General features: G+C 55.1%; 62 protein-coding genes and 2 tRNA genes (1 of these 64 only partly in view). 25 read left to right on the top strand and 39 right to left on the bottom strand.

Annotated elements, in window-relative coordinates:
- Positions 1 to 99 precede the first annotated feature (99 nt).
- Positions 100 to 1,032 carry a LysR substrate-binding domain-containing protein gene (locus QN378_RS04855; protein ID WP_322202860.1) on the bottom strand — a complete coding sequence of 311 codons (933 nt, stop codon included), beginning with the start codon at positions 1,030 to 1,032 and terminating at the stop codon, positions 100 to 102.
- An 828-nt stretch (positions 1,033 to 1,860) separates the two neighbouring features.
- Here QN378_RS04855 and QN378_RS04850 point away from each other — a divergent pair.
- From QN378_RS04850 to QN378_RS04825, 6 genes are all read left to right on the top strand, one after another.
- Entirely contained in the window at positions 1,861 to 3,495 is a 1,635-nt protein-coding gene (locus QN378_RS04850) for an ABC transporter substrate-binding protein (protein WP_322202858.1), read from the top strand.
- A gap of 75 nt (positions 3,496 to 3,570) precedes the next feature.
- The gene (locus tag QN378_RS04845) at positions 3,571 to 4,524 is read left to right on the top strand and encodes an ABC transporter permease (protein ID WP_322202856.1); all 954 of its coding nucleotides are present in this window, start codon (positions 3,571 to 3,573) and stop codon (positions 4,522 to 4,524) included.
- Entirely contained in the window at positions 4,521 to 5,357 is an 837-nt protein-coding gene (locus tag QN378_RS04840; RefSeq protein ID WP_322202854.1) for an ABC transporter permease, read from the top strand. The genes QN378_RS04845 and QN378_RS04840 overlap by 4 nt, the downstream gene beginning before the upstream one ends.
- A 2-nt stretch (positions 5,358 to 5,359) precedes the next feature.
- A complete protein-coding gene (locus QN378_RS04835) occupies positions 5,360 to 7,006 on the top strand; it encodes an ABC transporter ATP-binding protein (RefSeq protein WP_323549023.1) in 1,647 nt (548 codons plus the stop codon).
- 161 nt (positions 7,007 to 7,167) lie between these two features.
- Entirely contained in the window at positions 7,168 to 8,274 is a 1,107-nt protein-coding gene (locus QN378_RS04830; RefSeq protein ID WP_322206849.1) for a hypothetical protein, read from the top strand.
- A 227-nt stretch (positions 8,275 to 8,501) separates the two neighbouring features.
- Entirely contained in the window at positions 8,502 to 9,377 is an 876-nt protein-coding gene (locus QN378_RS04825; protein ID WP_322202850.1) for a LysR substrate-binding domain-containing protein, read from the top strand.
- 35 nt (positions 9,378 to 9,412) lie between these two features.
- Here QN378_RS04825 and QN378_RS04820 read toward each other — a convergent pair whose 3' ends face one another.
- From QN378_RS04820 to thrS, 13 genes are all read right to left on the bottom strand, one after another.
- The gene (locus QN378_RS04820) at positions 9,413 to 10,777 is read right to left on the bottom strand and encodes an MFS transporter (RefSeq protein ID WP_322202848.1); all 1,365 of its coding nucleotides are present in this window, start codon (positions 10,775 to 10,777) and stop codon (positions 9,413 to 9,415) included.
- Positions 10,778 to 10,877: 100 nt separating this feature from the next.
- The gene (locus QN378_RS04815) at positions 10,878 to 12,311 is read right to left on the bottom strand and encodes an NAD-dependent succinate-semialdehyde dehydrogenase (RefSeq protein WP_323549026.1); all 1,434 of its coding nucleotides are present in this window, start codon (positions 12,309 to 12,311) and stop codon (positions 10,878 to 10,880) included.
- Positions 12,308 to 13,342 carry an aldo/keto reductase gene (locus QN378_RS04810; RefSeq protein ID WP_322202844.1) on the bottom strand — a complete coding sequence of 345 codons (1,035 nt, stop codon included), beginning with the start codon at positions 13,340 to 13,342 and terminating at the stop codon, positions 12,308 to 12,310. Before QN378_RS04810 ends, QN378_RS04815 begins: the two co-directional genes overlap by 4 nt.
- A gap of 10 nt (positions 13,343 to 13,352) precedes the next feature.
- Complete coding sequence (fae, locus tag QN378_RS04805) at positions 13,353 to 13,865, bottom strand: formaldehyde-activating enzyme (RefSeq protein WP_322202842.1); 513 nt, start codon at positions 13,863 to 13,865, stop codon at positions 13,353 to 13,355.
- A gap of 666 nt (positions 13,866 to 14,531) precedes the next feature.
- A tRNA-Pro gene (locus QN378_RS04800) sits at positions 14,532 to 14,608 on the bottom strand.
- An 87-nt stretch (positions 14,609 to 14,695) separates the two neighbouring features.
- Positions 14,696 to 15,052: a MerR family transcriptional regulator gene (locus QN378_RS04795; RefSeq protein ID WP_322202699.1), complete on the bottom strand. Its 357-nt coding sequence runs from the start codon at positions 15,050 to 15,052 to the stop codon at positions 14,696 to 14,698.
- Positions 15,033 to 15,335: an integration host factor subunit alpha gene (gene ihfA, locus QN378_RS04790; protein WP_002553164.1), complete on the bottom strand. Its 303-nt coding sequence runs from the start codon at positions 15,333 to 15,335 to the stop codon at positions 15,033 to 15,035. Before ihfA ends, QN378_RS04795 begins: the two co-directional genes overlap by 20 nt.
- Before the next feature lie 3 nt (positions 15,336 to 15,338).
- Positions 15,339 to 17,717, bottom strand: a complete 2,379-nt coding sequence (gene pheT, locus QN378_RS04785; protein WP_322202696.1) for a phenylalanine--tRNA ligase subunit beta — start codon at positions 17,715 to 17,717, stop codon at positions 15,339 to 15,341.
- A 36-nt stretch (positions 17,718 to 17,753) separates the two neighbouring features.
- Positions 17,754 to 18,770 carry a phenylalanine--tRNA ligase subunit alpha gene (gene pheS, locus QN378_RS04780; RefSeq protein ID WP_322202694.1) on the bottom strand — a complete coding sequence of 339 codons (1,017 nt, stop codon included), beginning with the start codon at positions 18,768 to 18,770 and terminating at the stop codon, positions 17,754 to 17,756.
- A 105-nt stretch (positions 18,771 to 18,875) separates the two neighbouring features.
- Positions 18,876 to 19,232 carry a 50S ribosomal protein L20 gene (gene rplT / locus QN378_RS04775; RefSeq protein ID WP_322164815.1) on the bottom strand — a complete coding sequence of 119 codons (357 nt, stop codon included), beginning with the start codon at positions 19,230 to 19,232 and terminating at the stop codon, positions 18,876 to 18,878.
- Between the two features lie 28 nt (positions 19,233 to 19,260).
- Positions 19,261 to 19,455 carry a 50S ribosomal protein L35 gene (gene rpmI / locus QN378_RS04770; RefSeq protein ID WP_003442181.1) on the bottom strand — a complete coding sequence of 65 codons (195 nt, stop codon included), beginning with the start codon at positions 19,453 to 19,455 and terminating at the stop codon, positions 19,261 to 19,263.
- 59 nt (positions 19,456 to 19,514) lie between these two features.
- A complete protein-coding gene (gene infC, locus QN378_RS04765) occupies positions 19,515 to 20,066 on the bottom strand; it encodes a translation initiation factor IF-3 (protein ID WP_296251578.1) in 552 nt (183 codons plus the stop codon).
- Positions 20,066 to 21,988, bottom strand: coding sequence for a threonine--tRNA ligase (gene thrS, locus QN378_RS04760; RefSeq protein WP_322202692.1), 1,923 nt, complete (start codon positions 21,986 to 21,988; stop codon positions 20,066 to 20,068). The genes infC and thrS overlap by 1 nt, the downstream gene beginning before the upstream one ends.
- 377 nt (positions 21,989 to 22,365) lie before the next feature.
- Here thrS and QN378_RS04755 point away from each other — a divergent pair, with 377 nt between their 5' ends.
- Positions 22,366 to 22,671, top strand: coding sequence for a hypothetical protein (locus QN378_RS04755; RefSeq protein WP_322202689.1), 306 nt, complete (start codon positions 22,366 to 22,368; stop codon positions 22,669 to 22,671).
- Between the two features lie 278 nt (positions 22,672 to 22,949).
- A complete protein-coding gene (locus tag QN378_RS04750) occupies positions 22,950 to 23,162 on the top strand; it encodes a cold-shock protein (RefSeq protein WP_003234260.1) in 213 nt (70 codons plus the stop codon).
- Between the two features lie 89 nt (positions 23,163 to 23,251).
- Here QN378_RS04750 and QN378_RS04745 read toward each other — a convergent pair whose 3' ends face one another.
- Entirely contained in the window at positions 23,252 to 23,563 is a 312-nt protein-coding gene (locus QN378_RS04745; protein WP_323549397.1) for an I78 family peptidase inhibitor, read from the bottom strand.
- A gap of 86 nt (positions 23,564 to 23,649) precedes the next feature.
- Entirely contained in the window at positions 23,650 to 23,955 is a 306-nt protein-coding gene (locus QN378_RS04740; protein WP_322206846.1) for a hypothetical protein, read from the bottom strand.
- A gap of 162 nt (positions 23,956 to 24,117) precedes the next feature.
- Here QN378_RS04740 and QN378_RS04735 point away from each other — a divergent pair, with 162 nt between their 5' ends.
- Positions 24,118 to 24,312, top strand: a complete 195-nt coding sequence (locus tag QN378_RS04735) for a hypothetical protein (RefSeq protein ID WP_322202685.1) — start codon at positions 24,118 to 24,120, stop codon at positions 24,310 to 24,312.
- 52 nt (positions 24,313 to 24,364) lie between these two features.
- Here the strand turns inward: QN378_RS04735 and QN378_RS04730 are convergent, their stop codons facing one another.
- From QN378_RS04730 to QN378_RS04700, 7 genes are all read right to left on the bottom strand, one after another.
- The gene (locus QN378_RS04730; protein WP_322202683.1) at positions 24,365 to 25,393 is read right to left on the bottom strand and encodes a nucleoside hydrolase; all 1,029 of its coding nucleotides are present in this window, start codon (positions 25,391 to 25,393) and stop codon (positions 24,365 to 24,367) included.
- 42 nt (positions 25,394 to 25,435) lie between these two features.
- Entirely contained in the window at positions 25,436 to 25,840 is a 405-nt protein-coding gene (rbsD, locus tag QN378_RS04725; protein WP_322202681.1) for a D-ribose pyranase, read from the bottom strand.
- On the bottom strand, positions 25,837 to 26,757 hold the full coding sequence (gene rbsK, locus QN378_RS04720; RefSeq protein WP_322202679.1) for a ribokinase: 921 nt from the start codon (positions 26,755 to 26,757) through the stop codon (positions 25,837 to 25,839). Before rbsK ends, rbsD begins: the two co-directional genes overlap by 4 nt.
- 38 nt (positions 26,758 to 26,795) lie before the next feature.
- Positions 26,796 to 27,818, bottom strand: coding sequence for a LacI family DNA-binding transcriptional regulator (locus tag QN378_RS04715; protein ID WP_322202677.1), 1,023 nt, complete (start codon positions 27,816 to 27,818; stop codon positions 26,796 to 26,798).
- 1 nt (position 27,819) lies between these two features.
- On the bottom strand, positions 27,820 to 28,788 hold the full coding sequence (locus QN378_RS04710) for an ABC transporter permease (protein ID WP_322206845.1): 969 nt from the start codon (positions 28,786 to 28,788) through the stop codon (positions 27,820 to 27,822).
- A gap of 35 nt (positions 28,789 to 28,823) precedes the next feature.
- Positions 28,824 to 30,377, bottom strand: coding sequence for a sugar ABC transporter ATP-binding protein (locus QN378_RS04705; RefSeq protein WP_322202675.1), 1,554 nt, complete (start codon positions 30,375 to 30,377; stop codon positions 28,824 to 28,826).
- 67 nt (positions 30,378 to 30,444) lie between these two features.
- Positions 30,445 to 31,401 (bottom strand): sugar ABC transporter substrate-binding protein, encoded by a 957-nt coding sequence (locus tag QN378_RS04700; RefSeq protein WP_322202673.1) that lies wholly within the window; start codon positions 31,399 to 31,401, stop codon positions 30,445 to 30,447.
- Between the two features lie 251 nt (positions 31,402 to 31,652).
- On the opposite strand from QN378_RS04700, the gene QN378_RS04695 reads away from it, so the two are divergent.
- Together QN378_RS04695 and QN378_RS04690 are read left to right on the top strand one after the other, a co-directional pair.
- Positions 31,653 to 31,904: a DUF1654 domain-containing protein gene (locus tag QN378_RS04695; protein WP_323549398.1), complete on the top strand. Its 252-nt coding sequence runs from the start codon at positions 31,653 to 31,655 to the stop codon at positions 31,902 to 31,904.
- 3 nt (positions 31,905 to 31,907) lie between these two features.
- A complete protein-coding gene (locus QN378_RS04690) occupies positions 31,908 to 32,597 on the top strand; it encodes an endonuclease I family protein (RefSeq protein WP_323549399.1) in 690 nt (229 codons plus the stop codon).
- Between the two features lie 78 nt (positions 32,598 to 32,675).
- Here QN378_RS04690 and QN378_RS04685 read toward each other — a convergent pair whose 3' ends face one another.
- Positions 32,676 to 32,864, bottom strand: coding sequence for a hypothetical protein (locus tag QN378_RS04685; RefSeq protein ID WP_322202667.1), 189 nt, complete (start codon positions 32,862 to 32,864; stop codon positions 32,676 to 32,678).
- A 292-nt stretch (positions 32,865 to 33,156) separates the two neighbouring features.
- On the opposite strand from QN378_RS04685, the gene QN378_RS04680 reads away from it, so the two are divergent.
- Entirely contained in the window at positions 33,157 to 33,384 is a 228-nt protein-coding gene (locus QN378_RS04680; protein WP_322202665.1) for a DUF6555 family protein, read from the top strand.
- A gap of 7 nt (positions 33,385 to 33,391) precedes the next feature.
- On the opposite strand, the gene map is transcribed toward QN378_RS04680, so the two are convergent.
- The 5 genes from map to QN378_RS04655 form a co-directional block, all read right to left on the bottom strand.
- Entirely contained in the window at positions 33,392 to 34,183 is a 792-nt protein-coding gene (gene map, locus QN378_RS04675; RefSeq protein ID WP_322202663.1) for a type I methionyl aminopeptidase, read from the bottom strand.
- A complete protein-coding gene (locus QN378_RS04670) occupies positions 34,180 to 34,434 on the bottom strand; it encodes a ParD-like family protein (protein WP_322202661.1) in 255 nt (84 codons plus the stop codon). Before QN378_RS04670 ends, map begins: the two co-directional genes overlap by 4 nt.
- A gap of 119 nt (positions 34,435 to 34,553) precedes the next feature.
- Positions 34,554 to 34,883 (bottom strand): helix-turn-helix transcriptional regulator, encoded by a 330-nt coding sequence (locus QN378_RS04665; RefSeq protein WP_322202659.1) that lies wholly within the window; start codon positions 34,881 to 34,883, stop codon positions 34,554 to 34,556.
- Positions 34,884 to 35,305: 422 nt separating this feature from the next.
- Entirely contained in the window at positions 35,306 to 35,551 is a 246-nt protein-coding gene (locus tag QN378_RS04660) for a hypothetical protein (RefSeq protein ID WP_323549400.1), read from the bottom strand.
- 61 nt (positions 35,552 to 35,612) lie between these two features.
- Positions 35,613 to 36,341, bottom strand: a complete 729-nt coding sequence (locus QN378_RS04655) for a metallophosphoesterase (RefSeq protein WP_322202655.1) — start codon at positions 36,339 to 36,341, stop codon at positions 35,613 to 35,615.
- A gap of 348 nt (positions 36,342 to 36,689) precedes the next feature.
- On the opposite strand from QN378_RS04655, the gene QN378_RS04650 reads away from it, so the two are divergent.
- Positions 36,690 to 37,013, top strand: coding sequence for a helix-turn-helix transcriptional regulator (locus tag QN378_RS04650; protein WP_322202653.1), 324 nt, complete (start codon positions 36,690 to 36,692; stop codon positions 37,011 to 37,013).
- A 74-nt stretch (positions 37,014 to 37,087) separates the two neighbouring features.
- The gene (locus QN378_RS04645) at positions 37,088 to 37,318 is read left to right on the top strand and encodes a hypothetical protein (RefSeq protein ID WP_322202651.1); all 231 of its coding nucleotides are present in this window, start codon (positions 37,088 to 37,090) and stop codon (positions 37,316 to 37,318) included.
- 245 nt (positions 37,319 to 37,563) lie between these two features.
- Here the strand turns inward: QN378_RS04645 and QN378_RS04640 are convergent.
- Positions 37,564 to 37,640 (bottom strand) — tRNA-Val (locus QN378_RS04640).
- A 184-nt stretch (positions 37,641 to 37,824) separates the two neighbouring features.
- Between QN378_RS04640 and QN378_RS04635 the strand changes: the two genes are divergently transcribed.
- Positions 37,825 to 39,108, top strand: coding sequence for an FAD-binding oxidoreductase (locus QN378_RS04635; protein WP_323549401.1), 1,284 nt, complete (start codon positions 37,825 to 37,827; stop codon positions 39,106 to 39,108).
- A 51-nt stretch (positions 39,109 to 39,159) separates the two neighbouring features.
- Here the strand turns inward: QN378_RS04635 and QN378_RS04630 are convergent, their stop codons facing one another.
- Both QN378_RS04630 and QN378_RS04625 read right to left on the bottom strand, forming a co-directional pair.
- The gene (locus QN378_RS04630) at positions 39,160 to 39,783 is read right to left on the bottom strand and encodes a peptidase C39 family protein (RefSeq protein ID WP_322202647.1); all 624 of its coding nucleotides are present in this window, start codon (positions 39,781 to 39,783) and stop codon (positions 39,160 to 39,162) included.
- 472 nt (positions 39,784 to 40,255) lie between these two features.
- Positions 40,256 to 40,984 (bottom strand): TerC family protein, encoded by a 729-nt coding sequence (locus tag QN378_RS04625; protein ID WP_322202645.1) that lies wholly within the window; start codon positions 40,982 to 40,984, stop codon positions 40,256 to 40,258.
- Between the two features lie 155 nt (positions 40,985 to 41,139).
- Between QN378_RS04625 and nhaR the strand changes: the two genes are divergently transcribed.
- Complete coding sequence (gene nhaR, locus QN378_RS04620; RefSeq protein ID WP_322202643.1) at positions 41,140 to 42,042, top strand: transcriptional activator NhaR; 903 nt, start codon at positions 41,140 to 41,142, stop codon at positions 42,040 to 42,042.
- On the opposite strand, the gene QN378_RS04615 is transcribed toward nhaR, so the two are convergent.
- Entirely contained in the window at positions 42,039 to 43,193 is a 1,155-nt protein-coding gene (locus tag QN378_RS04615) for an MFS transporter (RefSeq protein WP_322202641.1), read from the bottom strand. The genes nhaR and QN378_RS04615 overlap by 4 nt on opposite strands.
- Positions 43,194 to 43,378: 185 nt before the next feature.
- Positions 43,379 to 43,888 (bottom strand): DUF1993 domain-containing protein, encoded by a 510-nt coding sequence (locus tag QN378_RS04610; RefSeq protein WP_322202639.1) that lies wholly within the window; start codon positions 43,886 to 43,888, stop codon positions 43,379 to 43,381.
- 115 nt (positions 43,889 to 44,003) lie between these two features.
- Here QN378_RS04610 and QN378_RS04605 point away from each other — a divergent pair, with 115 nt between their 5' ends.
- The 4 genes from QN378_RS04605 (at position 44,004) to QN378_RS04590 (ending at position 45,933) form a co-directional block, all read left to right on the top strand.
- Complete coding sequence (locus QN378_RS04605) at positions 44,004 to 44,663, top strand: YceH family protein (RefSeq protein ID WP_322202637.1); 660 nt, start codon at positions 44,004 to 44,006, stop codon at positions 44,661 to 44,663.
- Between the two features lie 190 nt (positions 44,664 to 44,853).
- Positions 44,854 to 45,204: a hypothetical protein gene (locus QN378_RS04600; RefSeq protein WP_322202635.1), complete on the top strand. Its 351-nt coding sequence runs from the start codon at positions 44,854 to 44,856 to the stop codon at positions 45,202 to 45,204.
- Between the two features lie 223 nt (positions 45,205 to 45,427).
- On the top strand, positions 45,428 to 45,622 hold the full coding sequence (locus tag QN378_RS04595) for a hypothetical protein (protein WP_322202633.1): 195 nt from the start codon (positions 45,428 to 45,430) through the stop codon (positions 45,620 to 45,622).
- A gap of 128 nt (positions 45,623 to 45,750) precedes the next feature.
- Entirely contained in the window at positions 45,751 to 45,933 is a 183-nt protein-coding gene (locus QN378_RS04590) for a hypothetical protein (protein ID WP_322202631.1), read from the top strand.
- A gap of 121 nt (positions 45,934 to 46,054) precedes the next feature.
- Here the strand turns inward: QN378_RS04590 and QN378_RS04585 are convergent, their stop codons facing one another.
- Positions 46,055 to 46,615, bottom strand: a complete 561-nt coding sequence (locus tag QN378_RS04585) for a hypothetical protein (RefSeq protein WP_322202629.1) — start codon at positions 46,613 to 46,615, stop codon at positions 46,055 to 46,057.
- Positions 46,616 to 46,873: 258 nt separating this feature from the next.
- Here QN378_RS04585 and pbpG point away from each other — a divergent pair, with 258 nt between their 5' ends.
- The 5 genes from pbpG to QN378_RS04560 all read left to right on the top strand — a co-directional run bounded on the left by pbpG (position 46,874) and on the right by QN378_RS04560 (position 51,344).
- On the top strand, positions 46,874 to 47,809 hold the full coding sequence (gene pbpG, locus QN378_RS04580; protein WP_407074065.1) for a D-alanyl-D-alanine endopeptidase: 936 nt from the start codon (positions 46,874 to 46,876) through the stop codon (positions 47,807 to 47,809).
- Between the two features lie 296 nt (positions 47,810 to 48,105).
- On the top strand, positions 48,106 to 48,564 hold the full coding sequence (locus QN378_RS04575) for a DUF2214 family protein (RefSeq protein WP_322202625.1): 459 nt from the start codon (positions 48,106 to 48,108) through the stop codon (positions 48,562 to 48,564).
- A gap of 54 nt (positions 48,565 to 48,618) precedes the next feature.
- On the top strand, positions 48,619 to 49,038 hold the full coding sequence (locus QN378_RS04570; protein ID WP_322202623.1) for a DUF3010 family protein: 420 nt from the start codon (positions 48,619 to 48,621) through the stop codon (positions 49,036 to 49,038).
- A 195-nt stretch (positions 49,039 to 49,233) separates the two neighbouring features.
- Entirely contained in the window at positions 49,234 to 50,454 is a 1,221-nt protein-coding gene (locus QN378_RS04565) for a putative DNA modification/repair radical SAM protein (RefSeq protein ID WP_323549402.1), read from the top strand.
- Positions 50,451 to 51,344, top strand: coding sequence for a TIGR03915 family putative DNA repair protein (locus QN378_RS04560; RefSeq protein WP_323549403.1), 894 nt, complete (start codon positions 50,451 to 50,453; stop codon positions 51,342 to 51,344). The genes QN378_RS04565 and QN378_RS04560 overlap by 4 nt, the downstream gene beginning before the upstream one ends.
- A gap of 15 nt (positions 51,345 to 51,359) precedes the next feature.
- On the opposite strand, the gene QN378_RS04555 is transcribed toward QN378_RS04560, so the two are convergent.
- The 4 genes in view from QN378_RS04555 to QN378_RS04540 are tightly spaced (each overlapping or abutting the next) and all read right to left on the bottom strand, a layout consistent with a single transcriptional unit that may run on beyond the window.
- Positions 51,360 to 53,300, bottom strand: coding sequence for a response regulator (locus QN378_RS04555; protein WP_322202617.1), 1,941 nt, complete (start codon positions 53,298 to 53,300; stop codon positions 51,360 to 51,362).
- Positions 53,290 to 54,165 (bottom strand): sensor histidine kinase, encoded by an 876-nt coding sequence (locus tag QN378_RS04550; protein ID WP_322202615.1) that lies wholly within the window; start codon positions 54,163 to 54,165, stop codon positions 53,290 to 53,292. Before QN378_RS04550 ends, QN378_RS04555 begins: the two co-directional genes overlap by 11 nt.
- The gene (locus QN378_RS04545; RefSeq protein ID WP_323549404.1) at positions 54,158 to 55,174 is read right to left on the bottom strand and encodes an ATP-binding protein; all 1,017 of its coding nucleotides are present in this window, start codon (positions 55,172 to 55,174) and stop codon (positions 54,158 to 54,160) included. The genes QN378_RS04550 and QN378_RS04545 overlap by 8 nt, the downstream gene beginning before the upstream one ends.
- Positions 55,165 to 55,177 carry the final stretch of an anti-sigma regulatory factor gene (locus QN378_RS04540; protein ID WP_322202611.1) on the bottom strand. It continues 392 nt past the right edge of the window, so 13 of the gene's 405 nt are visible here — the last part of the coding sequence; the start codon falls outside the window, past its right edge — the gene reads right to left on this strand; it ends in the stop codon at positions 55,165 to 55,167. The genes QN378_RS04545 and QN378_RS04540 overlap by 10 nt, the downstream gene beginning before the upstream one ends.

Here is a 55,177-nt window from a genome sequence, read left to right as displayed (position 1 = left end):
TCCTGAGGGGGTTGAACAAACGATTTATTGAGCGCGGGAACATTCGAAAAAGGCAGGTTACCCCTTAACGAATCAAAATCCCTGTGGGGGCGGGGGAGTTTAGCTGGCGGCGGTGGAGGGTTCGAGCTGCCTTTGCGCCAACCAGATTTCTTCTTGCAACCACTGGCTGAACACCTGCAATTGCGGCATCAACGTTTGCTCCGGCCGGGTTACCAGCCAATAGGATTGATGCCCTTCCACATGCACGTTCAGTACTTGGGTCAACTGCCCGCTGGCCAATTCCGGCGCGACCATGTGCCAGTCGGCAATGGTGATGCCTAACCCATCGGTGGCCGCGCGAATCGCCAAGTCCAGCAGGTCGAATTCATAACCGCCCTGGGTATCGACGCCGCTGATTTTCGCCGCATCGAGCCAGTGTTTCCAGGTCAAGTAACGCTGGTCTTCCCGGGCCAGCACGTGCAGCAAAGTCAGACGATTAAGGTCGATCCCGCCTTCGCTCCATTCCCTTGCATACAGGGACGGCGTGCACACTGCGATGTGCCGTTCCTGGATCAACAGCGAGCTGTCCAGGCCATCCCACTCGCCATCGCCAAACCGGATCGCACAGTCCAGGGTACTGGTTTGCGCCAGGCTGTCTTGCAAGCGCGTGGTGATGCTCAGCTCTAATTCAGGATGCTTCTCCCGCAGCCGTCCGAGGCGCGGCATCAACCAGCGACTGGTGAAGGTCGGCGGCGCATTGATGTGCAGGCGATTGGCGTGGGATTTCTGCTGAATACTGCGCACCGTCAGCTCGATTTTGTCGAAGGATTGATGCAGCGCCCGCAGCAAAACCCGGCCGGCGCTGGTCAGTTCGAGGTGATGATGCCGACGCTCCAGCAGGTTCTCGCCGAGCTGTTCTTCGAGCTGACGCACTTGGCGGCTGACCGCACTTTGGGTGACATTAAGCAACTCCGCCGCCCGGGTAAAGCTGCCGGTGCTGCCAGCCACTTCGAAGGCTTTGAGCGCATTGAGCGCGGGCATTTTGCGTTTCATGAACAGTACTCGCGCAGGGGCTGACGAGTGCCAAGCATCCCACGGCTTGTGGGAAATTTCCTGAGTAACATGCATTTTTGTGTTGTGCGGTGCGATTTCGATGCGGTCGCCCCACCCTGTCAACACCGCGAATCTTCGCCTGCCCCGAAAAGCCCGGAATCAGCGAAATCGAACTGGGGTCGCACCTGCACCGACGTGGTCGGGCGTTTCGGCTACTACACGGACTTTTCGCGAACCTTCCTTCGGCGAACAAGCCGCCACTGCCGAACAACAGGAGCTTTACAAGCTGGCTTACGAGCAAGTGCAGACCAACTTGGAAATGCTCAAGGTTTCCGACTACCCGTTCAATCCACGCCTGATGCCGCGTTGCATTGCCCCGAACGGCGCCGTTACCTCTTCGACACCGTCCGTTTCCCCCTTGTTTCCACCTGGAACAAGGGGCATTTGTGGCCACCGCACAGTGTTTCGTACCCGCGCTTTCATCCGTCCGGCCTGTCTAGCTCAAGCGGCAGCCTCCCTTACGGTCAGTAACATGCGTTTATCGAACGTTTAAGCGTTGAATTTATCGTTTGTCGATCTTCGCCCAGATGACAAAACTGCGGGCATCTCTAATAAAAACAACATGAGAGCAGCCCTATGTCCTACCCCGCCTCCGTCCTCCTGATTTCGTTGCGCCTCGTTCTGCTGCCGGCTTCACGCCCGGCACGCCTGCGCCTTCGCGGTGCTTGCCACTGACAGTTTCGGTTCATCGAAAACCGACCGCGTCTGCCGCTCGCCCCCTCTGCGGCCAGTCGAAAAACGCACTTTTGCACGTTATCGGAGAGGCATATGAAAGACTTAATGACACTGGACGGCGCCCTGCCGCATCCAGCGGTAAACGACCTGTGCACCCAAGTCAAAAAGGGCGAGGTCAATCGTCGCCAGTTCCTGCGCACTGCCGCGCTGCTGGGCATCACTGTCGCCAGCGCCAGCACCTTTCTCGGCTCCGCGCTGCTCGGTAATTCAGCCCACGCCGCCGATGCGGTGACGCCGCGCCAGGGCGGTAGCCTGCGGTTTGCCTGCGCCATCCAGGAAATCCAGGACCCTATGCTGATCACCTGGATCGAAGCGTCGAACCTGCTGCGCAACTCCCTGGAATTCCTGACCTGGGTCGATGCCGATAACATCACTCACCCGTACCTGGCCGAGAGCTGGAGCCCGTCCGCAGACCTCAAGATATGGACCTTCAACTTGCGCCAGGACGTGAAGTGGAGCAACGGCGACAGCTTCAACGTCGAGGACGTGCAGCACAACATCGAGCGCTGGATTGCCGCCGATTCCAAGTCGGTCAACCGCACCGCGTTCCAGAACATCACTGCCTTCGAAAAAGTCGGCGACTTCCAGTTCCGTCTGGTGTTGAAGCGGCCGATGCTGGCGATCCCGGAGATGCTCAACGCCTTCACTTGCGCCATCGTTCACCGTAGCTTCAAGGCAGGTGACGATTGGGCGAAAAATCCGCTGGGCACCGGGCCGTTCAAACTGGTGTCGTTTGCGGTCAACAAGCAGGCGACCTTCGCCAAGCGTGCCGATTACTGGCGCAAATCGGCCAACCTCGACGAGTTGCGCTACGTCGACATGGGCACCGACATCTCCACCCACCTCGCCGCATTGCAGGCCGGGCAAGTGGACGTGTTGTACCGGGTGACCGTGGCCGAGCTCGACCTGGCCAAACGCTTGCCGGGCGCGCAGTTGCTGACCTGTAAATCGGCGCAAACCATCGTGATGCGCATGGCTTGCGACCAGAAGCCATTCGATGACGTGCGGATTCGCAAAGCGGTGGTGCTCTGCGCCGACAACGCTCAGATGCTCAAAATCGCCTATCGCGGCATGGGCACCCTGGGCGAAGACCACCATGTTGCCCCGTCGCACCCAGAATACTTTCCGCTGCCTAAACGCGCTCGTGACGTGGCTGGAGCGAAAAAACTCCTCGCTGAAGCCGGTCATACGAACGGTATCGACATCGACCTGATCGTCGGCAACACCCAGGGTCGCTACGAACAGGATTGCGCACAGATCCTGCAGCAAAACTGCGCCGAGGCCGGCATCCGCATCAACCTTAAGGTGATCCCGGCCACTCAATACTGGCCGATCTGGGACAAAGCCGCGTTCAGCCTGACCTACTGGGCGCATCGCCCGCTCGGCGTGATGTCGCTGGAACTGGCCTACCGCAGCGGCGCAGCCTGGAACGAAAGCCATTTCAGCGACCCGGCGTTCGACGCCGCGCTGGATAAAGCCATGGGCATCATCGACCCGCAACAACGGGCGGTGGCGATGCAAAGCGTCGAGCAGATCCTGCAAGACGCCTGCGTCATGGTCCAGCCGTTCTGGGGCGACAAGTTCACTGCCGCGAGCAAGAAGGTCCAGGGGTTTCAGGTTCACCCGTCAGACTTCTACCCAATGGATCAAGTCTGGTTGAGCGCCTGATTCACGCGCCGCCAACGACCCCGCCCACTCAGATGCGGCGGGCCGCTATCTCTTGATTAGCCGGAGCGTGCAAGCATGGCTGAATTTCTATTGCGCAAGATATTGGCGCTGGCGGCAACCTTGCTGTCGGTGTCAGTGATCGTGTTCCTGGCCCTGGAACTAAACATCGAGGACGTCGCGATCAACGTCCTCGGCCCCTACTCCGCCGCCGACCAACGCGCCGCGTGGCTGGTGGAACACGGTTACAACCAACCCTTCGTCTGGCGCTATCTGGTGTGGCTGAAGGATTTCCTCCAAGGCGACTGGGGCACCTCGGTGCACTTTCGGGAGCCGGTGATTGACCTGCTGCTGCCGAACCTCGGGCACACCCTGATCCTTGCGGGCCTGGCGTTGGCGGTGATGGTGCCGGTGGCATTGACACTCGGCATCCTGGCCGGAATTCGTCAGGGCTCGGCAGTGGATCGGTTGGTGTCGTTTCTATCGATCGTCACCACCTCGATCCCGGACTTCGCCAGTGCGGTGTTCGTCTCGGCGATCTTCGTGTTCTGGCTCAACTGGCTGCCGGGCGTGAGCAGCATGAGCGACGGCTTCAACCCAAGGGAACTGGCGTTGCCGCTGATGGTGCTGTGCCTGTTCGGCATAGGTTATCTGGCGCGGATCACTCGGGCCTCGATGGTCGAAGTGATGCAAGCGCCTTACATCCGTACTGCACGCCTCAAAGGCGCGTCCACTTCGCGGATCGTGCTGCGCCATGCGTTGCGCAACGTGCTGATCGCGCCGATCACCGTCATCATGCTGTACATCCCGTGGCTGCTGTCGAACGTGATCGTGGTCGAGGTGTTCTTCGCCTACAAAGGTTTCGGCTCACTGCTATATACCGCTTCGCTGAACCATGACGTCTACCTGATCGAAGCCTGCGCGATGATCAGCGGCATCGTGGTCGGCGCGACCAAAATCTTCTCTGACCTGGCCTACACCTGGCTCAACCCGCGCATAACGTTGCGCAGTCTTGCCGGAGGTGGCGAATGAACTTTCTCAAAGCGTTCAAACATCCCTTGGCATTGCTCGGTTTGCTGCTGGTCGGCGGCTGGGTGCTGATGGCGCTGTTCGCGCCGTGGCTGGCGCCCCACGACCCACTGGAAAGCTTCACCCCGCTGCTGACGCCGATGACTCCGGATAGCGACGGCCTGCGCTTCCTGCTGGGCACCGACATGATGGGTCGGGACATTCTGTCGCGGCTGATCTGGGGCACGCGCACCGTGTTGTTCTGGTCGATTTTGGCGACCCTTACCGCGTTCGGCGTCGGCATCGCAATGGGCCTGTGCGCCGGTTACTTCAATGGCTGGGTCGATGCGCTGCTGTCTTACGTCGCCGACACTGTCCTGTCGTTCCCGGTGCTGGTGTTGTACATCGTGATCATCATCGCCCTCGGCGCCTCAGCGCTGAATATCCTGATTGCAGTGACCTTCACCAGCGCCCCGGCAATCTTCCGGATCATGCGGGCACTGACCATCGACATCCGCTCCCGAGACTACGTGCTCAGTGCCATTACTCAGGGTGAAGGCTCGCTACGAATCATGCTGGTGGAAATCCTGCCCAACTGCGGCGGCCCGCTGATCGTCGATTTCTGCCTGCGCATCGGTTACACCGCAATCATGATCGGCGCCCTTGGCTTCCTCGGCCTCGGGCTGCCACCGCCGACTCCGGACTGGGGCGGCATGATCAACGAAGGCCGCAGCATGGCCATCGCCTTCCCGCACTTGGTGATCTTCCCGTGCATTGCTATCTCCACCCTGATGCTGGGCCTGAGCCTGTTGGCGGACGGTCTGGACGAACACGCCCAGAAAGGCACAAGGAGTTGAGCATGAGTCAACTGCAAGTACTGCGCGTAGAGAACCTCTCCATCGAACTGCCCGCTGGCGCCGACCGTAGCCATGCCGTAAAAGGCATCAGCCTCGACGTACGCAAAGGTGAAATTCTTTGTGTGATCGGCGAGTCCGGCTCCGGTAAATCGGTGCTCTCGGCCGCGATCATGGGCGACTACGCCAAGGGCCTGCGCCACAGCGAAGGGGTGATCGATTTCCTCGGTAACGACATCTGCCGCATGGACGAACACTCCCTGCGCCGGTTGCGCGGCAACCGCATTGCCATGATTTTCCAGGAGCCGATGGCGGCGCTCAACCCGGCGATCCGCATTGGTCAGCAGGTCGAGGAAATTTTCGACATTCACGCGCCGCAGATGCCCGCCATGGAGCGCCGCGAACGCATGCTCGCCCTGCTTGACTCCACCCAATTGCCCGACCCGCCACGGATCGCCAACAGCTTCCCGCATCAACTCTCGGGCGGCCAATGTCAACGAGTGGTGATTGCCATGGCGCTGGCGATGAACCCGGACTTGCTGATTGCCGACGAACCGACTACTGCGCTGGATGTGACCACACAGGCCCAGGTGCTGAAACTGGTCAGCGACCTGCGCGGTCGTGGTCAGCACGGCATTCTGTTCATCACCCACGACTTCGGCGTAGTGGCGCAAATCGCTGACCGCATCGCGGTGATGGAGGGCGGTGTGCTGGTGGAAATCGGTGAGCGCGATCAAGTGCTGAATGCGCCGAAACACCCGTACACCCGCAAGTTGATTGCCGCTGTTCCGGCCCTGCACCCAGAGTTGCACGCACCGTGCGCGGACGGTGAGTTGGCATTGCGCATCGAGCACCTGACCAAAACCTACAACGTCGGTGGCCAGTTGATCCCGGCGCTCAAGGATGTCTCGCTGCAACTGCCACGGGGCAAGACGTTGGCGATTGTTGGCGAGTCTGGCTCGGGCAAAAGCACCCTGGTGAAAGCGGCGATTCGGCTGGTGGAAAGCGACAGCGGACACGTATGGGTCGGTGACACCGATTTCCTCGCGTTGCGCGGTTCTGCGTTGGCGGCCAATCGGCGGCGGATTCAGATGATATTCCAGGACCCTTACGGCTCGCTCAATCCACGGCATCGGGTCGGCGACATCATCGCTCGCGCGGCCCAACTGCGCGGGTTGTCCGCCAAGGATGCGTGGACCGAGGCCGGTGACTTGCTGGAACAGGTCGGGCTCAAACGTGATGCGCTCAAGCGCAAGCCTCGGCAGTTCTCCGGGGGCCAGCGCCAGCGCATCGGCATCGCCCGCGCCCTTGCGATGCGCCCGGAAGTGTTAATCGCCGATGAAAGCGTCTCGGCGCTGGATGTCTCGGTGCAAAAGCAGGTGCTGGAGCTGCTCGCCGAGCTGCAACAACGCCTCAACCTGAGCATTTTGTTCATCACCCACGACCTGCGCGTGGCGGCGCAGATCAGTGACTACATCGCGGTGATGCGCCAGGGCGAAGTGGTGGAATACGGCACGGCGGAACAGGTGTTGTTGCGACCGCAAAATACCTACACCCAGACCTTGCTCGCGGCGGCACCCGGTGCTTCGGCGATCCCGGAGGTGTCTGCCATCGAACCAACGCTGAGGCTGATCCGACCGCAAACCAACTGATTCAACAATCCTTTTCCCAGGTAGCGGCGTTCGCTGCGCCATGGGCTGCTGTTACCAACGATAACTAAAAAAACAGGAGTATTACTGTGCGCACAACTACCCAGATTGCGGTCCGTTCCATCGCTCTCATTCCACTGCTCGGTGCCTTCGCGGCGCCGGCCATGGCGATTCAAATCACTGAAAACCTCGACCTCGGCGGCGCCGTCCGAGCGCGCTGGGACTATGACCCGGATCGCGACATCCAGAAGTTTAACTTCGACACCGCGTTCATCACCGCCAAGTACAACTCCAACACTTGGATCGGCGCGGCCAAGTACCGTTTCTATGGGCGGGCCTACCCTTACCAGTACACGAATAATGTCGGTGACGTGCAGTTCGCCGAATCGGCGTGGGTCGGCTACAAATTCAACCCCGACCAGCAAGTCCAGGTCGGCCTGAACCAGGTGCCGTTCGGTTTGCAGCCGTACTTCGGCAGCACCTTCTACGAAACCCTGGGCAACGTGGTCGGCTTGGAAGACGTGGAACAAATCGGCGCCAAGTACATTCAGCAAAGCGGCGACTGGAACATCCAGGCCGGTTACTACCTGCGCCCGGCGTGGCAAGGCAAAGGCACCAGCAATGGCGATACCTACTCCAGCGTCGTGTCCAAAGCCGACAGTTATGTCACTGACGGCAGCAACAATCAGGAACGCAACACCGTGGTGCTGCGCGTGGCCAAGGTGCTGGACTTGGGGCCATGGAAATCCGAAGTCGGGCTCTCCGGTCTGACCTCCACCCTGGAAAACCGTGATACCGACAACAATGGCCGGCGCAACGCCGTGGCCGTGCACTACATCGGCAAAAACGGCCCGTGGGGCGTACAACTGCAAGCGGCACGCCAGCAAATGTCGCCACGCAACGCCGGCACTGATGAGGTGGTCACTCTCGGCGGTTACGACGGCACTTACAACGTCGCCAGTCGCGGCAATTTGTACGTCGCCGACCTGAGCTACGACGTCGACGGCAAATACCTGTTCGACCAGATCAGCGGCGTGAAGCTGTACGCCAACTACAGCGCCTTCGACAAATCCGCCGACGCGTTCAAGACGTCGCAGCGATTGATCCTGGGAACCTCGTTTTCCTTCAGCAAACTGTGGATCGCGACAGAATGGTTGTACGGCAAGAACGATCCGTACATCGGTGGCAGCAGTTACACCCAAAGCCTGGGGGCCGGGGGTAGTAACCAGTGGGAGAATCAGCTGTACACGAACATTGGGTATTACTTCTGATCCCGATTATTTTGGAGGTTCTCGAGGTCTCTTCGCACGCAAGCCCGCTCCCGCAGGTTTAGCGCATAACCGGTGGGAGCGGACTTGCTCGCGAAAACGTCAGCCCAAACAGCACTTGCATCAGCCTGTGCCAGAGGTGTCAGATACGCCCTACAAAACCCTCAACAAAAACAATAAGCCTGCCCGACGTTTCCCGGCGTCAATATCAGGTCCGGAGTCACCCTTTCATGCGTCAACTGCCTTCGCTCAACATGCTGCGCGTCTTTGAAGAAGTCGCACGGCATCGCAGTTTCAGCCAGGCGGCTTTGGGGTTGAACGTCACCCAAGGCGCGGTCAGCCGTCAGATCAAGCAGCTTGAGGATTATCTCGGTGTGACGCTATTCATCCGCACACCCCGAGGCCTGTCGCTGACCGAAACCGGCCTCGCCCTCTCCCCGCAATTGAGCGATGCGTTCGACCACGTCGAACGCGCCCTGCAAGCGGTGCGTGTGCCCAACCTGCGCCAACACCTGCGCATCGTCGCACCACCGACTTGGGCCACGCGCTGGTTGTCGGCGCACCTGCGCACATTCTGCCAACGCTACCCGGACATCAGCCTCAGCGTGACCCATCAGAACGGCTACGACAGCCTCGCGGAAATCGACTGCCACATTCGTTTCGGCCTCGATGCGGCCAACCATTGCAGCAGTCAGTTGCTGGTGATGGAACGGCACATGGCGGTGGCCAGCCCGGAGTTGTTCGTCAACGGCCAGCCGCCAGATCTGCGACAGTTCCCGCTGCTGCACATCCTGCATAACGGCAAGCGCTTGAAGGTGTGGGAGAACTGGTTGGCGGTGATGGGCCGCGAAGATGTAGAGGCCGGGCAAGGGCTGGAATTCAGCACGCTGGACCAAGTGATTCACACGGCACTGGCCGGTGGTGGATTGGCGGTGATTGACCGGCAGATGATTGAAAAGGAGTTGGCGAATGGCAGCCTGTTGCCGATCACTGCGGTGGAAGTGCTCGGGCCTTATGGGTATTGGCTGGATGTGGCGAATGATAAGCAGGAATTGTCGAAGGTGCGGTTGTTTACGCAGTGGTTGGGGTTGGTCGGTAAGCCGTGAAACACCGACATCCCAATGTGGGATGTCGGTGTTTTTTAGACTGGGGCTGCAACCTTTGTTGTGGCTGTCGCACCGCTCTCCACCGGGCTCTGCGCCTTGCACGCCTGGCTCAGCGTCAGGGATTTGGTCTCCGGCGCCCAGGCCCAGGAAATGATCGCGCCCAGTGCGAGAATCGTCGCCAGGATGCCCATGGTCGGACTCAAGCCAATCCCGGCCACGCTCACCGGCAACAGAAAGGTGCTGACCGCCGAGCCCAGGCGACTCACTGCTGTTGCCAGTCCTATCCCGCTGGCCCGCACTTCGGTCGGGAAACTCTCGGCCGGGAACACGCCCACCAGGTTGCTCACCGCCGACAGCACCAGCGTGAACACGCCGAACACCAGCACCATCAGAAACGCCGCACTGCCCGGCAACGCCGCCAACAAGAACAACGCCACCGCGAGGATGATGAACGAGTTGATCAGGAAGCCCCGGCGCGAGAATTTCACCGTGCACCAGATCCCGATCAACGCGCCGAGGATCAGCAGCATATTCAGCATCAGCTCGGTGCCAAAGCCCTCGGCCAAGCCCATCTTCTGCAGAATCGACGGCAGGAACGTGTAGATCGCAAAGTACGGCATCACGATGCAAACGAAGAACAGGCAGTTGAACGCCGTGCGCTTGCGGTATTCGCGGCTGAACAGCACCGCGTAGCCGGAACGGGTTTCAGTGGAGCGGCTTTCGTCGAGTTCGACGTTATCGCCCAGGTGTTTTTTGACGATCGCCCGTGCTTCGGCGACCCGCCCCTGATTGACCAACCAGCGCGGTGACTCGGGCGTGCCAATCCGCGCGATCAGGATGAACGCTGCCGGGATGGCTGAAGAGGCCAGCATCCAGCGCCAGGCGTCATCGCCGAGGTGGAGCATCGCAGTGCCGACGAAGGTCGCCGCGACATAGCCGAAAGTCCAGATAACGCTGAATGAACCGAGCAACACACCCCGATGTTTTTTTGGCGAGAACTCGGCGAGCATTGCGTGGCCGACGCTGAAGTCGCCGCCCAGTCCGATGCCGATCAGCACCCGGCAGAGAAACAGTTGCATCGCAGTTTCAGCGTAGAACTGCATCATCGAGGCAATGGTGATCAGCACAAAACTGACGAGGAAGATTTTCTGTCGGCCGACCCTGTCGGAGATCCAGCCGAAGAACAGGCTGCCGAGGAACAAGCCAATCAGTGCCGAGGCGCCAATCAAGCCTTGCCAGAATGCATCGAGGTGCATCTGCGGGCTGAGCAGGGTGAAAGCGATACCGATCAGGCCGAGAATGTAGCCGTCGGTGAAGTGCGCGCCGAACGTGAGGCCTGCAATTTTGATATGGAAGCGCCCGATGGGCAGGTCATCGATCTTTATCGGCTGAGCGGACATGTTCGTCTCCAATTGTTGTTATTGACGGAGAAATAAAATCGGTAACGCTCGAACCTATGGGAGTGAGCTCGCTCGCTCCCATAGGGAGTACGGTTGGAGGTTAGAGGCCACCCATCAACAGGTATTTGATTTCCAGGTAGTCCTCCAAGCCATACTTGGAGCCCTCGCGACCCAGGCCGGATTCCTTGATGCCGCCGAAAGGGGCGACTTCCGTGGAGATAATTCCTTCGTTGATCCCGACCATACCGGCCTCCAGGCCTTCGGCCATGCGCCAGACGCGGCCGATATCGCGGCTGTAGAAGTACGCCGACAATCCGTAAGGCGTGTCATTCGCCCGTTGCAACACTTCGGCTTCGTCCTTGAAACGGAAGCACGCGGCCACCGGGCCAAAGGTTTCATCCTGGGCGATCAGCATGTCGCTGTTGGCGTCGGTGAGGATGGTCGGTTCGTAGAACGTGCCGCCCAGCGCATGACGACGACCGCCACACAACAGCGTCGCGCCCTTTTCCAAGGCGTCACTCACGTGCAACTCAACCTTGGCCAACGCCGCGGCGTTGATCAGCGGACCTTGCTCGGTTTCACCGTCCAACGCACTGCCGACGCGCATCGCGGCTACCGCTTCGGCGAGTTTGCCGGTGAAAGCTTCGTAGACGCCGTCCTGGATAAAAAAACGGTTCACGCAGACGCAGGTCTGCCCGGTGTTGCGGAATTTCGAGGCCATCGCGCCTTTGACCGCAGCGTCCAGATCAGCATCGTCGAAGACAATGAACGGCGCGTTGCCGCCCAGTTCCAGCGAGACTTTCTTCAGCGTATCCGCCGCTTGGCGCATCAGCAGTTTGCCGGTACGAGTCGAGCCGGTGAACGAGAGTTTGCGCACGATGCTGGAAGCTTGCAGCGCCCCGCCAATCGCTACGGCGTCACCGGAAATAACGTTGAATACGCCGGGCGGGATCCCCGCCTGCTCGGCCAGCACCGCCAAGGCGAAGGCTGACAACGGCGTCTCCTCCGAAGGTTTGAGAATCATTGTGCAACCTGCCGCTAGCGCCGGACCGACCTTGCGCGTGACCATCGCCAGCGGGAAGTTCCAAGGGGTGATCGCCGCAACCACGCCGATAGCTTCCTTGACCACGATGATCCGCGCATCAGCCTTGTGGCTCGGGATCACGTCGCCGTAAGCGCGCTTGGCTTCTTCGGCGAACCACTCCAGAAAGCTTGCGGCGTAGACCACTTCGCCCATGGCTTCGGCCAGCGGCTTGCCCTGCTCGCGGCTGAGCAAAGTGGCCAGATCTTTCTGGTTGCTCAGCATCAGTTCGCCCCAGCGCTTGAGGCGCTGACTGCGTTCTTTGGCAGTCAGTTTTCGCCAGGTCGGCAAGGCGCGATTGGCCGCAGCGATGGCGAGGTTGGTTTCTTCGGCGCCGGCCTTTTGCACGTCGGCGATCACTTCGCCATTGGCCGGGTTCAATACCGGATAGGTCGCACCACCGCTCGACCATTGGCCGTCGATGAAGTTGCCGTTACGGATCAGCGTGCTCATGCCACAGCCTCGGTCAGAGTAAAGCGTTCCAAACCCGGGCGAGCCGAGCGCAGGATGCGTTTGCCGGCGGTGTAATCGTTGATCACGTCGCACGGGGTATAGTTGCGCTCCAGTTCCTGCAGTTCTTCCCCATCGAGTTTGGTCTCCAGCGCCGCCAGGGCACTGTCAAACTGCGCAGTGGTGTCGGCGCCGACCAGCATGCAATCGACACCCGGATGGTTGGCGACCCAGGCTTGAGCGATCTGCGCATTCGACACCCCACGGGCGCGGGCCACACGCTGCACCGAATGAGCGATCTCGAACGAGGCTTCGTCGCTGTACATTTGCTGCGTGAAGAAGTCGGTCTGGTTGCGCGTCGACTGCACGTCGCCGGTCAGCAAGCCGCGAGCCAATGGGCTGAACACCGAAACGCCGAGGCCCTGATCGCGGCAGAACGGGATCATCTCGCGCTCCTCTTCACGGTAGGCGCAGTTCAATTGCAGCTGCATGTTGATCGGCTTGACCCAGCCATTGCGCTCGCAGGCCATAAGGATCTTCGCCAGTTGCCCGGTGAGCATGGTCGAGACACCGATGTAACGGGCCTTACCGGAACGAACGATATCGTTCATCGCGCTCATGGTTTCTTCAACCGGGGTGTTCACGTCGAAGTAATGCAGCATGAACACATCAACGTAATCCATGCTCAGACGCTTCAGCGAGGCGTCGATGCTGTCCATGATGTGCTTGCGTGAATGGCCGCTGGCGTTGATGCCGTTGCGGGTGCCGTAGCCGACTTTGGTGGTGATCACCAGGTCTTCGCGACGGGCCAGACGCTTGACGATGCGCCCCACCACTTCCTCGCCAACACCAGCGGAATAAAAGTCCGCCAGGTCGATGAAATTCACCCCGTTGTCGAGGGCGTGGGCGACGATCGGCTCGCTTTGCTTTTCATCGAAAATCCACGGTTTCCAGTCCGGAGTGCCCATGTTCATGGTGCCCAGGCACAGGCGGGAGACTTGCAGGCCGGAGTTGCCCAAACGAATGTATTGCATGGCGCAGACCTCAGGCTTTTGGTGTGTAGAAAGGGTTGCTGATGTGATCGACCACATCCGCCAGTTGCGCGGTTTCCGGCTTGCCGGTCAGAGCGGCGCGGATTGCGGTGCGGCAGGCGTTGTAGTTGTTCAGGAAGACCGCATCGAGGTCATCGCAGGCCGGGTTGACCCAGTTAGCGGTCACGATGGCCCACTCGTCTTCGGCTTCCGGCGGCAAGGTTCCGTCCAGCAGTGCTTCCAACACAGCCTTGGCAATACCGGCCTGGGATGCGCCCCACGTAGCGTTGCCGTGCAAGTCGCTGCTGATCGCGGCTTTGTTGACGTAAAGGGTCATCGGCTTGACCGGAATATTGGGCTGGGCGATCACCATAAACGGGCAATGGCCTTGGCTTGGCGACGCCAGGCTATTGGCAAACGCTTGCCCCGCCGGACCGTTGCGCGGGCCGATCAGAATGTTGATGTGCGCGGCGTTCACGCCAGGGCCTTCGAAACCTTCACCGATGTACAGGTCGAGTTCTTTCATGAGTCGTTACTCTTTTTGGATTTTTCGGGTGATCAGAAGCGCACGCGAATCGTAAAGATCGGGTGGCAAACGTCGGGATACGAAAAGTGCAGCACAAGGCTGGCGAGGACGCGGCAGTGAGGCTTAGTCATGATTGCAAACGCTCTTTTTGTTGTTGATGAGCTGTGTTTGCGATTTTTAACACCGGGCGTTGGTGGGGCTATAACCATTAAAAGTCATGGGGGCATGAGTTTCCCTCATATCCAGAACTTCCGTGCGGTACTGGCAGAGTCCAATTATTCGCCAAATAGCCCAGCCTGGTAGACCGCTGCCATGCCTTCGGAGGGATTGTTGATGATGGGCTACGACCTGCGCAGCCTGGTTCCCGGCAGCTATCTGATCCGATGCCGCCCAAGTTCGACTACCAGGCACGCTGGAAGACTTGAGCGACTTTAGACAGGCAAGCTGATGATTAACCTTCCAGCCAGATCGGTCGCAGACCTTAGGAGCGTCTGGAACGGAAGAGAAGGCCAAAGATCATTGGCACAGAGACCACACGCGCGTGCTGGCGTCCGCTCACACGAAGCCGTGACGAATCTACCCAGAGCCAGTAATTTTGTGGGGGGTAAAAACGAACAAAAATAAAAAGGGGTCGCGAGATAAAATCTCGCAACCCCTTGAATTATATGGTCGGGACGGAGTGATTCGAACACTCGACCCCTAGCACCCCATGCTAGTGCGCTACCGGACTGCGCTACGCCCCGACTAGGCGTGAATCTGTTTTCGCATCTGCGAAAGAGGATCAGGAATATAGCCCAAGTCTTTGAATTAATAAAGCATGCAACCGCCAATCACTTGCGAAGAACGCCCAATACATCTTCCAGTTCGGAAATCATCTGACGGATCATTTGTTTGTACTGGGTCGTGTCGTCCTTGGCTTCATTGCTGGACATGCGCAAGCGCGCACCGCCAATGGTGAAGCCTTGGTCGTAAAGCAAGGCGCGGATCTGCCGGATCATCAGTACGTCTTGGCGCTGATAATACCGGCGATTTCCGCGACGCTTGACCGGGTTGAGTTGAGGAAACTCCTGCTCCCAATAACGCAACACATGCGGTTTTACCGCACAGAGCTCGCTGACTTCACCAATAGTGAAGTAGCGTTTGCCTGGAATGGGCGGTAGCTCGTCGTTATGACTTGGTTCCAGCATAAGCCTCAACTCGGGCCTTCAACTTCTGCCCTGGACGAAAGGTGACCACACGGCGAGCCGTAATCGGGATTTCTTCTCCCGTCTTTGGATTTCGACCAGGCCGCTGGCGTTTATCGCGCAGATCAAAGTTGCCAAAACCGGACAATTTGACCTGTTCGTTATCTTCCAATGCGTGCCTGATTTCCTCAAAGAAAAGCTCAACCAGTTCCTTGGCTTCCCGTTTGTTCAGGCCTAGCTCTTCATACAAGCGTTCGGCCATCTCAGCTTTAGTCAGAGCCCCCATACGCTACTTCCTTAACGTGGCGTTTAACCTTTCCTCGAGAGAGGTGAGGATATTATGCGTCGTCGCATTTACCTCATCGTCATTAAGAGTGCGTGATGGATGCTGCCAGGTCAAGCCGACAGCAAGACTTTTTCTATGTGGATCAACACCTTTACCTTGATACACGTCAAATAGCCTGAGGTCTGTAAGCCATTCGCCTGCATTTTCACGGATTACATCCAATACTGCACTCGCTGCGACGTCGCTATCAGCAACGAGGGCGAGATCGCGACGAACTTCCGGGAAGCGTGAAAGCTCTTGGAATTTCGGCAAGCGACCCAAGGCGACTTCGGCCAGGAGCAATTCAAAGACGAACACGGGACGATCAAGACCCAAGGTTTTTGTCAGCTCAGGGTGTAAAGCGCCGATAAACCCGACTTCGCGGCCATCACGTTCGACTCTAGCGGTCTGACCAGGATGCAGCGCAGGGTGCTGACCTGATGTGAAAGTAAACGCGTCAAGGGCACCGGCAAAGCCAAGCACTGCTTCAACATCCGCTTTGACGTCGAAGAAATCAACGGTGTCCCGACCTTGAGCCCAGCCTTCAGGTAGACGGCTGCCGCAGATGACGCCAGCGAGCATAGGTTCTTGCTTCAAACTATCTAATTGGCCGACAAATCGCAGACCGCTTTCGAACATGCGCACGCGGTCTTGCTGACGATTGAGGTTGTGTTGCAACGCCTTGATCAGACCTGGCCATAACGAAGAACGCATGGCAGCCATGTCGACCGAGATCGGGTTGGCCAGCAATAGCGGCTCGACGCCGGGGTTAAACAGTTCGAACCACTTGGGATCGATAAAACTGTATGTAATCGCTTCTTGATAACCGCGTGCCACCAACAAACGACGCAGAAGCGGCAGATCAGCTTGCGCTTCAGCTTTGGCTTGCGGTGCCAAACGCGCTTGCGGGTACCGAACCGGCAGACGGTTGTAACCATATAAGCGGGCCAACTCTTCAATCAGGTCGACTTCCAGGCTGATGTCGAATCGATGACTCGGCACTTCAACGAGCCATTGGCCCACGGTATCGGAGGCCACTTTAAGGCCTAGGCCGACGAGCAAACGCTCGACTTCAACCGGGTCCATTTCCATACCGAGCATCTGGGTGATGCGGTCGGCACGCAGGACAACAGGGTCTATCGATGGCAGGTCTTTCTCGCTGACCGCCTCAATGATCGGGCCTGGCTCGCCGCCAGTGATTTCCAGCAACAGGCCTGTGGCGCGCTCCATTGCCTCGCGGGCCAGTTGCCAGTCAACGCCACGCTCGTAGCGGTGCGAAGCATCGGTGTGCAGCCCGTAGGAACGAGCCTTGCCAGCGACCATGATCGGATCGAAAAACGCAGCTTCCAGGAAGACATCTTTTGTTTTGGCACTGACACCGCTGTGCTCGCCGCCCATGATGCCGGCAATGGCCAAGGCGCGGTCGTGGTCGGCAATGACCAGTGTGTCTGCCCGCAAGCTGACTTCCTGACCATCCAGCAGAACCAGCTTCTCGCCCTCTTCGGCCATTCGCACACGAATGCCACCGTTAATTTCGGCGAGGTCGAATGCGTGCAGCGGTTGACCGAGTTCAAGCATCACGTAGTTGGTGATATCGACGGCGGCATCAATGCTGCGCACGTCGGAACGACGAAGGCGTTCGACCATCCACAGCGGCGTTGGCCGGGACAAATCGACATTACGCACTACGCGCCCTAAATAACGAGGGCAGGCCGCAGTGGCCAATACTTCGACTGGACGCACTTCATCGTGTACAGCAGGCACAACAGCCACTACCGGGCGTTTGACCTCAGCGGCGTATAACGCCCCCACCTCACGTGCCAGACCTGCCACCGACAGGCAATCTCCACGGTTGGGCGTCAGATCAACTTCGATGCTCGCGTCCTCCAGTTGGAGATAGACACGAATGTCCTGCCCCACTGGCGCATCAGCAGGCAGCTCCATCAACCCATCATTACCTTCGCCCACTTGCAGCTCAGACTCGGAACACAGCATGCCGTTGGATTCAACGCCGCGCAGCTTGGCCTTTTTGATGTTGAAGTCGCCGGGCAGCTTAGCCCCAATCATGGCGAACGGAGCTTTCAAGCCAGGGCGCACATTCGGCGCGCCACACACCACTTGAAAGGTTTCGACGCCATTGCTGACTTGGCAAACGCGCAATTTGTCAGCATCCGGGTGCGGCTCGGTGCTCAGCACTTCGCCGACTACCACGCCGGTGAATTCGCCGGCGGCCAACGTAACGCTGTCGACCTCAAGACCGGCCATTGATAGACGCGCGACCAGTTCGTCGCGGGATACTTGCGGGCTTACCCAGCCGCGCAGCCATTGTTCACTGAATTTCATCCTGCTCTCCTGAAAGATTCGTTACGAACGTGCGACCTAGCGAAATTGCGCGAGGAACCGCAAGTCGTTGTCGAAGAACAGACGCAAGTCATTAACGCCGTAACGCAGCATGGCCAAACGCTCTACGCCCATGCCGAATGCAAAGCCCTGGAACTCTTCGGGGTCGATGCCGGACATCCGCAGTACGTTGGGATGGACCATGCCGCAACCCAAGACTTCCAGCCAGCCGGTTTGCTTGCAAACACGGCAGCCTTTGCCGCTGCACATCACACATTGAATATCGACTTCTGCCGACGGTTCAGTAAATGGGAAAAAGGAGGGGCGGAAACGCACCGCCAATTCTTTTTCGAAGAACACACGCAGGAATTCTTCAATGGTGCCTTTCAGGTCGGCGAAATTGATGTCGCGGTCTATCAACAACCCTTCAACCTGATGGAACATCGGCGAGTGAGTTATATCCGAATCACAGCGGTAAACCCGGCCTGGGCAGACGATGCGAATAGGCGGCTTTTGCGTCTCCATGGTTCGCACTTGCACCGGTGAGGTGTGGGTGCGCAACAGCATGTTCGCATTGAAATAAAAGGTGTCATGCATCGCCCTAGCCGGGTGGTGGCCGGGGATGTTGAGCGCCTCGAAATTGTGGTGATCGTCTTCGACTTCCGGACCTTCGGCAATGCCGTAGCCAATATGAGTGAAGAATTGCTCGATCCGTTCTAGCGTTCGGGTAATCGGGTGCAAACCTCCCGAGATTTGTCCACGGCCCGGCAGGGTCACATCAATGCATTCAGCCGCGAGCTTGGCGGTAAGCTCCGCTTGCTCCAACGATGCTTTACGCGCATTGAGAACCTCTGTAACGCGCTCCTTGGCGATGTTGATCAGCGCACCGACTTGCGGACGCTCTTCAGCCGGCAAATTCCCCAGGGTCTTCATCACCTGAGTCAACTCGCCTTTCTTGCCAAGGAACTGAACCCGAATTAGCTCCAGGGCATTAATGTCTTCAGCGTGTTGCACGGCCTCAAGTGCTTGAGAGACCAGCGCATCCAGGTTTTCCATGTACAGACTCCAGATACGAAATAGGGGAAGAGCTTAAAAGGCTCTTCCCCTATTTATGACGTTTAACACTAAGCCCGGAAACCGGGCTCAGTGATTGTCGGGGACTTAGGCCAAAGTGGCTTTAGCTTTCTCGACAATCGCAGCAAACGCAGCTTTTTCGTTCACAGCCAGATCAGCCAGAACCTTACGGTCGATCTCGATGAAGGCTTTTTTCAGACCGGCGATGAAACGGCTGTAAGACAGACCGTTAACACGAGCACCAGCGTTGATACGAGCAATCCACAGAGCGCGGAACTGACGTTTTTTCTGACGACGGTCACGGTAGGCGTATTGGCCTGCCTTGATTACCGCTTGTTTGGCAACACGGAATACGCGTGAACGCGCGCCGTAGTAGCCTTTAGCAAGTTTCAGAATTTTTTTGTGACGTTTACGGGCGACAACGCCACGCTTTACACGAGCCATGAGTTACTTCCTCTATTCTTGACCAGGATTAGCAAAGACGCAGCATGCGCTTCACTTTCGCGACGTCGGACGGATGCAGCAAGCTGCTACCGCGCAATTGACGTTTACGCTTAGTGGACATCTTGGTCAGAATGTGGCTCTTAAAAGCGTGTTTGTGCTTGATGCCATTAGCCGTTTTCAAAAACCGCTTAGCTGCACCACTTTTCGTTTTCATCTTTGGCATGTTCGGTACTCCGCATTCAGTTGATAAACATAACCGTAAGGCCTGCCGTGCCCTGGTGGTTACTTCTTCTTTTTCGGGGCGATGACCATAATCAGTTGGCGTCCTTCCATCTTAGGATGCTGTTCGACCGAACCGTATTCAAGCAAGTCACCTTCAACCCGCTTCAACAATTCCATCCCCAGCTCCTGGTGGGCCATCTCACGACCACGGAATCTTAACGACACCTTGGCCCTGTCCCCATCACTCAGGAAACGTACCAGGTTGCGCAGTTTTACCTGGTAATCCCCTTCCTCCGTCCCTGGACGAAACTTGATTTCTTTTACCTGGACCTGCTTCTGGTTCTTCTTCGCTGCAGCAACCTGCTTCTTCTTCTCAAAGATCGATTTGCCGTAATCCATCACACGGCAAACTGGAGGTACTGCGTCGGCAGAAATTTCTACCAGATCGAGCTTGGCTTCTTCAGCAATACGAAGCGCTTCATCAATCGAGACGATGCCAATCTGCTCGCCGTCAGCGCCAATTAACCGAACCTCGCGTGCTGAGATATTCTCGTTGATCGGGGCCTTCGGTGCAGCTCGTTTATCTTGTCTCATTTCACGCTTAATAATAATTACTCCGAATCATGGCGACCACGCCGGGAAACCGCTTGAGCGAGAAATTCAGCGAATTGCGCGACCGGCATTGAACCCAGGTCTACGCCTTCACGTGTCCGCACAGCGACAGTTTGCATTTCGACTTCTCGATCTCCAATAACCAAGAGATAAGGAACCTTGAGCAAAGTATGCTCGCGGATTTTAAAGCCGATCTTTTCATTTCTCAAGTCAGACTTGGCACGAAACCCGCTTTCAGACAGAGTTTTTTCTACTTCAAGGGCAAAATCTGCCTGTTTATCAGTGATATTGAGGATCACTGCCTGAGTAGGTGCCAACCAGGCCGGGAAAGCACCTTCGTAATGCTCGATCAAAATGCCGATGAAACGCTCGAAGGAACCGAGAATTGCACGGTGCAACATGACCGGGTGCTTGCGGCTGTTATCTTCCGAAACATACTCGGCACCCAAGCGGATTGGCAGGTTGAAATCGAGCTGCAACGTACCGCATTGCCATACCCTACCTAGACAATCTTTCAACGAAAATTCTATCTTGGGACCATAAAAGGCTCCCTCGCCGGGTTGCAGATCATACGGCAAACCAGCGATGTCGAGTGCGGCAGCCAGTGCTTTTTCTGCACGATCCCACAAATCATCTGAACCTACGCGCTTTTCAGGACGGGTCGACAGCTTGAGTTCGATATCCTTGAAACCGAAATCCGCATAGACATCCAGCGTTAATTTGATGAACGCAGCCGACTCGGCCTGCATTTGCTCTTCAGTACAGAAGATGTGCGCGTCATCCTGAGTAAAACCACGTACCCGCATGATGCCGTGCAAAGCACCTGATGGCTCATTGCGGTGGCATGCGCCAAATTCCGCCAAACGCATCGGCAATTCGCGATAGCTCTTCAGACCTTGATTGAATACCTGCACATGGCACGGGCAGTTCATCGGCTTAATGGCGTAGTCGCGGTTCTCAGACTGCGTGGTAAACATGTTTTCGGCGTAATTGGCCCAGTGACCGGATTTCTCCCAAAGGGAACGATCGACCACCTGGGGAGTTTTAATCTCCAGATAACCGTTTTCCCGCTGCACTTTGCGCATGTACTGCTCAAGCACTTGATAAAGGGTCCAGCCGTTCGGATGCCAAAAAACCATGCCCGGCGCTTCTTCTTGGGTATGGAACAGCCCAAGGCGCTTGCCGATCTTGCGGTGATCGCGCTTTTCAGCTTCTTCAATTCGCAGTATATAAGAAGCCAGTTGCTTTTTATCTGCCCAGGCAGTGCCGTAAATGCGCTGCAACTGTTCGTTCTTCGCATCGCCACGCCAGTAGGCGCCAGACAGCTTGGTCAGCTTGAACGACTTGAGGAAACGTGTATTCGGCACATGCGGGCCGCGACACATATCAACGTATTCTTCGTGGTAATACAGGCCCATGGTCTGTTGCTCGGGCATGTCTTCCACCAGACGCAGCTTATAGTCTTCGTGGCGAGCAGTGAAAACCTCAATCACTTCCGCGCGTGCGGTGACTTTTTTGACTACATCGTAATCTTTTTCAATCAGTTGCAGCATACGCTGCTCAATCGCTGCCAAATCGTCAGGCGTAAAAGGACGCTCGTAAGCGATATCGTAATAGAAGCCATCGTCGATCACGGGCCCAATAACCATTTTGGCCGTTGGGTACAGCTGCTTGACTGCATGCCCTACCAAATGAGCGCAAGAGTGGCGAATGATCTCCAGCCCCTCTTGATCCTTGGGGGTGATGATTTGCAGGCTTACATCGCCTTCAATCAGATCGCTGGCGTCGACCAGTTGGCCGTTGACCTTACCGGCCACGGTGGCTTTAGCCAGGCCCGCACCAATTGAAAGTGCTACCTCGGCTACTGAAACCGGGTGATCGAACGAACGCTGACTACCGTCGGGAAGGGTAATGGTTGGCATGGCGCCTCCTCTCCTAGTGGTGACCCCTACCAAAGGTCACGTGGGTTGGGATGAGCCAGTACAAGATTCGGCGGTATTCCTGCCTCACAGTGGCAGGAGCCCGAAGGCCAACCGTTTAACCGAACCAAAGTGACTGGAGTGAAAAATGGGGATGTAGCCAATAAAGCGATTACAAAGACCAGCTGAGCATTTACCCGCCACTCTTAGATATTCAGCCGCGCATGCTATCACAACATGTCCATAAAGGACGCTTCGATGTAACTCAAATCGCCGAAGACAACTGAAAAAAGTCGTTTACTGAACTAGAGGAGGTAAATCACCCTCAGAGATAGGGTGACGTTGTGACACGCCCCTCTCATCACAAGGAGTATTCAAGCATGCGCGCTTATCGCTTATTCACCCTCGCCGCGTCCCTCGCGATGCTGCTGCCTTTAGCCGCTCACGCCGCTCAAGCCGTTTGGCCAGGTGGTGGACGCGCTCAATTCGTTAATGACTGCGTTGGTATTGCTAGCAAAAATCTCGGCCAGGCCTCAGCTCAGGCGCATTGTGACTGCGGGGCGGATACCGCCGAGAAAAAACTCAGCCCCGCCGAAATGAAGGCACTTGATGACCAAACGGAAACAGGCCGCGCTGCACGTGCGAAGTTGCTGAAAGAAGTCGATACGGCGTGCCCGCGAAAATAGAATATTTAGCGGTCGAAAGGAGCAATACCCGACCGATTTATAGCTTTTTTTCACTTTTTTACAGCGAAAGTGGATTTTTTTAAAGCTGTCTAAATGGGGTAAAAGCCCCGTAGATCGGGGCTTTCAACAGGAATGCCTCCTACCTAAGGTGTATTGCGTGTGTAAACAATGGTGCGAAAACGCTCTACACCCAAACATTTCGACTATGATACCTCGGTGTGCCCAGTTGGCCTGAGCAGCACAGTACTACTGAAAAATTATGTTCTTGGAGATACACCATGTCTAATCGCCAAACCGGCACCGTAAAATGGTTCAACGATGAAAAAGGCTTCGGCTTTATCACTCCTCAGGGTGGCGGTGACGACCTGTTCGTACACTTCAAAGCTATCGAAAGCGACGGTTTCAAAAGTCTGAAAGAAGGCCAGACCGTTTCGTTCGTGGCTGAGAAAGGCCAGAAGGGCATGCAAGCTGCTCAGGTTCGCGGCGAGTAATCTGCCCGAGCCAAGCTCTTGAGTTTGTGAAGAACCCCGTCCACGTGACGGGGTTTTTTATGGGCAAAACAGAAGCGCCCCGCCCAGCGTTAGCCGCAATTGACCCGATTAATTATCGCCAAGTCATCGGTATTGAGATTCAAACGGTCCGAACGGTAATCCAGCGTCACGATGGTATCGGGCTTTAGCAATCGAACGCTCCAGGCCCCTGCCTTGATCCGAGCCTGCTCCAACAGTTCGGGGGATGCTTTCTTGCCGATCGCGAAATTAGCGGCGGCAGCGTTGCAGTTGCTGTGCCCAACCTCAGCTTCCGGTGCCTGAACCGGTTCTGGTTGAGTGCTGCACCCGGCCAGTGCGGCTGCGGCGATGAGACACCCCAACGGTGCGAACTTCCAAGGCATATAACCTCCTTTCTAATAAACGGTTTTCGGTGGGAGTCTGCCTCAGCCGGTTATCCGACGCGCAATCCAATCGTGTCTAAACGTGTTCAATACACATCCACATAATCAAACCTTGGATTAGCCCAATTGTCCTTCAGCGCATTGAATATCTGCATGACCCACACCGCATCGCTGGCGGGGATAGGTCCTACACATCCGGAGCCCGCCGACCATGTTTCGAGGCGGAACAGCAAGCCGTCTATATCGACACCGCCTACCGCCGACGACGAGATATAAGCGCTACCGGTCTTGGTCACGCGCAATTGGTTGTGAACATCATCGTTGCCTGCGGCGATCAGTTGGCGCACGGCATCTAAAGTGAAACTGGCAGGGTTGTTCAGATTAATTTGCACGTCGGCAACCTCATAACTTTTCAATAAGTCTGGCATGAACCTCGCTTCATGCCTAAGTCTGAGTGTCAAATGATGGTCAAGATGCTTTACTGACCCGCTTTAGCGTGCGGTATTGCTGCGAAATAGCTGCGCGAGCCTTTTTTTGGAATCAATGAGATAGAAATGGCAATCGTATCAATCGACGCTGACATCAAGGCCAAATGGCCTCAGGGACAATGCTCGTATAGCCCCGGTAGCGCCGAAGAAATGGCAATTATCGGCATAGACCTGCTGGTTAAAGAACTGGGCACCGAAAGCGCCCAAGTATTTATCAGCCAAGTTTTCGAGAGATACCCGGCGGGACACACTGATGAGTAAAGGTCGCTAGCCAACGACATTTTCGCCGACCGCATTCAGGAAACCAGCTGTGTTACTTCAAACGACCCAGTCGCGTAGTCAGCAGATCAAAAAAACCTTGGGCATCGCCGTTCTCAACCCAGAATACGTTTTTGTCTTGTTTGAGCGTGTCGTACCAGTCAACCACGGTCTGGCCGAACGTAATACCCTCGCGACTGTCGATAGTCAGATTGACTTGCTTACCGGAGAACAGCTCAGGTTTGAGTAAGTAAGCAATCACGCTGGCGTCATGTACCGGCCCACCCGGCAGGCCGTAGTGCACCATGTCCGCTTTGACGTATTCGTTAAGAATATCGCCCACTAATTTGCCCGCCTGATTGTTTAACGCCTCGATCTGCTTAAGCCGCAGCTCGCTGGTGAGAATTTTATGGGTGACGTCCAGCGGGATGTAGGTCAACTTGACGCCGCTGGCCAGCACTATCTGAGCAGCGTGGGGGTCGGCAAACATGTTGAACTCTGCAACCGGCGTGATATTGCCGCCGTTGAAGTGCGCGCCGCCCATGACAATGACCTCTTTAATGCCCTGAGTAATTTCCGGCGCTTGTACCAATGCCAGCGCCAGATTGGTCTCGGGGCCAAGTAACGCCAGGGTAATACTGTGCGGCGGCGCTTTGCTCAGGGTTTCTATCAGATAATCCACCGCATTGCCTTTGGCCAGCCCCACCTTGGGCTCATGCACCGCAACACCAGGCAGGCCTTCTTGACCATGAATGTTCTCAGCGTATATCGGCGTACGCAACAAGGGCTTGGGTGCGCCTGCGTAGACCGGCACTTCTTCGCGCCCTGCCCATTCGCGGGCTAACCGGGCATTGCGTGAAGTTTTATCCAGACGCACATTGCCAGCCACCGTGGTGATCGCCAGTACGTTCAGTTCTTCAGGCGATGCCAATGCCAGAAGCAGCGCCACTAAGTCGTCTGCGCCCGGATCGGTATCGATGATCAGGTTGCGTTTTTCGGCCGCCTGCACAGCGGTAACACTGAGTAAGGACAAAAGCACGACACTCCGAACAAGTTGCTGCAGGTAATAGGTATAGCGTGGCATGTGAAATTCCCTATTCAAACGCGCTAAGCGCTTAACGCCTCGTTAGAAGGTAACGCCTGCGACTAAAGCAATATTGGTATACGGCTGGCATTCACCGGTACGCACGATGGCTCGCGCAGAACGGCTCAGCTTTTTAAGTTCTTCATGACTGACCAAACACTGCTGACCCAAGCCGCCTTGAAGATGCAAACCCTCAACAACGACTAACGCCGGAGGTTGTTTATCCAGCATCTGCTCGGCAATCACATGGCTCTCGACCTGCATTTCTGTCAGAACGATCCGCAACACACTGGCAAAATCGGGAATACCTGGCGTCAGCGCCAGATCGATCAACTCGATGCCCGACGGCACCGGCATTCCGGCGTCGACAATCATCAGGATGTCGCCATGCCCCAACGAAGCGATTACCCGCGACAGAGCGATATTGAGCAGGGGTGTCTTTTTCATGGCAGATAGAAACTCTGGACGTCATTAAAGGTGGGAATGGAGGGTTGTGCTCCCGCCCGCGTGACCGACAACGCGGCAGCAATCTGACCAAACTCGATGGCGTGCGCCTCGCTCTTGCCCTGCGCCAAAGCCGCTGCGAAACCACCAACGAAGGTGTCTCCCGCCGCCGTGGTGTCAACCGGTTGGACCTTGGGCGCTGGAAAATGTTGAAAGCATTGACCGTCAGCAAACAACAATCCCTGAGCCCCAAGAGTGATGATGACCCTTGCAACGCCTGCCTTTAGCAGTGTGCTCGCGGCTTTTTCGGCAGATGTCAGAGAATCCACCGCCAGCCCGCTCAACGCTGCGGCCTCGCTCTCGTTGGGAATCAGATAGTCGATCATCGGAAACCAAGCAGTTGGTAATGGACCTGTGGCTGGAGCCGGATTGAGGATTACGATCTTGCCCAGTTCTCGACCGCGCTTGAGGGTGTAAGCGACGGTATCCATCGGTACTTCAAGCTGACAGATAATCACGTCCGCTTCGGCCAGTTTGGCGTCAAAGGCCGCCATTACCTCGGGGGTCAATCGACCGTTGCCGCCAGCCACGATGACAATCGCGTTCTGACTACTGGCGTCTACCACAATCAGCGCGACGCCACTGGAAATACCGATCGCGGTTGTCACCGCTGTGCAATCGATCTGCTCAGTCACTAGCGCGGCACGCAGTTGTTCGCCATAAGCGTCTTCACCGACGCATCCCACCATCGCAACGTGGGCGCCTAGCCGCGACGCGGCGACCGCTTGATTGGCGCCTTTACCTCCCGGCACAGTGATGAACGATTCACCTGCCAGCGTTTCACCGGCGCGCGGCAAGCGTTCTGCCCGAGTGACCAAGTCCATGTTCAGGCTGCCTACTACCACTACGTTTGCTTGCATGCGTCAGCACTCTTTAATCTGTTTCAGCGGCTATCTGTTCAACGAAAAGCGTCGAAAATTTTGGTTGGCGCAGCTGTGGACTCACGAATAACAATGCTAGGAGCAACGATGCGCTGCTCTACGGCGGTACCGGTTGGCGCTGAGATCCTCCGCAGCAGCATCTGCGCGGCCATTTCACCTAGTTGCAAAATCGATTGTCCGACCGTTGTCAGTGCCGGATAAACGAAGCGGCTCATCTGGATGTCATCGAACCCAATCACTGACAGGTCGCTAGGCACATGGACATTGCGCTCGGCTGCCGCTCGCAACACACCGAAACCAATCATGTCGTTACCCGCAAAAATGGCCGTTGGCGGGTTGTGATCCAACAAGCCAACAGCCGCTTGATATCCGCCCGGACTAGTAAAATCACTTTCCACCACCCATTCATCCGGCACGGCCACCTTAGCCTCAAGCATTGCCCGGCGATAACCAGCAAGGCGCATTTGCGCCACACTAGTCTTCGCAGGCCCACAGATACATGCGATATGCCTATGACCCAACTCTAAAAGATGGCAGGTGGCCAGATACGCCCCCAGTTCATGATCGATTCTTACCAAATCAGCTACAGTGCCTTCCAGATCACGGTCGACCACCACCATCGGCGTGCGCACAGCCAACAATCCTTCGTCCATACCGATACCGCCCCCCACAGAAGAGACGATCAAACCATCGACGCGCTTCTCCAGCAGTACACGCAAGTAACTGCGCTGCTTGTCTGGATTGTCGTCAGCGTTACATAAAATCACGCAAAACCCATTGCGCTCGCAATAGTCTTCGATACCCCGCGCCAGCTCGGCAAAATACGGGTTGCTGCCGTTGGGAATCAACAGGCCAATGGTCGAAGTCGCCTTGGCCTTGAGCGACCGGGCGACGGCGCTGGGCACATAGTCGAGGGTAATGATGGCAGCCTCAACCTTGATCCGCACTTGGTCACTGACTGGGCGGGTTTTGTTCAGAACATGGGATACCGTTGTGTAGGAAATCCCCGCCAGTGCAGCTACATCCTTGATAGTCGACATATCAAGCTTGCCTACGTGCGCGGTTGCTGCGGTAGGTATCAAGCACCACTGCGATGACTATCACCGCGCCGGTAATAATGCGTTTAGTTGGCTCGGTAGCGCCGATTTGCGCTAACCCGGCGGCCAGTACCGAAATAATCAAGACGCCGAAGAAGGTACTGATCACTGATCCACGGCCACCCATCAAACTAGTACCGCCAATGACAACCGCAGCGATCACTTGCAACTCCAAGCCAGAGCCCGCGTTTGGATCGGCGGCTTCCAGACGCGAAATTTGAAACAGCGCCGCAACGCCAGCCAGCAGCCCCATCAGCGAAAACACCAGAATTTTGTAGGGCTTTGGATTGATCCCGGCCAGACGGACCGCTTCTTCGTTGGTGCCGATCCCGATCAGGTAACGACCGAAGACAGTACGAGTCAGCACCGCTTGGGCAATGAAAATGACGACCAGCGCAATGATGAACGAAGGCGATATTCCGAAAGCAATCGGGTTCGACAGCCAGGCGTACGCGTCTCCAATGTACGCGGTGCGCGAGCCGGTCATCTGATAAGCAACGCCACGGGCCATCTCCAGTACACCGAGGGAGACAATAAAAGATGGGATTTTCCAAGCCACTGTGATCGAGCCGGTAACAGTCCCGGCAATGGCGGCGCAGACCATTCCCAGCAGCGCAGCGGGCACAACGCCCCAGCCCCAACCAAGGATAGCGACGCTGACAGCGGACGCTGCCAGGGCTAAGACCGAGCCGATCGACAAGTCGATGCCCCCGATAATCAGGACAAAAGTCATGCCCACCGCCAATACCATCAAGTCCGGAATCTGATTGGCTAGAGTGCTGAATGTTTCGTAAGACAGAAAGTGATCGCTGAGGACGGAAAACAGCACAATCATGACGACTAACGCGCCCGCCAGCCCCAGATAAGTGCCAAGACCGTAGTAATTACCGCTGCGTTTTCCGGGCGATGGCATTGTCTGATTCAAAGGGGGCGTGGTGGTAGAGGTTTTCATGAATGGTTCCTGGGCGCGGCCTCATTGAGCAGCGCATCACGTTTTTGATAGCCGGCAAACGCGGCGGCAAGCAGTTCGTCCTGGGTCCAGGTCTCGCGCTCGAATGTATCGATCAGGCGGCCGGCGGACAACACACCGATACGGTCACAAATCAGCATCAGCTCGCGCAAATCACTGGAGACCACTACCAGCGCCCTGCCCTGACGAGTCAATTCGCCCAGCAGCGCATAAATATCAAACTTGGCGCCGACGTCGATACCGCGTGTAGGCTCATCGAACAGCATCACGCTGCAGTCACGCTCCAACCAACGACCGATAACGACTTTCTGTTGATTGCCGCCCGACAGCTCTGAGACCAATTGAGTGGGACCGGAGCTTCGAATACGCATAGCATCGACCTGACGCTGAGCCAATTGCATTTCATCGCGGCCGTTAACCACGCCACCTTTGGAAATTGACGGCATGTTGCCCAGAGCAATGTTGGCGCTGATCGATTGAGTGAGCAGTAAACCTTCACCCTTGCGGTCTTCGGTAATCAGCGCGATACCTTCTTTAACTGCGTCGACCGGTGAACGAATGGTCACCGGTCGCGAAGGAAACCCTAACGCCAAGGTGCCAGTATCCGCGAGGTCTGCGCCGTAGATCAGCCTTAAAAGCTCCGTGCGACCCGCCCCGATCAATCCGGAGATCCCGAAAATCTCACCACTTTTCACATCGAACGAAACGTCCATCACCTTGTTCGAGCGTCCCAGACCCCTGACCGACAAGGCCACCTCGCCAATATGGCGAGGGCCCAGGTCAATATGCTCTCCCAGCTCGCGTCCAACCATCAACGTGACCAGTTGCTCACTGTTGTAATCAGCCATTGGCTCGACGCAGACCAACTGGCCGTCACGCAATACAGCAATCCGTTGTGCGACACGGGCCAGCTCTTCCAGCCGATGGGAAATATAAATGATCGACACGCCGCGTGCTTGCAGGCGGGTGATCTGTTCAAAGAGCATTTCGACTTCACGCGACGTCAGCATCGCCGTCGGTTCGTCGAGAATCAGTACATGGCAATCGCCAATCAAGTTGCGGGCAATCTCGACCATTTGTTGGTGGCCAATTCCCAGCTCGCTGACCAAGGTGTCTGGATCGATCGCATCCAATCCGACCTGGGCCATGGCCTGAATCGCATCAGCACGCAATTGCTTGCGATTGATCCAGCCGCCACGGCTTGGCAGGTTATCAAGGAACAGGTTTTCCGCCACGGACAACGTCGGCAACAAGTTCAGCTCTTGCATGACCATGCGAACCCCAAGCTGTTCTGCCTGGGTTCTACTGGCGGGCGCGTAAGCTTGACCCTGAAAATGCATCTGCCCGGTAGTCGGCGTTACCAGCCCGCCAATAATTTTCGACAGCGTGCTTTTACCTGCACCATTTTCGCCGGTTAGCGCCAACACTTCACCGCGCATCAGCGTCAGGTTGATGTTGCCGAGTACAGGTTGAGCGTAGGTTTTGCCAACACCACTGACCGATAGAACAGTCGCCTGAGCAGACGCTGACATGGAAATCTCCAGGCGCCCACCGCTATGGCAGGCGCTCTTATTGCAGAAGAACGACTATTGCAGAGTATTACGGCTTAGTAACCAACTCGACGGGCGTTTCAATTCGGTCGCTGGCGCTGTCGGCCTTACCATTTTTGATGATTTTCAAAGCTGCTTCGATACCAAATACAGCTTGCTTGGCAGCGAACTGATCCGCCGTCGCCAGCACCCGGCCGTCTTTGAGCATTGGCTTGATCGCATTGATGTTGTCATAACCGACCACTTGCACTTTGCCAGCCTTGCCCGCCGCGCGCACAGCAGAAACAGCGCCTAATGCCATGCTGTCGTTACCTGCCAACAGTGCCTTCACGTTCGGGTACTCGTTGAGGATGGCCGACGCTACAGCGTTGCCTTTATCGATTTCCCAGTTACCCGACTGCGTGGAGACGATTTTCATCCCCGAAGCGTCCATCGCATCCTTGAAGCCAGCGGTGCGTTGCTGAGCGTTGGTGGTGGTTGATACACCTTCAATAATCCCGACCTCATCGCCTGGCTTCAGCTGTTTGGCCAAGTAGTCACCCACTATACGAGCGCCTTTGCGATTATCAGGCCCTACGAACGGCACACTCATCCCTTTGCTTTTCAGTACTTGCGGGTCGAGTTGGTTGTCGATGTTGATCACCGTAATACCGGCGTCTTGAGCCTTCTTTATGACCGCAACCAACGCTTTAGAGTCGGCGGGCGCGATGACCAGTGCGTTGACTTTCTGCACGATCATTTGGTTGACGATAGAGATCTGCGCAGTGGTGTCGGATTCATCTTTAATACCGTTAGATATCAGGTCGAAATCAGCCGAATGTTGTTTCTGGTAGGCCTTTGCTCCATCTTCCATGGTCAGAAAAAACTCGTTGGCTAATGATTTCATCACCAACGCAACTTTTGGTTTTTCAGGGGTCTGAGCATGGGCGACGGAAAGCGGGAGGATCGCCGAGGCGGCGGTGAGCATGGCGACAGCGAGAAGACGAGCAGCGAATGGCAGCTTCATGGGTTCACTCCGATCTTATGATTATTTTTTGCAGTGTTAGCGAAAGACGCAAACGTTTGCGTGAATGGACTATAGAACGGTGGAACCATTTGTCAACCCTCGCCTCTCGGGTCTTTACAGCGATGCTCTTATTTATTACGCGGGTTCATTGCTGCCCATAAATGTCCTCGCTAGATTAGCTGCATCACCGGTTGCGAAAAACTCCACAGTGAAATACTGTATGAACATACAGCATATCGGAGGATTCCTCGTTGGCAAGATCAACTGCAACAGCACCCAAAGCCCTCAGCGCCTATGAACAGCTTGGGACTAGAGTTCAGAAGATAATCAATTCAACCAACGCGCAAAAATCGAGAACGGCACTAATTATCCGTCAGCCAGAAGAACTGGAAGATGATTGGAATCAACTACTAAGTGAAATAGCCGAGAACGATAACGTCACCCTCGCCTACCGCGATGACGGTGGCGTACAGATTTTCTGGACGGTACCGAAGGAAGATTGAGGCATGCTTTTTAGAGTCATTACTTTATTGGTATTAAGTTTTTCCATTGCCGCCCACGCGGATCCCCCCCACACTTTCAACGAAGCAAAAAAAATTGCCTGGGGGCTTTATGCGCCGCAATCAACCGAGTTTTATTGCGGCTGCAAATACAATGGTCACCGAGTTGATATTGCCGGGTGCGGTTATGTGCCGCGTAAAAATGTCAGCCGTGCCAAGCGTATTGAATGGGAACACATCATGCCTGCCTGGCAGATCGGCCATTTGCGCCAATGCTGGCAAAACGGTGGACGAAAGAACTGCACCAAGAACGATCCGGTCTACCAGAACGCTGAAGCCGATTTGCACAACCTGGTGCCGAGCATTGGTGAGGTCAATGGCGATCGAAGCAACTTCAGTTTTGGCTGGCTTCCCGTCCAATCAGGGCAATACGGTTCTTGCCTGACTCAAGTCGATTTCAAAGCCAAGAAGGTCATGCCTCGACCGTCGATTCGCGGAATGATCGCTCGGACCTATTTTTATATGAGCAAGCAATACGCCCTGCCCCTGTCGAAACAGGATCGTCAACTATACGAAGCCTGGAACAAAACGTATCCGGTGGAGGCTTGGGAAAGTCAGCGCAATCAGCGAGTGGCTTGTGTGATGGGACGAGGTAATGAATTTGTCGGGCCGGTGAATCTGAAATCCTGCGGCTGACCGCCGGAGCGCTCGATCGACGCAAAAAGTCCGCACTTATAAATAAAGTGCGGACTTTTGAAGGAGCCGGATGACACCTTACGATGCGTCGGCTGCATCCTCTTCAGCCTGGATGCGCAGAGAGCGCTGGATCATCAGCTCCGATGCGTAGTCAGCGGCCAATTCTGCTGCGTCAACTGGCTCGACGACGCCACGGCTGATCAAACCGGTCAAGGCCGAGGCTGCAAACATATCCCAAATGTCTTGTTCATCATCAAGCAGTGACATGCGACTTCCTCGTATAAATTGAGACGGCACTGTAACACCGGACGCTGGGAGACGTTGTAAGTCAGCTCCAAAAAAGCAGATCAAATCTTGAGAATGCCACCCGCACCTCTCGGTATTTCCACTCATCGGAAGTTCATTCAATATCGTTCAAATTAGTGCAATTTCTCTACGACCAAGAAGTCGGATAAAAAGGCCCTGTAGAAACGTTTTTTCGAGCGACAGCAACTGCGCCTTAGCTGCTTGAAGTTATCGACATGCCACATTGTGGACGTTAACTGACGGAGGCACATTGATGGACCAGCAAAAGGAATTTGAAATTTATTATGTGTTCAACGCAGAGCAGAGGCACTTTACTCATAACGCCGCCCATTTATGTGAAAGCGAAGCGTTGCACATCGCGACGCTTCACGCGGGGATCGTAAGCGCCTGCAGCCAAATCGCCGCAGGCCCCCTTCGCTTGGCACTCCAGCAAGCCGAAGGATTAGGTGTTACTGAAGTGCAATGGAAGCGCTCATGCTAACAACGTACTAAATGGCCGCATATTCGCCAGTTCCTTCTGGCCACGGGGTCAAAATTTCAAAGCCGGTATCTGTCACCGCGACCATGTGTTCCCACTGAGCAGACAGGGATTGATCGCGGGTCAGTACTGTCCAGCCATCAGGCAATATTTTAGTTCCGGGTTTTCCTGCATTGATCATCGGCTCAATGGTGAACACCATCCCGGTCTTCAGTTTCATTCCCTGCCCGGCACTGCCGTAATGCAGCACCTGCGGGTCCTCATGATAGTTACGACCGATGCCGTGCCCGCAATAGTCGCGAACTACGCTAAAACCTTCGCGGTGCGCAACACTTTGAATGGCATAACCGATATCGCCCAGTGTTGCTCCGGGACGAACGGCGAGAATACCGGCGCGGGTCGCTTCATAGGTGGTTTCTACCAGACGCCGTGCCAACGAGCTGACTTCGCCCACGAAATACATACGGCTGGTATCGCCAAACCAGCCATCCTTGATTACCGCTACATCGATGTTAATGATGTCGCCATCCTTGAGGATGTCTGAAGAGGACGGAATGCCATGGCACACCACCGTATTTGGAGAAATACAGGTGGTTTTTGTAAAGCCGTGGTAGCCGACATTGGCCGGAATGACTTTTAGCTCGTTAATGATGAAGTCGTTGCAAATATCATCCAGCGCTTCGGTGCTGACGCCGGCTTTCACGTGGCGACCAATCATTGCAAGTACGTCTGCGGCCAATCTACCGGCGATTCGCAGCTGAACCAGATCTGCCTCAGTCTTGATGCTGATGCTAGGGCTCATCGCAGCGCTTCCTGAGATTGGCCGCTCTGAGCAGCCAGGTCGAATGGAGTCGTCGATAATACGCTGCCACCCGCGTGTCCGGCACGAATGAGCAGTTGGCAAATATCGCTGTAATTCAATCCAGGATGCAGTTCCGCCATCATCCCGACCTTCATCCAATGTTCGGCTTGTGCATTAATAGAACGACTCAACGCTGCACTAGCAGCTCGCGCATTGGCATGCATTTGTTCTGAGATTTTTACCAGCCCCATTTCTACACCTCGCAATCAATATACGAAGCATATATGGTTCATTTATAAATAATCAACAAGGAGGGAGAAAATTGGGTTGAGCAGGTGATCGGTGACGACATCACATCAGGTTTACGCCATCAATCTGTAAGGCACTCTGACAACGACAAAGCCAGCTGACTAATCGCGTCTTGGTCGACGCCCGTGAGCGCGCGGTAATGCAGGATAACGACCCGTTCAGCCTCAGTCAGGCTTTCGATACGCAGCGGCGTTCGGCGCCCAGACAATAAGTAAAGTACGTCAACGCCTTTGAAACTCAAAGCCGCCAGGTAATCGGATCGCGGTGTACGCTGACCACTTTCGTATTTACCTTGCGCGTTGGCTTCAACGCCGCCGATTGCGGCGAAATCATGTTGAGAGAGCCCTAGCGTCTTGCGCTCTTCTTTCAACCGCGAACCGAGATGATTCATTTGGGTTTACCTAAAGAGGAATATCACTCATAACCATACGCGCACTTTGCTTACGGAGTTGAACAATAAAACGAGTGTCTGACTAAGTTGGAGATCTAAGTTCTCAAATCCCTGAATAGCGCGTGGCAAACAGCTCCACAGGCCTCATGGAAGGGGCCTTATGCCGTTAATTGGCGCATTTATTTCAAAGTTAAATTAATTGGACGGTCTGACCAAAGGGACTATTTGGTTCGTCCTCTTGTAAAAAACAACGAACCAAAAAAAGGCAACGTGGGCGTGTTCTCAATCCAGCCAGTGAGGATCTGAGCCACGTCGCCATTGAAAGCGAGGGCGGGCGCGCGGATTACCACGAGCTACTCGCAGAGGCGCGGTGATCGCCTCTATATGAGGGCAGCGCCGGGGCGAGGGCTGGAAAAAGCAAATTACACGATCACCAATTGGCTATCCAAACAATCAATCAGAGGAGCCTGATCGTCAACAACCTCAGCGCGTTGCTGGCTGAGCAAAAGGCGCGCCCTATTAACATCAAACGTCTGCCCTTTGGTCTTCATCTCGGCAAAAAGTGCACCACTAATACGAAAATGACCGCACTCAGGGCAATCAAGCTCAACCCAATCGCCCCAGGTTTTAATGCGCTGTGCTACGACATTACAAATCAAGCAATTCATCGCCAATCCTTAATTTATGACACCTGAACTGTAGTCTGTATTGACTGAATGTGGTCAGCCTTCAAAGCGACCTCCCATCAAGCTCCGACGCTTTGACCGCAACGGGCTCCAGCGTCGCAAGGTCTACCAACGTGAAATGCCCACTACCATCCGAACGCCAGCCGCCGGTGTCGATATAAAAGACATTACCCAGCCACTGCGCCTTGCGTAAAGGACTGTGTCCAACCAGTAAGGCACGAATATCTGGAATACCCGCAGTATTCATATTCTGAAGACGTTCACGGGACCATTGGCAATGATCTTCGATCTGCTGTTGATCCGCGCCCTGTTCGGGCAATATTTTTCGGAGTCGTTCCCATGTAGGCAGTGGACAATCCGCGTGGACGATTCCAACAAGCCCAGTCGAAGTTTCAACCTCAATGGCAATCGGCATGTCCGCAAAACAAGCCGCAAACTGCCGTTGAAGACTGGGAGAAAGCTTAAGAAACCAAGCGCCTCCGCTAGCGCGATACATTTGATAGTCGATACTTTGCTGCCGCACATGCTGAATGGCCAGTGCCTCATGGTTGCCCTGCACTGCAAAAAACCATGGCTTTGCCAGCCATTCAAGCGACTCCTTACTTTCTGGTCCCCTATCGACAAGATCACCGACGCTAAACAAACGATCCACCGTCGAATCAAAACCAATAAAGTGCAATGCATCGCGCAGCCGACTGAAATGCCCATGAATATCACCGACAGCAAAGTCTCGGCCATCGATATTCCTTTCACAGTGCTGGAATTTGCTCAAAACCTATCTCCTTCCCCACCGAACGCTTTCATCGTGGCACAGACCACCAAGCGTGCGCGAGTTGTGAGGTTTGAACGATTGGTAGGTGACGACAACGTGTATTCCGCGGTTTCGTCGTCTGATGACTCTAATTTCATTATTCATAGCGGTCCTCCATCAGGCCTGGGAGCCAAGCACTAGTCATTGGAGAGGCCACAAGATCTGGCCGTTCGGTATCGTGGACGATTGGTGCTTAACCGCTCTCTTATGAATTATTCCAACGGTAACTGTCAGATAAAATACTAATCGCCCACCACGAGGTGTAGCTTTAACCTCGAATGGATATAGAAAAACTCCTTCGGAGCTCAAATGAATGGTATCGGTACTCGTTTAAAAGAAGAACGCAAACGGCTCGGTCTTTCCCAGACAGAGCTGGGCGTAATCGGCGGGATTGAGCCCAATTCTCAAGGCATGTATGAACGAGGCCAACGCTTCCCCAATGCCACTTACCTTTCGTCAATTGCTGATTCCGGAGTCGACATACTGTATGTCGTCACTGGCGTGAAAAAAGTACAAGCCGCTGATGGGATATCGGCCATAGAAACCAAAGTTTTGCATGAACTGGACGGCTTGCCCAAGGATGTTCAGATGGATATAAAGCAGTTGATAACTACGCTGTTCAAATCTGACTGATGCATAGATCACCGCGTCCGTGACCCCAAAATTATTTCAAATATTAGACCGTGATTGATGATCAGGTGGCTGCCGTGACCCTCGAAGAAATGAACATCCCAGCGGAAATAAAACGCGCCGCCGCCGATATTATCGAAGGTATTGAACAAGCCACAGGAATGCTTGATGCAACAATGGCTGGGGGTATCGCGGAAGGCTTTGTGCTAGGGCTTGCTTGCTTGAAGGCGATAAGTCCTCAACATCTTGATGAGCTTGAGAGGCTATTTGGTCAAGCGACTGGTCGGAAGATGGCCTTGCTGCGGTAGCTGTCCGCGTTCTTCCTCTCAAATAATGCGAGCATTTGCCTTGGACTTTCTCCAGATTCGCGATCACCCGCGACACCTTGCCTCTGGCTAACACTTTCTCGTGCAGGATGTGTCAAGCTCCAGTGTGTCCATCGGAGTCAAGCTGATTACCCTTCCGTGCACGGCGTCATGCCAGGCGCACAACAAAAAGGGGCTCACCTTTCGGTGAACCCCTTTATAGACCGCCCAGCAGAGCGGATTTTGTTTGGTAGGCGCGATTGGACTCGAACCAACGACCCCCACCATGTCAAGGTGGTGCTCTAACCAACTGAGCTACGTGCCTGCTGTGGGTCGGCATTTTACGGAAATATCAATGTGTGTCAACCTCTTTTTGCACGCTAACTCCCTGAATACGCGTATTTTTTTTAACCGCCTCAAAGAAGCTGATTTCATCGCTGGCTGGTGACAGTTTTTCTTCTGAGGTACGATCTGGGCACCCGTAAAAAATATAAAACAGAGGTTGCAGGATGACGAACACTCCTTATCCACAGTCTTATTACGCCGCATCGGCAAACGCCGCGCCTGTGCGTCCTCGCCTGGAGGGAGATGTAGAGACCGATATCTGCATCATTGGCGCCGGGTACACCGGGCTTTCCAGTGCGCTGTTTCTTCTGGAGCATGGTTTCCAGGTTACCGTTTTGGAGGCTGCCAAAGTTGGCTTCGGTGCGTCAGGGCGCAACGGCGGCCAAATTGTTAACAGCTACAGCCGTGACATCGATGTGATCGAACGCACGGTGGGGCCCAAGCAGGCTCAGTTACTCGGGCAGATGGCGTTTGAGGGCGGTGCGATAATTCGCGAGCGGGTGGCCCAGTACCAGATAGATTGCGATCTAAAAGACGGCAGCGTATTTGCGGCAGTCACTGATAAGCAAATGGCGCATCTGAAGGGGCAGCAAAAACTCTGGGAGCGCTACGGGCATACTCAGCTGGAGTTGATGGACAAACGCCGCATCGGTCAAGTTATCGGTAGTGAGCTGTACGTCGGTGGCCTGCTTGATATGAGCGGCGGGCATATCCACCCCCTCAATTTGGCCTTGGGCGAGGCGGCGGCAGTTGAATCCTTGGGGGGTGTCATTCACGAACAATCAGCGGCAATTCGAATCGAACGCGGTCCGCAACCTGCCGTTCATACTGAGCAAGGTAGGGTCCGGGCACGTTTTATCATCGTCGCGGGTAACGCCTATTTGGGCAACCTGGTGCCAGAGTTGGCAGCCAAATCGATGCCTTGCGCAAGTCAGGTGATTACCACCGAGCCCCTAAGCGCCGAGCTGGCCGAGAGTTTATTGCCGCAGGACTACTGCGTTGAAGACTGTAATTATTTGTTGGACTATTACCGCCTCTCCGCCGATAAACGCCTGATTTTCGGCGGTGGTGTCTCGTATGGCGCTCGGGACCCGAGGAACATTGAAGCGATTATCCGGCCCAAGATGTTGAAAGCTTTTGCGCAGCTCAAGGACGTTAAGATTGATTACACATGGACCGGAAACTTCCTGCTGACCCTATCGCGCTTGCCCCAAGTCGGGCGAATCGGCGACAACATTTACTATTCCCAGGGTTGTAGCGGCCACGGGGTGACATACACCCACCTTGCCGGCAAGGTGTTGGCTGAAGCGTTGCGCGGTCAAGCGGAAAGGTTCGATGCCTTTGCTGGATTGCCTCACTATCCGTTTCCAGGCGGGCAATTATTACGCACTCCCCTTACAGCCTTAGGCGCGTTGTATTACTCGCTGCGAGACAAGTTGGGAGTTTAAACCGCACAAAAAACGGCGCTCAGTGCGCCGCTTTCTAAAAGCGGGAAATGACTATTGAGCCTTTAACGCCTTGGTCGCTTCGCCCGCTGCTTGTTCTTGCCCAGCCTGCGATAACGCTTTTGCCGCGTTCAACCAACGTTGCTGATCGACCTGTGCCGGGAGTTGCCGTGGCCCTTGGATCAGCACCGCCCAGTGACCGGCGTCGTTCCAGGCCGATGTGAAGCTGCTGAAACTCATCAACAGTCGACGGTCCATGCCCGCGTGCAGCAATACCGTCTGCTTATTGCGGTTGTAGCCAATTAACAAGGCGTATCGAGGTTTAGACCACCAGGCGGAACCTTCAGTTATACGTAGCATGACCGGGAATCCGGCGGACACTTGAGCCAGTAGCGCGTCTAATTCGCCGTCCAGCGGATACACAACAAAACCATATTCCCGCGCCAGGTTTTGCATGTTGCGCTCAAGGTTGGCCTCACCTCCCGGTAACTGCAGCGGTTTATCCAACAGCCCAGGGGTAATAATTACACCTTGCTGCGACAACATGGCGGCCAGAGTTCCCGGCCCGCTTTGATAGACATTGCCCTTGAAGAAAGGCACCGAGTTAAGCTCGACCCTATCGGGCAACCGCTTCATCGCCGGTGTCACGCCGCTGGCGCAGGCTGTCAAGGACAGCATAAAAACCAATACCAGACTAACGCGACGGGAGGGATTGGCATGAAATTGAGGTAAAACCGGCAAAATGTTCACTCGCTTAAAAACTAGCGCCGGGCAACTCGCGACCCCGCTTGGACACTGATCATAGGATGCTCACTGTCTGGGGTATAGCTCGATTTGCGCCCATTTTCTCCTTGGATAGACCAAATCAGTCATACGCCTAAGACCATTGGTCAACAGACAGAAACATTGCTTGTTCTAGACTGTCGATTAGTTAGACGCAGACCGTCACCACATCGGGGGATGTATGAGCCTGGGAATGACAATCGTAATGCTGGTTGCAGCATGGTTAGCTATCGCATCTGCCATGCTATGGGGGTTGATGCGAGTTTCTCGCCACCATCATCCTCGCGCCAAACCCGCGTCCGTGAAAAAATCCTCCACCGCGACTAGTCATCCCATTACCTCGCATTAGTTCGCGGCCCTGTTCAGTTCACTTCTTTGCTTTACGCGACAGCATGTTCAGACCCTCGATCACCGCCGAGAACATCATGGCGGCATAAATGTAGCCTTTGGGTATGTGCATGCCAAAGCCGTCGGCAATCAACGTCATACCAATCATGATCAAGAAGCCTAAAGCCAGCATCACAATGGTCGGGTTGTCGTTGATGAATTTTGCCAGCGGTTCGGAAGCAACCAGCATCACAACCACCGCAGCGATTACAGCAATCATCATGATCGGTAAATGCTCGGTCATGCCCACAGCGGTGATGATGCTGTCGATGGAAAAAACCATATCCAGTAACAATATTTGCCCAATAGCGGCAGCGAAGCCAAGCGTTACTCCCGGACTGCTGACTGCTTCATCGTCGGTTTTGTGAGCGACGCTGTGGTGGATTTCAGTTGTAGCTTTCCATAGCAAAAACAAGCCGCCCGCAATCAGGATCATGTCTTTCCAAGAAAAAACCTGGCCGAACACCTCAATCACCGGCGCAGTTAGCCGCACGATGTACGCGGCAGTACTGAGCAATGCCAAGCGCAGAATCAACGCCATACTGATCCCGATGCGCCGTGTTCTGGCGCGTTGATGTTCGGGTAATTTGTTGGTCAGAATCGAGATAAAAATCAGGTTATCGATACCTAATACGATTTCCATCACCACCAATGTTGCCAGCGCAATCCAAGCGGTGGGACTAGAAGCCAGTTGTAAAAGATATTCCATGTATGAGAACCCTGATTCAGCCTAAAACATTGATTGAGGTGCCCGGATGCCTCGACTCAAGGCGTAACAACAGCGCGCATTCTAGGAAAAGTGACACATCAGTAAAATTCGTATTTTCACCGCGTATACTTCGGTTTTTACGAATCGGCTATCTCATGCTCAATTACCGACAATTGCATTACTTTTGGGTAGTGGCGAAAACTGGCAGCGTAGTGCGCGCTTCAGAGCAACTGAATCTGACTGCCCAGACGATCAGCGGGCAGATTAGCTTGCTCGAACAGACCTATGGCATGGATTTGTTTCGAAGGGTGGGTCGGCAGTTAGAGTTAACCGAGGCCGGGCGCCTCGCCCTGCCCTACGCCGAACAAATGTTTCAGCTCGGCGGGGAACTGGAAGCCCTACTTCGCGCTCAGCCGGATGAGCAACAGATACTGTTTCGTATAGGTGTTGCAGACGTGGTGCCCAAATCAATCGTGTACCGGCTGATTGCACCCACGATGGAGTTGACAGAGCCCATTCGCATTACTTGCCGCGAAGACACGCTTGATCGTTTGCTGGCTGACTTGGCTATTCAGCGCCTCGACTTGGTCATTTCCGACAGCCCAATGCCTTCGCACCTGGACATTAAAGGCTACAGCCAAAAACTGGGCGAGTGCGGCATCAGTTTTTTCGCAACTAAAGCGCTAGCCGAGCACTATGGCACCGACTTTCCCACATGCTTGCAAGGCGCACCGCTATTGGTGCCAGGACAAGAGACGGTGGTTCGCAGTCGCCTGATGCGCTGGTTCGCCGAGCAAAACATTCGCCCGCGCATTGTGGGTGAGTTCGATGACAGCGCCCTGATGAAAGCCTTCGGCAAATCCGGCAGCGGCATTTTCATCGCACCGAGCGTGATCGCAGACGAGGTTAAGTCTCAATACGGCGTGGAGTTGATTGGCCACACCGACGCGGTGACCGAGTCTTTTTATGCGATTTCCGTTGAGCGCAAAGTGAAACACCCCGGCATTGTCGCCATAACCGAAAGTGCTCGACGCGAGCTATTTACTGCGCCCGGCTAAGCACAGACCGGCACCGGTTTGAAGAACATCATCCACGACGCCAATAGGATCGACACCACGATAATCCCGGCGGCAGCGAACCCCAGACTGCCAAGCCCGAGATGGTCAATCACACGACCGCCGATGATCGCCCCTAAGCCGATACCCAAATTGGCCCCGGCAATATTTAACGACGCTGCAAAGGCTGGCGCCTGGGGCGCGGCCTTCATCAGCCGTACATGGCTGACCAAAAACAACGCTGCTTGAGTAATGCCCCAAACCCCCAAGGCCAAGGCCAGGCCCAGGATTGAATGCATGCTCGGCACAACGGCCACCATGCCAGTGACCATGAATACGCTAAACACCAGACTGGCAATCAACGGGTGATGATCCACCATGCGCCCGCCCAGGGAATTGCCTAGCAGGCCCACAGCGCCGAAGCCCATCAGGCACCAACCCACCACTGTGCCGTTGAAACCGGCCAACCGTTCGAGCATGTCCGCCAAGTAGGTGTACGCCGTGAACATGCCGCTGAACACCAGCACCGACAACAACACATGCCCGAGCATCAATGGACTGCGCAGAATCTTGAACTGAGTCCACAAGGACGCTGGCGCGACGTGTTTATGGGTGACGGGTAGGTAAATCAACAGCAGAAGCGCCTTGGCAAACGCCACCACCGCCAAGATCGCGAATGCGCTGCGCCAGCCAAATGCATCGGAGATCAAAGTGCCTACCGGAATGCCAAACACCGTCGCACAGACGATACCGAACCCGATCTTGGCGATGGCGCGTCCGGCGTATTCCGGGCCAACAATATCGACAGCCGTTTCGCTCGCTAGCGCCCAGAATACCGGTAACCCCAACGCGGGAATCAACCGAGCACAGGCCATAACCCCAATGTTGGGCGCCAGCGCCGCCAGCACGTTCGAAAGGCTGAACATGATCAGAATGATGACGAACAGCCGCTTGCGCTCAAAACGCGAAAAGTAAGCGGTCAGAAAAGGCCCGAAAGCGGCCACAGTGAACGCAAACAACGTTACCAACAGGCCCGCTTGCGAGACACTGACATCCAAATCACGCGCGATGGCAGGCAATAGGCCAACAATGATGAACTCTGTGGTCAGCACGGTAAAACCGGCAGCAGACAACAGCAGAATAGGGAACAACATGAACACTCCAGAACGGCGACACGGATCATTCAGCAGCGAAGATCTGTAGGGTACGCAGGGGAAAACGAATAGTAACAGAGTGTCGCGCGGCTAAAACCGTGCAATAAAAAACCGCTGCATGAATGGCTCAGGCAGCGGTTTGGCGCTAGCGATGCAGCCTGTTCAACGAATCAGTACAAAACCAATCAATACGAACCCATATAGTCGCGCTTGCCGACTTCAACGCCGTTGTGGCGAAGGATCGCGTAGGCCGTGGTGATGTGGAAAAAGAACTGCGGCAGGCCATAACCCAACAGGTAGGTTTGGGCGTCGAAGCGCTTTTCTTTTGGCGTTCCGGGGCGAGTGATGATTTCGCGATCTTCCTGACCGTTAATTTGCTCAGGTTCTATAGTGGCAATGAACGCGAGGGTCTTTGCAATCAAGGCATGCAGCTCGGCAAAGGTTTTTTCCGAGTCGTCAAACTTCGGTGCGTCAATGCCAGCCAGACGAGACGAGACGCCTTTGGCGAAATCCACAGCGATTTGCACTTGGCGAACCAGCTGGAACATATCCGGAAACAAGCGCGCTTGCAGCAGCGCGTCAGGCTCGATGGATTTGGTGGTGACATGCGCGTCAGCCTTGGCCAGAACGTCGCTCAACGCGGAAAGCATTTGCTTGAAAACCGGGATGGAAGTTGCGTACAGGGAGATAGTCATGGCAGGTCCTGGGTTTAAGGTAAGTGATTATAGTCATGGAGGGCCGCGAAGCGGCTTGTCTTTTGTATCGCCGAGCCCCTAGGCTAGTGGCCTTTGAACGCCTAGGGAACGCACCATGTCTACTGAGCCTGTATCCACCGACTCTGCCGATAAGCTGCAACTAAACAGTGCGGAGATCCGCATCCTAGGCTGCCTCATTGAAAAGAAGGCCACTAACCCCGAGACCTATCCCCTCACGCTCAACGCTGTGGTAACCGCTTGTAACCAGAAAACCAGCCGTGAACCGGTAATGAATCTGACCCCGGGCCAAGTCGGCCAAAGCCTTCGAGCCCTTGAAGGTCAAGGGCTGACTCGGTTAGTGATGGGCAGCCGAGCCGACCGCTGGGAGCACCGGGTCGACAGAGCCTTGGAACTGGTACCGGCTCAAGTAACGCTTAGCGGATTATTGTTCTTGCGGGGTCCGCAAACCGTCAATGAACTGATGACACGCAGCAACCGCATGCATGAATTCGAAGACGTGGAACAAGTCGTCCATCAGCTGGAACGCTTGATCGCCCGTGGATTGGCCGTGCTGCTGCCGCGTCAATCCGGCCAGCGAGAAGATCGTTACGTGCATACGCTGGGTGACCCTGATGATATCGACACAATTCTTGCAGCGCGAAGCAACCAGCCTGAACGGTCGGGAGGTGGAAACATTCCTGCTTTCGCAGAACGGTTTGATGAATTGGAAGCGCGGATAGCCGCCTTGGAAGAGCGCTTGTCGAAACTGGAATAACTAAGCGGCTTGTCGACTTCCGATTGCTAACCTCTGTGGGAGCGCGATAATAGCCGTCAGGCACACTTACACAATATTTACTCACGCGTTTCGCAGATTACTACGAAACCACTGTCTTAGAAGTATCCCGTGGCAGTGCTTGAGAGTAATGCAAGCTCGCGACAACGGGATTGAAAGTCGAGGAATAGTCATGATTCGTCAAATCCCCAAGGTTGCCCTGTTAATAGGTGCCCTCGCTATCGCTACCCAGGCGTCAGCCCATGGTGGTGGTGGTTGGGGTCCGGGTCTTGCGGTAGGCGCAGTTGTTGGTGCTGTAGTGGGTAGCGTCGTCGCCTCTCAACCGCGGACTGTCTATGTCCAACCACAACCGGTTTATGCGCCGCAGCCGGTTTATTACGAAGCTCCACCGCCTCGGGTCTACTACCAACCGGTCGTTATAGAGCGTGGCCCTGGTTATTATCGCCCTGAATATTACAGTCCACCCCGCGGGTATTATGGTCATCCGCATGGTTATTACGGCCGTGGCTACGACCGCGACTAACGGCTCTGTTTCTGACCCCGCCCCTCAAAGGGCGGGGCTTTTTTTGCGTCCAAATTTACTTGATGGAGGTCGTTGCCAAGACAGCGCGTAGACAGGAGTCAGTCATTATTCTAATCGTGCAGTGAATTCTGAACCGGTCAAAAAAGTCACACATTACGGTTCAAGTCAGTGGTTCATTAAGACCAATGATCTTTCACCTTCAATAACAATAAGGACTTCCCATATGCCTACCCAGCACCCCTACCGCGCGGCGGGTTTGTGCACATCGAACAAAGTGTATTGCGCACTCACCGAACTTAAGAGCCTCGAAGGTCACCGCAACGCAAAATTCTTGTCATTGCTTGCACAAAATCTGGTGGAAAAAGGGATCATCAGCGAACACGAAGTCATGAACATGCTCGATCAAGTGGTCGATTGATCGACCTTGCGACGTCTGTTGGTTTAAATGAAAGATGTCTTTACCGTCAATGTTGACTATCAAGAGCGGTGATTATCGCTCCCAGCGATGGCGCCGTAGAGTAGCCCCATAGATTGATGGAGGCACTTATGAACCAGGTCCAAATTATGTCAGTCATTGGCAGCGCAGTACCCGCCTCGCTGAGAGAGCTTGGTTTGCTAGTCTGCTGGTACTTGGTGCAGAACGGTGAGCCCATCTACGGTCCTTTTAAATCACTGACAGCAGCGCAAGCGTTGTCAGCCAAGTTTGAAGCACACCGACTGAGCGCCTGAGAGGTTTGTCGTTCCAAACCGGTTTTCAACGATTACGTTGCCCCCTGTATCGTGCGTTGCTCCGCACATCCCTTACCCGCATCCCTGATGCGGGTTTTTTTTGCGTAAAAAAGCACCCTTATCAGAGCCGCTCCGCCATCGTTGCGTTAACTTGAGTCTTATGCACCAACTTCTGCAAACGCTTGTCCAGGTTCATCAACACCCCACGATCCGCCCGACCACTTTCAAGCTCATCAACCAATTCGTTGACCACTTGCCGCAGTTCGTGAGCAATCACCACGCGGTCATCGTTTAAATCTTGCTTGTGAGACTCAAACAAGCGATGCAAGTAGTCCTGAAGGGTGTGTTGCAGCCGATGCCGATCCGTTGCCCGCAAGTGAACCAAATTGACGTTGATCTTTATTAATAACTCGGTTAATTCGGCGCACAGGTATTGCATCCGACGTGAAAAGCCTATTTCGCGCTCACGCATTTGTATGTGCTCCGTGCCCGCGTGCTGCTTTTTCTGAATCGCCGGGACAGTGATGGCCATCATTAAACCAACAATGAGGCCAATGGCCTGAATCCAGCCAGCCCAGTCAGTGGTTTTTTGAAAAGCGCCAATCCCGAGCAAAAGTACCGCAACCACCGCCGCGACTGTCACCAGTACTACGTAATCCTTGCTGATAAGCCCCTTGGGCATAGCCTGACTCCTGAATCGTTGAGATCACGTTGGTACCAATGGCGAAGGATGCTAATCGCTGCGCTCTTCAGACACCACGGATATTGCTAATCCGTTCGGCAATTGTAGATTTTTCGTCTATAAAAGCGCATAGCTGCTTTTAAGTACTGTTGAACTCACAACACATATCGACAGCGCAAGGAGCTGCTCATAAACTGCAACGGATTTTATTGAAAACCCCGTGCTAAACGGCATATCCATTATTAGTGAGCCTTGCTCGTGAAAATTCGTCATTCTATTCTGAGCCTATTATTTGTATGTACAGGCGCCGCACTCTGCCACAGTGCTTCAGCAAACGAACCCGCTCCATTTGAACGCGATCCATCACAACTTCATCTGGCTTCCGGAAGCGCCATGGTGGTCGACTTGAAAACCAACAAAGTGCTGTTTGCCAACAATCCTGATGTGGTCGTACCTATCGCTTCAGTCACCAAATTGATGACGGCAATGGTAGTGCTTGATGCCAAGCTGCCCATGAATGAAATGATTCCGGTGTCCATTGTCGATACCAAGGAAATGAAAGGTGTGTTTTCTCGCGTCAAACTTGGCAGCGAGCTTGACCGCAAAAACATGCTGTTAATCGCGTTGATGTCATCGGAAAATCGTGCCGCAGCGAGCTTGGCCCACAGCTATCCAGGTGGCTACAACGCCTTTATCATCGCGATGAACGCCAAAGCCAAATCCTTGGGCATGAAGCACACGGTCTATGTAGAGCCTACCGGGTTATCGGTCTATAACGTTTCCACTGCGCGCGACCTCAGCAAGTTAGCACTCGCCGCGCGTCAATATCCGATGTTGAGTGAACTGAGCACTACTCCCGATAAAACCGTCACGTTCCACAAACCGACTTACAGCCTGGTGTTCAACAACACCGATCATCTGATTAAAAAATCCAATTGGGACATTAAACTCACCAAAACCGGGTTCACCAATCAAGCCGGCCACTGCTTAGTGTTGCTGACAACCATGGCCAATCGTCAGGTATCCGTCGTGATTTTGGACGCCTTCGGCAAATACACTCATTTCGCCGACGCGGGCCGTATGCGCAGGTGGATGGAAACGGGCAAAAGCGGTCCGGCCCCTCAGGTTGCGGTACTGTACAAAGACGAAAAAAACCTCAGCATGCAACAGATCGGAATTCAGGCCAAAGAATAGTTGTCTTACCACCTGACTAGCGCTGCCTCTGAAGGTGGGGCGCTACGTACTGCGCACCCGTCTGGCCTTCAGGGCGGTCCTGCATACAGACGTCGGGCATCTATCTTTGAACAGTGGTTACACGGATCAAGCAAAGGATGAACTTTCAAACGGTTTGATTTGTCATCCAACAGCGTCGGAAAATCTACGCTTGGTGGGACTTGGATCGGGCAAAAACTTACACGGTGAGCTACTACTCAGTTACCCACTCTTCGAGGGGTGATGTACTTTTTGTTAATGAATGGAGTTGAAAAACCATGCTCTTCAAATGGTTCCTGGCAACATTGCATCTCTTGGCATATGGGGTTGCACTCGGGGCAGTACTGAGTCGCGGGCGTTCTCTACGGCGCTTGAGCAGGACCAACCCGTCTAAGCTTCGGGACGTATTTGTGGCGGATAATTTCTGGGGTATCGCTGCTGCAACGCTCCTTGTGACGGGAGCTTTACGTGCTTTCGGGGGATTTGAAAAAGGCACGTTCTACTATCTTCACCAACCGTTATTTCATCTGAAAATGGCTGCCTTTGTGGCGATAATCTTGCTGGAAATCGCACCGATGGTGGCGCTGATCAAATGGCGTAACGCGTTTAAAGTGGGCGCGCACATCGATACCCACCGAGCGATGCTCTACTCGAGGATCAGCCACATCCAAGTGGGGCTGATCATTGTTATCCTCGTCGCCGCGTCCGGCATGGCACGTGGGATTTTTATCAGTTAGCCATTGCGGGAGAAAGAGAAGAAAATAGCGACCTTCTCTTCGAGCAGTCCCCTCATGAAAATTTGCGGCATTGAAATCAAAGGCAGCGAAGCGATTTTCGCTGTCGCTATATTGCGCGACAACACCCTCGAACACCTGCCTCTGTCTACCAAAAAAATTGCCCTTGAGGACGATGAAGAGTCATCGAACGTGAAAGCATTTGCAGGGCTGGTCAAAGCGTTCATTCGTGACAATGGCATTGAGCACCTGGCAATCAAGAAGCGCAGCAAAAAAGGCGAATTCGCGGGTGGTCCCACCACGTTCAAAATCGAAGGCATTTTGCAGTTGCTAGATCAGTGCACCGTGACCTTGGTATCACCGCAGACGGTCAGTTCGCAGCATAAGAAACACGACTTCAAGCTCGCTGCGTCGTTGAACAAATACCAGCATGAATCCTACAAAACCGCTTGTTCGGCTTTAATGAAAGCGCCCTGAACGGAAGCCTCCCGTCGTGTTGTGATCTGCCCGAGAAGGCGCCGAACTTTTGACTCCCAGTGACTGCTAAGGCCGCAGGCAAGCAGGTCCTGGAACGCGACGCATCAGACGATCGGTATCTATCCCTCCCCTTGCGCCCCTTGAGGGATATGTCGCGACCTTGTACTGTATATAAAACCAGTATAAGAGCCCATCATGCATCTCATCGAAAAGTTGAGCATCCTTGCTGACGCTGCCAAGTACGATGCTTCTTGTGCCAGCAGCGGCGCGCCCAAGCGCAGTTCGCAGGGCAAGTCCGGGCTCGGAGCCACCAATGGCATGGGCATCTGCCACAGCTATACGCCAGATGGCCGTTGTGTCTCGCTGCTGAAAATCCTGCTAACCAATTTCTGCTTGTACGACTGTCAATACTGCGTCAACCGCCGTTCCAGTGATGTACCCCGTGCTCGTTTCACCCCCGAGGAAGTGGTGACGTTGACCCTGGACTTTTACCGACGCAACTGCGTGAGCGGTTTATTCTTGAGTTCCGGAATAATTCGCTCAGCGGACTACACCATGGAACAGTTGATTCGGGTCGCCAAGTTGCTGCGCGAAGAGCACGAGTTTCGTGGATACATTCACCTGAAGACTATCCCCGACGCCGATCCATTATTGATCGAAGAAGCCGGGCGGTATGCGGATCGGTTAAGCGTCAACATTGAATTACCCACCGATCTGGGCCTTAAGGCCTTGGCACCGGAAAAAGACGTTGAGTCGATTAAGCGCGCCATGCAGACGATCTATACCGGCGAACAAACGGTGCGCAATGAACCGCGCGCACCACGTTTCGCTCCTGCCGGGCAAAGCACGCAGATGATTGTCGGAGCCGATGACACGGACGACAGAACAATCCTGCACAGTGCTGAGTCGCTTTACGGCAACTTCCGCCTGCGTCGCGTTTATTACTCAGCATTCAGTCCAATACCCAACAGCCCTAAGAGCGTGCCGTTGGCCGCCCCACCGCTGATGCGCGAACACCGTTTGTATCAGGCTGACTTTTTGCTACGTGCTTACGGTTTCACCGCCGGCGAACTTTTTCAAGGGCCCGGCGATCTAGCGTTGGACATCGACCCAAAGTTGGCATGGGCGTTGGCTAACCGTGAGGTCTTTCCACTGGACTTGAACCGGGCTGAGCCCGCGATGATCGCGCGCATCCCAGGCATCGGGATTCGCACCACCAAACGCCTGGTAGAGCTTCGTCGCCAGCGTCGCATTCGTTACGAAGACCTCGCCCGCCTGCGCTGTGTGCTGGCCAAAGCCAAGCCCTTTTTTATCACCTGCGATTACCATCCCCGCCAGGCCGATAGCAGCAGCCAGTCGTTGCGTCAGCAATTGCAGGATCGGCCACAACCTCAACAAATGGGCTTGTGGGGATGATCAGCCTCGATTGCGACGATGTGTTCAGCACATGGCGACGGCAAGCCCGCTGGTTGCTCAGCCATCAAATCGATCCCGCCCGCGTCAGTTGGGCGCTGCACAGCGCAGCCGATCTTTTTGCCACCGATGAACCGATTCCTGAGCATCAAGGCCCCTTTCTGGCGCGTATCCCCTTGGCGTTGATCGGGCTCTTGGAAAACGCCGCGCGCTACCGTGGCGAGCAGCGCTGGAGCTTGCTGTATGAAGTTTTATGGCGGGTCAGTCACGGGGATCGAACGGCAATGTTAGCGGGCGATAAATTGGGCAGCGAATTACATCGTCGGATTAAAACAGTTGAGCGAGAAGCGCACCACCTGCATGCATTTTTGCGTTTTGTCGCCGTGCCGTATCAGGTTGATAGGGACGACAATCCCGTAAGTCCGTTATCCATTGAACCCTTTGAACTACCTGAGTACGTTGCTTGGCACGAACCGGCACATGACATCTTGCACAGCGCCAGTACGCATTTTGTCGGTCGAATGGGACAACAGCGCTGGATGATTGCAACGCCACAGGACGGAGTTTATTTCGATGGCCAGCAGTTGATTCGCCACCGATGCTGCCCGCTTGGGTGGCAGCATTTGGCGCAAAACATCGACGATCCCAGCGGCGACTTATGGCTGACGTATTACAGCCATATCTTCAACCCGGCGCGCTTGAATCCTAAAGTCTTGCAGGGGCATCTGCCTGTGCGCTTCTGGAAAAATCTGCCTGAAGGTCACTTAATACCTGCGCTAATCAGCGAGGCTCGTAACGGCAAGCAAAGGGATGGGCAAGCCACTAATATCGCCTCCAAACCCGGGAAAATAATTTCCCTGGCAATCGATAAGTGCATCCCGCGGCAATCCTAGCGACGCATTACAACTTCAAGCGTCGAGCATTTTACGAACTTTATTGAGCAGCTCGCTGAGCTGAAACGGTTTGATGATCATGTCCATCTTCTCGCCAAGAAAACTCTGCCGGTTGACTGCGTTTTCGGCGTAGCCGGTCATGAAGACTACCGGCAATGAGGGGCGCCAGCCACGGGCAATGTTGGCCAACTCTCGCCCGTTCATGTGCGGCAATCCTACGTCGGTCAATAGCAACTCGATCGAACTGTCATTCATGAGCAATGTCAGCGCGCTTTCAATATCACCGACCTGAGTACAACGGTAACCGGTGTCAACCAGTACCTCATTAACAAACATTCGAACTGAGGCAGTATCTTCGACGATAAGAATATGTTCACCGGCGCCTCGCGCGCCTGCGGTCGAGGGCTCCACCGGCATCACGCTTATGTTGATTCCCGCCGGAATCATCAACGTCACCTCAGTGCCACGGCCGGCAATACTGCGAATATTGGCATCGCCGCCCGATTGCCGGGCGAAACCATAAATTGTAGACAGTCCTAGCCCTGTGCCTTCGCCAATCGGTTTGGTCGTGAAAAACGGATCAAACACTTTGTCGATCACACTGTGATCAATACCGACACCATCATCTTTAACCGTCAGCGCTACGTAAGCACCGTCCGCCAACTTCGGATCACCCTGAGCATGTGCGGCAAACGTCGTGATACTGATGTTGCCGCCGTCCGGCAACGCATCCCGGGCATTGATGACCAGGTTCAGCAACGCGCTTTCCAATTGGCTGGCATCGGCTAACGCCACCGCCGACTTCGCTGTCAGCGCCAAGGTCAACGTGATCCGCTTGCCAATGGTGCGTCGAAGCAGATCCTCAAGCGAGCGAACATGCTCGTTAATATCAATTGGACGCGTGTCCAGCGGTTGTTGCCGGGCAAAAGCGAGCAGGCGATGAGTCAGTGCAGCGGCACTCATCGCAGAGGTCAGCGCGGCATCGGCATAGCGCATCACCTTGGCTGGATTAGCTTGCTCAGTTCGACTTATGATCAGTTCCAAGCCGGTGATAATACCCGTGAGCAAATTGTTGAAATCGTGAGCGATACCCCCGGTCAATTTGCCAATGGCATCCATTTTCTGCACTTGCAGCAATTGTGCTTCGGTACGCACACGTTCGGCGACTTCGTAAGCCAATTGCGTGTTGACAGTGTTTAATTGGGCAAGGTGCGACCGCTCGCGCTGGCGATGCTCAGTGACGTCTTCGACAAATACCAGGCTAAGGCCCGGGGCACGATAGGGTGAAATTTGCCATTCTGTCTCCCGCACTTCGCCTTTCACACGCATGCCTAACGTGCCTTTCCAACGCTCACCTGCGGCCAAGCCTTCACAAAGCTCCTGAACAATTGCTATTTGATCGTCGGCAAAGCAGTCAAGAATGCTCGTCTCGGGTGCGTTCTGCTGAATGATCTGGGCGAACGCATGGTTGCATTCGTAGATGTGCAATTGGGCGTCGAGCACCGCAATCGGCGCTGAGACGTTGACAAAAATCTCTCGGAACCGCGCCTCGCTTTCCCGTAGCGCATACTCGGTGTCGCGCACCCGCAGTAAAGTCCGTACCGTCGCTAGCAGCACATCGGGATCAATGGGATGAATCAGATAGGCATCCGCGCCCGCTTCGAGCCCCGTAATGATGTCGCCGGTCTGCACAGATGCGGCCGACACGTGCACCACTGGCAATAGCGCCGTGCGCGGCTCAGAGCGCAGCTGGCGGACGATATCGAATCCACTCATGTCCGGCAGATTGACGTCGAGTATCAATGCATCCGGCGCCTCAGAAGCAATTAGCGCAAGGCCTTCAGTACCGGTCCCAGCCTCAAGCACCACAAAACCATGGCGTTCCATGCGCCGACGCAACGCGTAGCGGGTGGCCGCGTTGTCATCGACGATGAGCAGCTTGATTTCACGTGCCATCGCTTGACTCCAAGGCAACCGCCAATGGGATGATCACAAAGAATGTAGAACCTATGCCCGGCTGGCTTTCCACACCTACATGGCCACCAAGCAGCGCGGCAAACCGCTTGCATAGAGAAAGCCCCAGGCCAGTGCCACGCAAACGCTTTTGCAACGGCGAGTCGAGTTGGGAGAAGTCTTCGAACAGTGCACTGTGAAGTTCAGCAGGAATGCCAATCCCGGTATCGGTGACCGCAAATCGGACCTGCGTCTCGCTTTCCATCCGCGTCGACACCCGCACCTCACCACGCTCAGTGAATTTGAGGGAATTGGAAATGAAGTTACGCAGGATCTGCGCAAGCTTTTTGTCATCGGTATAGAGCCGAGGCATGCCCACCGGCTCCTCAAAAACGAGGTCTACAGAAGTTCTATCTACGATGGGCCGAAACATGCCTCTCAAGGCTGCAAAGAGATCGAGCATGTCGAACCAGGCCGGGGAAATAGTAATGCGCCCGGCCTCAATTTTGGCCAAGTCCAGCAAGTCGTCGACCATGTCACTCAGCTCTCGTGCCGAAGCGCTGACAAACCCGACCTGCTTGTGTTGCTCGGGACTAAGCGGGCCATCAAGCTCGTCTGCCAGCAGGCTGGCAATGCTAAGAATCGAGCCTAACGGGGTTCTGAATTCATGGCTCATGTAAGAGAGGAAACGACTCTTTAGATCCGACGCCTGACGCAAGTCTTGCGCCTGAGTGTCCAGCTCAGCATAAAGGGCGAGCACTCCCTGATTGGTTTCATTCAGTTCGGAACGCAATGCCGTCACTTCAATGCGTAATCGTTGAAGTTCCAGAATCGCTTCATTGTTGTCTATAGGCGTGGTTTCAGACATGAGGGTTCTCCAATGCAACTACCAAAACCGTGATGTCGTCTCGGCCGCGGCAGTAATCGCGGTGTAGCAAAGCCGCAATAATCGCAGGATGACGAAGCATCAAGCCGGGATAATCCCTGAGATTCCAGCGCGACTGCAAGCCATCGCTGTGCATGATCAACAGATGCCCGCTGACATCAGAAAACTCAAACACCTGCGCTTTGCGGTATCGCAGGCCAACGATGCCGGGATGCGATGCCATCCCACGGGATTTTTCCGCACTGACAATACTGGCGCTGATATTACCGATGCCCACAAACCGCAACCTCTGGTCGGCCTGATCGAACTGGGCGACGGCCACGGCGCCACCCCGTGTGCCTTGCATGGCGTGGTGCATATCTTCAAGCGAGAATAATGGGTCAGCCAATGGATTCTGGGCAAAAGAAGACGCACCTGCAAAACCTGCGACTTGAGCGTCCTCACCGTGACCCAGTCCGTCAATAATCAACGCGCTGATGCGTGGCCCTTTAAACGATAACGCCCACACATCCCCACACGCAGAATCGTTATGTAATGAATGCTGACTGACGCCAATACGATAATCTGCAGCCTTGTCCAGACGCCGGAAAAAACGCGCTAACAAGACCGCGCCACGGGAGTCCGAATAAACGTCGAACACATCTGCCTGACGGGAAACAGCGCCAAGGCCAATGCCTTGAGTGCCACCGGTGGAATATCCATCAGCCAGACATGCTTGCAGATCGAAGCCGGGACCGCGATCAATAGCCAGCACCTCTAACCCTTGATGAGGATCTCTGGGTAAGATCCGCAGGTGTAGCTCGCCCCGGCCAGCATGTTTGAGCAGATTGCTAGCCAACTCCGTAACTACCAGGGCAACCCGCCCGGCCTCAGTGGCATCAAAGCCAATCTGCTCAGCGAGTTTCTGTGCGGTACGTCGGGCAAAACCTACCTGGCTGCTGTCTTCCACCAGCAGAACCTCGGTCAAACAACTGCGCAGGTTTAGGTCCATCGG

Origin of the sequence: Pseudomonas sp. 10S5 (genome assembly GCF_035019745.1) — a bacterium.
GTDB lineage: Bacteria > Pseudomonadota > Gammaproteobacteria > Pseudomonadales > Pseudomonadaceae > Aquipseudomonas.
The sequence above is the reverse complement of the archived record's forward strand: the minus strand, read 5'-3'. Positions and strand labels throughout refer to the sequence as shown.

Excerpts from the sequence above, each read along its gene's own strand:
- QN378_RS04795 (WP_322202699.1), bottom strand. The coding sequence starts at position 15,052 with ATGCTGGAACCAAGTCATAACGACGAGCTACCGCCCATTCCAGGCAAA.
- rbsK (WP_322202679.1), bottom strand. The coding sequence starts at position 26,757 with ATGCAAGCAAACGTAGTGGTAGTAGGCAGCCTGAACATGGACTTGGTC.
- QN378_RS04830 (WP_322206849.1), top strand. The coding sequence starts at position 7,168 with ATGGCGATTCAAATCACTGAAAACCTCGACCTCGGCGGCGCCGTCCGA.
- map (WP_322202663.1), bottom strand. The coding sequence starts at position 34,183 with ATGAGCCCTAGCATCAGCATCAAGACTGAGGCAGATCTGGTTCAGCTG.
- QN378_RS04710 (WP_322206845.1), bottom strand. The coding sequence starts at position 28,788 with ATGCCATCGCCCGGAAAACGCAGCGGTAATTACTACGGTCTTGGCACT.
- QN378_RS04625 (WP_322202645.1), bottom strand. The coding sequence starts at position 40,984 with ATGGAATATCTTTTACAACTGGCTTCTAGTCCCACCGCTTGGATTGCG.
- QN378_RS04835 (WP_323549023.1), top strand. The coding sequence starts at position 5,360 with ATGAGTCAACTGCAAGTACTGCGCGTAGAGAACCTCTCCATCGAACTG.
- QN378_RS04850 (WP_322202858.1), top strand. The coding sequence starts at position 1,861 with ATGAAAGACTTAATGACACTGGACGGCGCCCTGCCGCATCCAGCGGTA.
- QN378_RS04745 (WP_323549397.1), bottom strand. The coding sequence starts at position 23,563 with ATGCCTTGGAAGTTCGCACCGTTGGGGTGTCTCATCGCCGCAGCCGCA.
- QN378_RS04670 (WP_322202661.1), bottom strand. The coding sequence starts at position 34,434 with ATGGGGCTGGTAAAAATCTCAGAACAAATGCATGCCAATGCGCGAGCT.
- fae (WP_322202842.1), bottom strand. The coding sequence starts at position 13,865 with ATGAAAGAACTCGACCTGTACATCGGTGAAGGTTTCGAAGGCCCTGGC.
- QN378_RS04705 (WP_322202675.1), bottom strand. The coding sequence starts at position 30,377 with ATGTCAGCGTCTGCTCAGGCGACTGTTCTATCGGTCAGTGGTGTTGGC.
- QN378_RS04590 (WP_322202631.1), top strand. The coding sequence starts at position 45,751 with ATGAACCAGGTCCAAATTATGTCAGTCATTGGCAGCGCAGTACCCGCC.
- rbsD (WP_322202681.1), bottom strand. The coding sequence starts at position 25,840 with ATGAAAAAGACACCCCTGCTCAATATCGCTCTGTCGCGGGTAATCGCT.
- ihfA (WP_002553164.1), bottom strand. The coding sequence starts at position 15,335 with ATGGGGGCTCTGACTAAAGCTGAGATGGCCGAACGCTTGTATGAAGAG.
- pheT (WP_322202696.1), bottom strand. The coding sequence starts at position 17,717 with ATGAAATTCAGTGAACAATGGCTGCGCGGCTGGGTAAGCCCGCAAGTA.
- QN378_RS04630 (WP_322202647.1), bottom strand. The coding sequence starts at position 39,783 with ATGCTGTCCTTGACAGCCTGCGCCAGCGGCGTGACACCGGCGATGAAG.
- QN378_RS04855 (WP_322202860.1), bottom strand. The coding sequence starts at position 1,032 with ATGAAACGCAAAATGCCCGCGCTCAATGCGCTCAAAGCCTTCGAAGTG.
- QN378_RS04575 (WP_322202625.1), top strand. The coding sequence starts at position 48,106 with ATGCTCTTCAAATGGTTCCTGGCAACATTGCATCTCTTGGCATATGGG.
- QN378_RS04595 (WP_322202633.1), top strand. The coding sequence starts at position 45,428 with ATGCCTACCCAGCACCCCTACCGCGCGGCGGGTTTGTGCACATCGAAC.
- QN378_RS04840 (WP_322202854.1), top strand. The coding sequence starts at position 4,521 with ATGAACTTTCTCAAAGCGTTCAAACATCCCTTGGCATTGCTCGGTTTG.
- QN378_RS04690 (WP_323549399.1), top strand. The coding sequence starts at position 31,908 with ATGCTTTTTAGAGTCATTACTTTATTGGTATTAAGTTTTTCCATTGCC.
- QN378_RS04700 (WP_322202673.1), bottom strand. The coding sequence starts at position 31,401 with ATGAAGCTGCCATTCGCTGCTCGTCTTCTCGCTGTCGCCATGCTCACC.
- QN378_RS04545 (WP_323549404.1), bottom strand. The coding sequence starts at position 55,174 with ATGGACCTAAACCTGCGCAGTTGTTTGACCGAGGTTCTGCTGGTGGAA.
- thrS (WP_322202692.1), bottom strand. The coding sequence starts at position 21,988 with ATGCCAACCATTACCCTTCCCGACGGTAGTCAGCGTTCGTTCGATCAC.
- rpmI (WP_003442181.1), bottom strand. The coding sequence starts at position 19,455 with ATGCCAAAGATGAAAACGAAAAGTGGTGCAGCTAAGCGGTTTTTGAAA.
- QN378_RS04685 (WP_322202667.1), bottom strand. The coding sequence starts at position 32,864 with ATGTCACTGCTTGATGATGAACAAGACATTTGGGATATGTTTGCAGCC.
- QN378_RS04570 (WP_322202623.1), top strand. The coding sequence starts at position 48,619 with ATGAAAATTTGCGGCATTGAAATCAAAGGCAGCGAAGCGATTTTCGCT.
- QN378_RS04660 (WP_323549400.1), bottom strand. The coding sequence starts at position 35,551 with ATGAATTGCTTGATTTGTAATGTCGTAGCACAGCGCATTAAAACCTGG.
- QN378_RS04845 (WP_322202856.1), top strand. The coding sequence starts at position 3,571 with ATGGCTGAATTTCTATTGCGCAAGATATTGGCGCTGGCGGCAACCTTG.
- QN378_RS04665 (WP_322202659.1), bottom strand. The coding sequence starts at position 34,883 with ATGAATCATCTCGGTTCGCGGTTGAAAGAAGAGCGCAAGACGCTAGGG.
- QN378_RS04635 (WP_323549401.1), top strand. The coding sequence starts at position 37,825 with ATGACGAACACTCCTTATCCACAGTCTTATTACGCCGCATCGGCAAAC.
- QN378_RS04680 (WP_322202665.1), top strand. The coding sequence starts at position 33,157 with ATGGACCAGCAAAAGGAATTTGAAATTTATTATGTGTTCAACGCAGAG.
- nhaR (WP_322202643.1), top strand. The coding sequence starts at position 41,140 with ATGCTCAATTACCGACAATTGCATTACTTTTGGGTAGTGGCGAAAACT.
- QN378_RS04650 (WP_322202653.1), top strand. The coding sequence starts at position 36,690 with ATGAATGGTATCGGTACTCGTTTAAAAGAAGAACGCAAACGGCTCGGT.
- QN378_RS04755 (WP_322202689.1), top strand. The coding sequence starts at position 22,366 with ATGCGCGCTTATCGCTTATTCACCCTCGCCGCGTCCCTCGCGATGCTG.
- QN378_RS04550 (WP_322202615.1), bottom strand. The coding sequence starts at position 54,165 with ATGTCTGAAACCACGCCTATAGACAACAATGAAGCGATTCTGGAACTT.
- QN378_RS04735 (WP_322202685.1), top strand. The coding sequence starts at position 24,118 with ATGGCAATCGTATCAATCGACGCTGACATCAAGGCCAAATGGCCTCAG.
- QN378_RS04825 (WP_322202850.1), top strand. The coding sequence starts at position 8,502 with ATGCGTCAACTGCCTTCGCTCAACATGCTGCGCGTCTTTGAAGAAGTC.
- rplT (WP_322164815.1), bottom strand. The coding sequence starts at position 19,232 with ATGGCTCGTGTAAAGCGTGGCGTTGTCGCCCGTAAACGTCACAAAAAA.
- QN378_RS04820 (WP_322202848.1), bottom strand. The coding sequence starts at position 10,777 with ATGTCCGCTCAGCCGATAAAGATCGATGACCTGCCCATCGGGCGCTTC.
- QN378_RS04555 (WP_322202617.1), bottom strand. The coding sequence starts at position 53,300 with ATGGCACGTGAAATCAAGCTGCTCATCGTCGATGACAACGCGGCCACC.
- QN378_RS04600 (WP_322202635.1), top strand. The coding sequence starts at position 44,854 with ATGATTCGTCAAATCCCCAAGGTTGCCCTGTTAATAGGTGCCCTCGCT.
- QN378_RS04565 (WP_323549402.1), top strand. The coding sequence starts at position 49,234 with ATGCATCTCATCGAAAAGTTGAGCATCCTTGCTGACGCTGCCAAGTAC.
- QN378_RS04715 (WP_322202677.1), bottom strand. The coding sequence starts at position 27,818 with ATGTCGACTATCAAGGATGTAGCTGCACTGGCGGGGATTTCCTACACA.
- QN378_RS04610 (WP_322202639.1), bottom strand. The coding sequence starts at position 43,888 with ATGACTATCTCCCTGTACGCAACTTCCATCCCGGTTTTCAAGCAAATG.
- pheS (WP_322202694.1), bottom strand. The coding sequence starts at position 18,770 with ATGGAAAACCTGGATGCGCTGGTCTCTCAAGCACTTGAGGCCGTGCAA.
- QN378_RS04810 (WP_322202844.1), bottom strand. The coding sequence starts at position 13,342 with ATGCAATACATTCGTTTGGGCAACTCCGGCCTGCAAGTCTCCCGCCTG.
- QN378_RS04560 (WP_323549403.1), top strand. The coding sequence starts at position 50,451 with ATGATCAGCCTCGATTGCGACGATGTGTTCAGCACATGGCGACGGCAA.
- QN378_RS04605 (WP_322202637.1), top strand. The coding sequence starts at position 44,004 with ATGTCTACTGAGCCTGTATCCACCGACTCTGCCGATAAGCTGCAACTA.
- QN378_RS04815 (WP_323549026.1), bottom strand. The coding sequence starts at position 12,311 with ATGAGCACGCTGATCCGTAACGGCAACTTCATCGACGGCCAATGGTCG.
- QN378_RS04615 (WP_322202641.1), bottom strand. The coding sequence starts at position 43,193 with ATGTTGTTCCCTATTCTGCTGTTGTCTGCTGCCGGTTTTACCGTGCTG.
- QN378_RS04585 (WP_322202629.1), bottom strand. The coding sequence starts at position 46,615 with ATGCCCAAGGGGCTTATCAGCAAGGATTACGTAGTACTGGTGACAGTC.
- QN378_RS04750 (WP_003234260.1), top strand. The coding sequence starts at position 22,950 with ATGTCTAATCGCCAAACCGGCACCGTAAAATGGTTCAACGATGAAAAA.
- QN378_RS04730 (WP_322202683.1), bottom strand. The coding sequence starts at position 25,393 with ATGCCACGCTATACCTATTACCTGCAGCAACTTGTTCGGAGTGTCGTG.